Origin of the sequence: Sinosporangium album (genome assembly GCF_900100605.1) — a bacterium.
In the GTDB taxonomy this organism is placed as follows: Bacteria; Actinomycetota; Actinomycetes; order Streptosporangiales; family Streptosporangiaceae; genus Sinosporangium; species Sinosporangium album.
In genome coordinates this window covers 1-56,823 of the sequence record NZ_FNCN01000021.1, presented here as the reverse complement: position 1 = coordinate 56,823, position 56,823 = coordinate 1, and the positions used below count along the sequence as shown (strand labels likewise).

General features: G+C 68.3%; 54 protein-coding genes, 1 tRNA gene and 1 pseudogene (1 of these 56 only partly in view). 29 read left to right on the top strand and 27 right to left on the bottom strand.

The features are described from left to right. The 5 genes from yidC to BLQ73_RS20895 all read left to right on the top strand — a co-directional run. Nucleotides 1-156, top strand: partial view of a membrane protein insertase YidC gene (gene yidC / locus BLQ73_RS20915; RefSeq protein ID WP_093172452.1) — the final stretch only. Its footprint begins 798 nt before the window's first position; the window shows 156 of its 954 coding nt (coding positions 799-954); the start codon falls outside the window, past its left edge; the stop codon is at nt 154-156. A gap of 23 nt (nt 157-179) precedes the next feature. Further along, complete coding sequence (locus BLQ73_RS20910) at nt 180-695, top strand: Jag family protein (RefSeq protein WP_093172450.1); 516 nt, start codon at nt 180-182, stop codon at nt 693-695. 210 nt (nt 696-905) lie between these two features. Then, nucleotides 906-1,604: a 16S rRNA (guanine(527)-N(7))-methyltransferase RsmG gene (rsmG, locus tag BLQ73_RS20905; protein WP_093172448.1), complete on the top strand. Its 699-nt coding sequence runs from the start codon at nt 906-908 to the stop codon at nt 1,602-1,604. Between the two features lie 242 nt (nt 1,605-1,846). Continuing rightward, entirely contained in the window at nt 1,847-2,686 is an 840-nt protein-coding gene (locus BLQ73_RS20900; RefSeq protein ID WP_093172446.1) for a ParA family protein, read from the top strand. 150 nt (nt 2,687-2,836) lie between these two features. Further along, on the top strand, nt 2,837-3,814 hold the full coding sequence (locus BLQ73_RS20895) for a ParB/RepB/Spo0J family partition protein (protein WP_093172444.1): 978 nt from the start codon (nt 2,837-2,839) through the stop codon (nt 3,812-3,814). 328 nt (nt 3,815-4,142) lie between these two features. Here BLQ73_RS20895 and BLQ73_RS20890 read toward each other — a convergent pair whose 3' ends face one another. The 3 genes from BLQ73_RS20890 to BLQ73_RS20880 all read right to left on the bottom strand — a co-directional run bounded on the left by BLQ73_RS20890 (nt 4,143) and on the right by BLQ73_RS20880 (nt 7,741). Then, a complete protein-coding gene (locus BLQ73_RS20890; RefSeq protein WP_093172442.1) occupies nt 4,143-5,204 on the bottom strand; it encodes a threonine aldolase family protein in 1,062 nt (353 codons plus the stop codon). 199 nt (nt 5,205-5,403) lie between these two features. Then, entirely contained in the window at nt 5,404-6,354 is a 951-nt protein-coding gene (locus BLQ73_RS20885) for a D-alanine--D-alanine ligase family protein (RefSeq protein ID WP_093172440.1), read from the bottom strand. Between the two features lie 88 nt (nt 6,355-6,442). Then, nucleotides 6,443-7,741, bottom strand: coding sequence for an aminotransferase-like domain-containing protein (locus BLQ73_RS20880; RefSeq protein ID WP_093172438.1), 1,299 nt, complete (start codon nt 7,739-7,741; stop codon nt 6,443-6,445). Nucleotides 7,742-7,974: 233 nt separating this feature from the next. Here BLQ73_RS20880 and BLQ73_RS20875 point away from each other — a divergent pair, with 233 nt between their 5' ends. Beyond that, nucleotides 7,975-8,592, top strand: a complete 618-nt coding sequence (locus tag BLQ73_RS20875; RefSeq protein ID WP_093172437.1) for a GNAT family N-acetyltransferase — start codon at nt 7,975-7,977, stop codon at nt 8,590-8,592. A 78-nt stretch (nt 8,593-8,670) separates the two neighbouring features. Here the strand turns inward: BLQ73_RS20875 and trxA are convergent, their stop codons facing one another. The 8 genes from trxA to BLQ73_RS20835 form a co-directional block, all read right to left on the bottom strand. After that, entirely contained in the window at nt 8,671-8,994 is a 324-nt protein-coding gene (gene trxA, locus BLQ73_RS20870; protein WP_093172436.1) for a thioredoxin, read from the bottom strand. Nucleotides 8,995-9,026: 32 nt separating this feature from the next. Next, nucleotides 9,027-9,959, bottom strand: a complete 933-nt coding sequence (trxB, locus tag BLQ73_RS20865) for a thioredoxin-disulfide reductase (protein ID WP_093172434.1) — start codon at nt 9,957-9,959, stop codon at nt 9,027-9,029. Between the two features lie 126 nt (nt 9,960-10,085). Next, nucleotides 10,086-11,147 (bottom strand): anti-sigma factor family protein, encoded by a 1,062-nt coding sequence (locus BLQ73_RS20860; protein WP_093172432.1) that lies wholly within the window; start codon nt 11,145-11,147, stop codon nt 10,086-10,088. Further along, the gene (sigM, locus tag BLQ73_RS20855; RefSeq protein ID WP_093172430.1) at nt 11,137-11,781 is read right to left on the bottom strand and encodes an RNA polymerase sigma factor SigM; all 645 of its coding nucleotides are present in this window, start codon (nt 11,779-11,781) and stop codon (nt 11,137-11,139) included. The genes BLQ73_RS20860 and sigM overlap by 11 nt, the downstream gene beginning before the upstream one ends. Before the next feature lie 14 nt (nt 11,782-11,795). Further along, nucleotides 11,796-13,295, bottom strand: a complete 1,500-nt coding sequence (locus tag BLQ73_RS20850; RefSeq protein ID WP_093172428.1) for a protein kinase family protein — start codon at nt 13,293-13,295, stop codon at nt 11,796-11,798. A gap of 212 nt (nt 13,296-13,507) precedes the next feature. Next, nucleotides 13,508-15,127, bottom strand: coding sequence for a murein biosynthesis integral membrane protein MurJ (murJ, locus tag BLQ73_RS20845; RefSeq protein ID WP_093172426.1), 1,620 nt, complete (start codon nt 15,125-15,127; stop codon nt 13,508-13,510). Between the two features lie 83 nt (nt 15,128-15,210). Further along, nucleotides 15,211-17,400: a DUF6049 family protein gene (locus BLQ73_RS20840; protein WP_093172424.1), complete on the bottom strand. Its 2,190-nt coding sequence runs from the start codon at nt 17,398-17,400 to the stop codon at nt 15,211-15,213. A gap of 37 nt (nt 17,401-17,437) precedes the next feature. Then, nucleotides 17,438-17,950 carry a YbaK/EbsC family protein gene (locus tag BLQ73_RS20835; protein WP_093172422.1) on the bottom strand — a complete coding sequence of 171 codons (513 nt, stop codon included), beginning with the start codon at nt 17,948-17,950 and terminating at the stop codon, nt 17,438-17,440. Nucleotides 17,951-18,199: 249 nt separating this feature from the next. On the opposite strand from BLQ73_RS20835, the gene BLQ73_RS20830 reads away from it, so the two are divergent. Further along, the gene (locus tag BLQ73_RS20830) at nt 18,200-19,591 is read left to right on the top strand and encodes a CCA tRNA nucleotidyltransferase (protein WP_093172543.1); all 1,392 of its coding nucleotides are present in this window, start codon (nt 18,200-18,202) and stop codon (nt 19,589-19,591) included. A gap of 38 nt (nt 19,592-19,629) precedes the next feature. Next, complete coding sequence (locus tag BLQ73_RS20825; RefSeq protein WP_176955574.1) at nt 19,630-20,859, top strand: adenosylmethionine--8-amino-7-oxononanoate transaminase; 1,230 nt, start codon at nt 19,630-19,632, stop codon at nt 20,857-20,859. Here the strand turns inward: BLQ73_RS20825 and BLQ73_RS20820 are convergent. Beyond that, nucleotides 20,847-22,139, bottom strand: a complete 1,293-nt coding sequence (locus tag BLQ73_RS20820; protein ID WP_093172420.1) for an MFS transporter — start codon at nt 22,137-22,139, stop codon at nt 20,847-20,849. The genes BLQ73_RS20825 and BLQ73_RS20820 overlap by 13 nt on opposite strands. Before the next feature lie 127 nt (nt 22,140-22,266). On the opposite strand from BLQ73_RS20820, the gene idi reads away from it, so the two are divergent. Continuing rightward, nucleotides 22,267-22,857 carry an isopentenyl-diphosphate Delta-isomerase gene (gene idi, locus BLQ73_RS20815; protein ID WP_093172418.1) on the top strand — a complete coding sequence of 197 codons (591 nt, stop codon included), beginning with the start codon at nt 22,267-22,269 and terminating at the stop codon, nt 22,855-22,857. Between the two features lie 142 nt (nt 22,858-22,999). Here the strand turns inward: idi and BLQ73_RS20810 are convergent, their stop codons facing one another. Together BLQ73_RS20810 and BLQ73_RS20805 are read right to left on the bottom strand one after the other, a co-directional pair. After that, on the bottom strand, nt 23,000-24,079 hold the full coding sequence (locus BLQ73_RS20810; RefSeq protein WP_093172416.1) for an inositol-3-phosphate synthase: 1,080 nt from the start codon (nt 24,077-24,079) through the stop codon (nt 23,000-23,002). A 46-nt stretch (nt 24,080-24,125) separates the two neighbouring features. Continuing rightward, nucleotides 24,126-24,824, bottom strand: a complete 699-nt coding sequence (locus tag BLQ73_RS20805) for a helix-turn-helix transcriptional regulator (RefSeq protein WP_245691226.1) — start codon at nt 24,822-24,824, stop codon at nt 24,126-24,128. Nucleotides 24,825-25,099: 275 nt separating this feature from the next. Here BLQ73_RS20805 and BLQ73_RS20800 point away from each other — a divergent pair, with 275 nt between their 5' ends. The 4 genes from BLQ73_RS20800 to BLQ73_RS20785 are packed head-to-tail and all read left to right on the top strand — an operon-like array spanning nt 25,100 to nt 31,541. Beyond that, on the top strand, nt 25,100-27,793 hold the full coding sequence (locus tag BLQ73_RS20800) for a transglycosylase domain-containing protein (protein WP_093172414.1): 2,694 nt from the start codon (nt 25,100-25,102) through the stop codon (nt 27,791-27,793). Beyond that, nucleotides 27,793-29,130, top strand: coding sequence for a glycosyltransferase family 87 protein (locus BLQ73_RS20795; protein ID WP_143020359.1), 1,338 nt, complete (start codon nt 27,793-27,795; stop codon nt 29,128-29,130). The genes BLQ73_RS20800 and BLQ73_RS20795 overlap by 1 nt, the downstream gene beginning before the upstream one ends. A gap of 13 nt (nt 29,131-29,143) precedes the next feature. Next, nucleotides 29,144-30,400 (top strand): mannosyltransferase family protein, encoded by a 1,257-nt coding sequence (locus BLQ73_RS20790; RefSeq protein WP_093172412.1) that lies wholly within the window; start codon nt 29,144-29,146, stop codon nt 30,398-30,400. A 19-nt stretch (nt 30,401-30,419) separates the two neighbouring features. After that, nucleotides 30,420-31,541, top strand: a complete 1,122-nt coding sequence (locus BLQ73_RS20785; protein WP_093172410.1) for a glycosyltransferase family protein — start codon at nt 30,420-30,422, stop codon at nt 31,539-31,541. A gap of 149 nt (nt 31,542-31,690) precedes the next feature. Here BLQ73_RS20785 and BLQ73_RS20780 read toward each other — a convergent pair whose 3' ends face one another. Both BLQ73_RS20780 and BLQ73_RS20775 read right to left on the bottom strand, forming a co-directional pair. Continuing rightward, complete coding sequence (locus tag BLQ73_RS20780; protein ID WP_093172408.1) at nt 31,691-32,446, bottom strand: deoxyribonuclease IV; 756 nt, start codon at nt 32,444-32,446, stop codon at nt 31,691-31,693. A 213-nt stretch (nt 32,447-32,659) separates the two neighbouring features. Beyond that, nucleotides 32,660-32,971 carry a hypothetical protein gene (locus BLQ73_RS20775; protein WP_093172406.1) on the bottom strand — a complete coding sequence of 104 codons (312 nt, stop codon included), beginning with the start codon at nt 32,969-32,971 and terminating at the stop codon, nt 32,660-32,662. Nucleotides 32,972-33,198: 227 nt separating this feature from the next. On the opposite strand from BLQ73_RS20775, the gene rpsF reads away from it, so the two are divergent. From rpsF to BLQ73_RS20740, 7 genes are all read left to right on the top strand, one after another. After that, nucleotides 33,199-33,489 carry a 30S ribosomal protein S6 gene (gene rpsF, locus BLQ73_RS20770; RefSeq protein ID WP_093172404.1) on the top strand — a complete coding sequence of 97 codons (291 nt, stop codon included), beginning with the start codon at nt 33,199-33,201 and terminating at the stop codon, nt 33,487-33,489. Nucleotides 33,490-33,566: 77 nt separating this feature from the next. Beyond that, the gene (locus BLQ73_RS20765) at nt 33,567-34,163 is read left to right on the top strand and encodes a single-stranded DNA-binding protein (RefSeq protein WP_093172402.1); all 597 of its coding nucleotides are present in this window, start codon (nt 33,567-33,569) and stop codon (nt 34,161-34,163) included. Nucleotides 34,164-34,315: 152 nt separating this feature from the next. After that, nucleotides 34,316-34,552: a 30S ribosomal protein S18 gene (rpsR, locus tag BLQ73_RS20760; protein ID WP_061256131.1), complete on the top strand. Its 237-nt coding sequence runs from the start codon at nt 34,316-34,318 to the stop codon at nt 34,550-34,552. A gap of 18 nt (nt 34,553-34,570) precedes the next feature. Beyond that, the gene (gene rplI, locus BLQ73_RS20755; RefSeq protein WP_093172400.1) at nt 34,571-35,017 is read left to right on the top strand and encodes a 50S ribosomal protein L9; all 447 of its coding nucleotides are present in this window, start codon (nt 34,571-34,573) and stop codon (nt 35,015-35,017) included. Nucleotides 35,018-35,280: 263 nt separating this feature from the next. Next, on the top strand, nt 35,281-36,147 hold the full coding sequence (locus BLQ73_RS20750; protein ID WP_093172398.1) for an ABC transporter substrate-binding protein: 867 nt from the start codon (nt 35,281-35,283) through the stop codon (nt 36,145-36,147). Between the two features lie 11 nt (nt 36,148-36,158). Next, a complete protein-coding gene (locus BLQ73_RS20745; protein WP_093172396.1) occupies nt 36,159-37,013 on the top strand; it encodes an amino acid ABC transporter permease in 855 nt (284 codons plus the stop codon). Between the two features lie 8 nt (nt 37,014-37,021). Next, a complete protein-coding gene (locus BLQ73_RS20740) occupies nt 37,022-37,765 on the top strand; it encodes an amino acid ABC transporter ATP-binding protein (RefSeq protein ID WP_093172537.1) in 744 nt (247 codons plus the stop codon). A gap of 181 nt (nt 37,766-37,946) precedes the next feature. Here BLQ73_RS20740 and BLQ73_RS20735 read toward each other — a convergent pair whose 3' ends face one another. Beyond that, on the bottom strand, nt 37,947-39,251 hold the full coding sequence (locus BLQ73_RS20735; RefSeq protein WP_093172394.1) for an MATE family efflux transporter: 1,305 nt from the start codon (nt 39,249-39,251) through the stop codon (nt 37,947-37,949). Nucleotides 39,252-39,588: 337 nt separating this feature from the next. Here BLQ73_RS20735 and dnaB point away from each other — a divergent pair, with 337 nt between their 5' ends. Then, nucleotides 39,589-42,180: a replicative DNA helicase gene (dnaB, locus tag BLQ73_RS20730; RefSeq protein WP_218125945.1), complete on the top strand. Its 2,592-nt coding sequence runs from the start codon at nt 39,589-39,591 to the stop codon at nt 42,178-42,180. Nucleotides 42,181-42,230: 50 nt separating this feature from the next. Here the strand turns inward: dnaB and trpS are convergent, their stop codons facing one another. Beyond that, nucleotides 42,231-43,313: a tryptophan--tRNA ligase gene (trpS, locus tag BLQ73_RS20725; protein WP_093172390.1), complete on the bottom strand. Its 1,083-nt coding sequence runs from the start codon at nt 43,311-43,313 to the stop codon at nt 42,231-42,233. A 314-nt stretch (nt 43,314-43,627) separates the two neighbouring features. On the opposite strand from trpS, the gene BLQ73_RS20720 reads away from it, so the two are divergent. Beyond that, nucleotides 43,628-44,761 (top strand): methyltransferase domain-containing protein, encoded by a 1,134-nt coding sequence (locus tag BLQ73_RS20720; RefSeq protein ID WP_093172388.1) that lies wholly within the window; start codon nt 43,628-43,630, stop codon nt 44,759-44,761. 58 nt (nt 44,762-44,819) lie between these two features. Here BLQ73_RS20720 and BLQ73_RS20715 read toward each other — a convergent pair whose 3' ends face one another. Both BLQ73_RS20715 and BLQ73_RS20710 read right to left on the bottom strand, forming a co-directional pair. Then, nucleotides 44,820-45,554: an ABC transporter permease gene (locus BLQ73_RS20715; RefSeq protein WP_093172386.1), complete on the bottom strand. Its 735-nt coding sequence runs from the start codon at nt 45,552-45,554 to the stop codon at nt 44,820-44,822. After that, nucleotides 45,551-46,471 carry an ABC transporter ATP-binding protein gene (locus BLQ73_RS20710; protein ID WP_093172384.1) on the bottom strand — a complete coding sequence of 307 codons (921 nt, stop codon included), beginning with the start codon at nt 46,469-46,471 and terminating at the stop codon, nt 45,551-45,553. The genes BLQ73_RS20715 and BLQ73_RS20710 overlap by 4 nt, the downstream gene beginning before the upstream one ends. 167 nt (nt 46,472-46,638) lie before the next feature. Between BLQ73_RS20710 and BLQ73_RS20705 the strand changes: the two genes are divergently transcribed. The 3 genes from BLQ73_RS20705 (at nt 46,639) to dnaN (ending at nt 50,079) form a co-directional block, all read left to right on the top strand. Beyond that, the gene (locus tag BLQ73_RS20705; protein ID WP_245691225.1) at nt 46,639-48,168 is read left to right on the top strand and encodes a sensor histidine kinase; all 1,530 of its coding nucleotides are present in this window, start codon (nt 46,639-46,641) and stop codon (nt 48,166-48,168) included. Next, nucleotides 48,153-48,824: a response regulator transcription factor gene (locus BLQ73_RS20700; protein ID WP_245691224.1), complete on the top strand. Its 672-nt coding sequence runs from the start codon at nt 48,153-48,155 to the stop codon at nt 48,822-48,824. The genes BLQ73_RS20705 and BLQ73_RS20700 overlap by 16 nt, the downstream gene beginning before the upstream one ends. Nucleotides 48,825-48,966: 142 nt before the next feature. Beyond that, nucleotides 48,967-50,079, top strand: a complete 1,113-nt coding sequence (gene dnaN, locus BLQ73_RS20695) for a DNA polymerase III subunit beta (protein WP_093172535.1) — start codon at nt 48,967-48,969, stop codon at nt 50,077-50,079. A gap of 246 nt (nt 50,080-50,325) precedes the next feature. Here dnaN and BLQ73_RS20690 read toward each other — a convergent pair whose 3' ends face one another. From BLQ73_RS20690 to upp, 6 genes are all read right to left on the bottom strand, one after another. After that, the gene (locus BLQ73_RS20690) at nt 50,326-51,015 is read right to left on the bottom strand and encodes a FadR/GntR family transcriptional regulator (RefSeq protein WP_093172378.1); all 690 of its coding nucleotides are present in this window, start codon (nt 51,013-51,015) and stop codon (nt 50,326-50,328) included. A gap of 110 nt (nt 51,016-51,125) precedes the next feature. Continuing rightward, nucleotides 51,126-52,538 carry a helix-turn-helix domain-containing protein gene (locus BLQ73_RS20685; protein WP_093172376.1) on the bottom strand — a complete coding sequence of 471 codons (1,413 nt, stop codon included), beginning with the start codon at nt 52,536-52,538 and terminating at the stop codon, nt 51,126-51,128. A 134-nt stretch (nt 52,539-52,672) separates the two neighbouring features. Further along, on the bottom strand, nt 52,673-53,203 hold the full coding sequence (locus BLQ73_RS20680; protein WP_093172374.1) for a PH domain-containing protein: 531 nt from the start codon (nt 53,201-53,203) through the stop codon (nt 52,673-52,675). Next, entirely contained in the window at nt 53,200-53,358 is a 159-nt protein-coding gene (locus tag BLQ73_RS32590) for a hypothetical protein (protein ID WP_176955573.1), read from the bottom strand. Before BLQ73_RS32590 ends, BLQ73_RS20680 begins: the two co-directional genes overlap by 4 nt. A 133-nt stretch (nt 53,359-53,491) precedes the next feature. Continuing rightward, nucleotides 53,492-53,716, bottom strand: a complete 225-nt coding sequence (locus BLQ73_RS20675) for a hypothetical protein (RefSeq protein WP_093172372.1) — start codon at nt 53,714-53,716, stop codon at nt 53,492-53,494. Between the two features lie 246 nt (nt 53,717-53,962). Next, nucleotides 53,963-54,601 carry a uracil phosphoribosyltransferase gene (gene upp, locus BLQ73_RS20670; RefSeq protein ID WP_093172370.1) on the bottom strand — a complete coding sequence of 213 codons (639 nt, stop codon included), beginning with the start codon at nt 54,599-54,601 and terminating at the stop codon, nt 53,963-53,965. Between the two features lie 149 nt (nt 54,602-54,750). On the opposite strand from upp, the gene BLQ73_RS20665 reads away from it, so the two are divergent. The 4 genes from BLQ73_RS20665 (at nt 54,751) to BLQ73_RS20650 (ending at nt 56,358) form a co-directional block, all read left to right on the top strand. Further along, a complete protein-coding gene (locus BLQ73_RS20665) occupies nt 54,751-55,260 on the top strand; it encodes a tRNA adenosine deaminase-associated protein (RefSeq protein WP_093172368.1) in 510 nt (169 codons plus the stop codon). A 16-nt stretch (nt 55,261-55,276) separates the two neighbouring features. Beyond that, nucleotides 55,277-55,765, top strand: coding sequence for a tRNA adenosine deaminase-associated protein (locus BLQ73_RS20660; protein ID WP_093172366.1), 489 nt, complete (start codon nt 55,277-55,279; stop codon nt 55,763-55,765). Beyond that, nucleotides 55,762-56,235, top strand: coding sequence for a tRNA adenosine(34) deaminase TadA (gene tadA, locus BLQ73_RS20655; protein WP_275936304.1), 474 nt, complete (start codon nt 55,762-55,764; stop codon nt 56,233-56,235). The genes BLQ73_RS20660 and tadA overlap by 4 nt, the downstream gene beginning before the upstream one ends. 33 nt (nt 56,236-56,268) lie before the next feature. After that, a tRNA-Ser gene (locus BLQ73_RS20650) sits at nt 56,269-56,358 on the top strand. A gap of 159 nt (nt 56,359-56,517) precedes the next feature. On the opposite strand, the pseudogene BLQ73_RS20645 reads toward BLQ73_RS20650, so the two are convergent. Then, a pseudogene (locus BLQ73_RS20645) lies at nt 56,518-56,823 on the bottom strand (IS630 family transposase); the annotation flags it as partial.

The window sequence follows — 56,823 nt, the reverse complement described above, 5'->3', positions numbered from 1 at the left end:
ATTCCCGTCGAGCCGAAGCCCGGCCTGCTGAGCAAGGTGTTCAAGGGCGGCAAGCAGCCCGAGCCTGAGCCCGAGCCCGAGCCGAAGCCCAAGATGGTCAGGCAGCAGCCCACCCGACAGCCCCGCAGCAAGCGCACGGGTAGCAAGAAGTCGTAGCCAGGGTCTCTCGACCCGCCAGCATGAAGGAGAGGCCGGACGTGACCGAGGCCGAGCAGGAGTCCGTGAAGACCGCCCCCGATGTCGCCGCCCTGGAGCAGGAGGGCGATATCGCGGCGGACTACATCGAAGGTCTCCTGGATATCGCCGACATCGACGGTGATATCGACATGGACGTCGAGGGTGATCGCGCGGTCGTGTCTGTCGTCGGGGTCAAGGGAATCGACCTTGTCGGTCCCAACGGGGAAGTGCTGGAGGCGCTTCAGGAGCTGACGCGCCTCGCCGTTCACCGCCAGACGGGGGAGCGGTGCCGGCTGATGCTCGACGTCGCCGGATACCGTGAGCGCCGCAGGAGTGAGCTGAGCAAGCTGGGCTCGCAGATCTCCGATGACGTCAAGCGCAGCGGGGAGCCCCACGCGCTCCAGCCGATGACGCCGTTCGAGCGCAAGATCGTCCATGACGCGGTCGCCGCGGCCGGTCTCCGGTCCGAGTCCGAAGGCGAGGAACCGCGTAGGTACGTGGTGGTTCTTCCCGCCTAGATCCGCCTAGATCCAACGCGCGATAGACGGAGCCCGCTTATGGTGAGCGGGCTCCGTTTGTTTTCCGGGGTCGCCGGCGGGTGCCCTACGGCAAAGCAGTGGGCCCTGCCTCGTACAGCCATGGCACGCCGCCCGTTAGCCTTAGAACTCGTATGGACACGGTCACGTGGTGCATTCCTGGCCACCATGGGTTGTCAAGTCGAGTGAGCGATGGCGGAGAACACGGAGCGAGAAGAACTGCCCGATGCGCCGGAAGTGGCCCGCGAGGTCTTCACCGGGGAAGCGTGGCTCAGGGCGCAGACGTTCGCCGAAATGCTGGCCGGGCCGGGCGTGGTCAGGGGGTTGCTGGGGCCCCGGGAGGTGCCGCGCATCTGGGACCGCCACCTGCTCAACTGTGCCGTGGTGGCCGAGGCGGTCCCGCCCGCGGCGAAACTTGTGGACATCGGCTCGGGGGCCGGACTGCCCGGATTGGTCCTGGCGATTGTGCGCCCCGACATTACGGTGACCCTGCTCGAACCGCTGCTCCGCCGTACGGTATTCCTTCATGAGTGCGTCCAAGAGCTGAAACTGGACAACGTCGAGGTGCTGCGCGGGCGGGCGGAGGAGCTCGTGGGCAAGCGTTTCTTCGATGTCGCGTGCGCGCGTGCGGTCGCCCCGCTGGACCGGTTGCTCGCCTGGTCGCTGCCTCTGCTTCGCGAAGGAGGCGAACTGCTGGCGATGAAGGGGGAGCGTGCCGCCGAGGAATTGGCCGACGCGCAAGCCCAATTGCACGCCAGTGGGGTGCAAACGGCTGAGCTTGTCTCAGTCGGGCACGGTAAGGTCGAGCCGCCTGCAACTCTGGTTCGGGTGGTCGCCGGCCGCGCGCCCGAGCGAGACCACAGGGCGTCGCGGCGCCGACGGAAGAGGTGACGGTTGTGGCGGGTACGGCGAGTGGCCTCGGATGGCCGCGATTCAACGGTGCCGTGTCCCGCGAACGCTCGTCCGGCCTGGGATGGCCGGAGGTTCCCGAGCGTTCCGCCGCACCGGAACCCCCACGTGCGGCGCAGATAACGACGACCGTGACCCAGATTCCCCTTAACCCCGGCGATTCGCCGCTGGTACGAGAGGCACTCAGTTCAGTGGTTTCACGTGAAACATCGGCTCAGACGAAGATGTCCGCGCGCACGGTGGGGAATGCCAACGGCGGCCGTGACGGTGACTGGCCCCGTCCCCCCAAATGCCGCATCATCGCTGTGGCCAACCAGAAGGGCGGGGTCGGTAAGACCACGACCTCCGTCAATCTGGCGGCTGCGCTGTCGATGCACGGTCTGAAGGTGCTCGTCATCGATCTCGATCCGCAGGGCAATGCCTCGACAGCCCTGGCGACCGAGCACAGGGGGGATATTCCGGACGTGTATCAGGTGCTCGTTGGTGATCGGCCCATGGCCGAGATCATCAAGGAGGTTCCTGATATGCCGGGCCTGTGGTGTGCTCCCGCCACCATCGACCTCGCCGGCGCCGAAATCGAACTCGTCTCGCTCGTCGCACGCGAATCCCGCCTCAGCAGGGCGATCAACGCGCTCGACACGCACAGCTTCGACTACATCATCATCGACTGCCCGCCGTCGCTGGGGCTCCTCACCGTCAACGCCCTCGTCGCGGCGGACGAACTGCTGATCCCCATCCAATGCGAGTACTACGCGCTGGAGGGACTCGGCCAGTTGCTCCGCAACGTCGACCTCATCAAGGCCCACCTCAGCCCCAAGCTCAACCTGTCGACGATCCTCCTCACGATGTACGACGGGCGCACCAGACTGGCCTCCCAGGTCGCCGAGGAAGTGCGCACCCACTTCGGCGACACGGTCATCGGCACGGTCATCCCGCGCAGCGTCCGTGTCTCCGAGGCGCCGAGCTACGGCCAATCCGTGATCACCTACGATCCCGGTTCAAGCGGCGCGATGGCCTATGTCGACGCCGCCCGGGAGCTGGCCCACCGCGGCGTCGCCGCCTGACCTCGACAGCCGGCTTCCGCCGTACCGGTATACGGCGGAAGCCCGACGGTTGACCGCCTCAGGCCCCGGCGGACGCCGACCGCCGAGTGCCGTGCGCGGCTGTAATCTCTGCTGGTGACCGGAAGCGGCCGGGTGAACGTAGGAGACGCATTGAGTCAGCAGCGACGCGGCGGACTTGGCAGGGGACTCGGGGCGCTCATCCCGACAAAGCCCATCGCTCCTGATCCGGAGACGGTGGCGGCGGTCGTGCCCGCCCTCATGCAAACCGTGGTGGAACCCGCGCCGAAGCCGGTGATGGGAGCCTATTTCGACGAGATCCCGCTCGCCGACATCGTGCCCAATCCGCGCCAGCCGCGTAAGAACTTCGGCGATCAGCAGCTCAAGGAGCTCACCGAGTCCATCGCGGAGGTGGGCCTTCTCCAGCCCATCGTCGTTCGCGCGCTCGGGGGAGGCCGCTACGAGCTCGTCATGGGGGAGCGGCGCTGCCGCGCCTCCAAGCTCGCGGGTCTCGCCCGCATCCCCGCGATCGTCCGCAGCACACACGATGACGACATGCTGCGGGACGCCCTGCTGGAGAACCTCCAGAGGGAGCAGCTCAACCCGCTGGAGGAAGCGGCGGCCTACCAGCAGCTCCTCGACGACTTCGGCGCCACCCACGAACAGCTCGCGCAGCGCGTCAGCCGCTCCCGCTCCCACGTCACCAACATGATCCGCCTGCTGAAGCTCCCGCCCGATGTGCAAAAGCGCGTCGCCGCCGGCGTCCTCAGCGCCGGCCACGCGAGGGCCCTCTGCTCCCTCGACGACCCGCACCTCCAAGAGCACCTCGCACGGCGCATCGTCGCCGAACAGCTGTCGGTGCGCGCGGTCGAGGAGATCGTCGCCATCGGCGACGTCCACGCGAGCAGCGCCCCCACCCGCGAGAGGGCCGCCAAGAAGGCCCCGCCCCCGGCGCTACGCGAACTCGCCGACCACCTCTCGGACCGCTTCGAGACCAAGGTCAAGGTCGACATGGGCCGCCAGAAAGGGCGCATCGTCGTGGAGTTCGCCAGCCTTGAGGACCTTGAGCGCATCCTCGTCACCCTCGCACCGGAAGCGGTCGACTCGATGCACGACGACGACGATAGGTGACGCTCGGCTTCGACCGTAGGGCGAGACCTGGCCGGATCCAGGGGGCCAGGGGATGGGCCTTGCGGCCCTGTTGTACGGCATGAGCCTGAGCGGCTGAGGTCTGGGGTCTGGGGGGCTTGGGTCTGTCCCAGGACTCGTTGTTTCACGTGAAACATGGGCTATCGGTCAGCTGAACCGGAGAGCGGGCCGGGAAACTGTCTCTTTCATTGGCGGGGAACTGTGGGGAGGCAGGGCACGCGAGGCGCGGTGCCTTGTTAGTCGGGGGACTGCGGGGTTTCACGTGAAACATCGCGCCTGTAATTGCAGAGCGCCGTGGCGGCGGGGCGGGTCAGATGGTTTCACGTGAAACATCGCCCTTCACTGCCTCCCGGGTGGCGGCGATGAAAGCGTCCACGTCGTCGGGTGCGGTGTTGAAAGCGGTCACCAAGCGCACCACCCTCGCGGAAGCGTCCCAGGTGTGGAAGACGAAGCGCTCACGTAGCACGGGGACGGCCGCCTGGGGGAGGGCGGCGAAGACAGCGTTGGACTGGACGGGGTAGGTGATGGAGACTCCCGGTAGGTCGGCGATGCCGTCCGCAAGCCGGGTGGCCATCGCGTTGGCGTGGTCGGCGTTGGCGTGCCACAGCTTGTCGGTGAGGAGCGCCGTCAACTGGGCGGAGATGAAGCGCATCTTCGACGCGAGCTGGAGCGACTGGCGACGCAGGAACGGGATCGTGGGCGTGAGGGCAGGCGAGAGGACGATGACGGCCTCAGCGGCCAGAGCGCCGTTCTTGGTGCCGCCGAAACTCAGGATGTCCACGCCGGCATCGGTGGTGAAAGAGCGCAGGGAGGTGCCGAGATACGCCGCGGCGTTGGCGATGCGGGCACCGTCCATGTGCAGGAGAAGCCCGTGGGCATGGGAGGCCGCGGCGAGGGCGGCGACCTCGTCGGGGGTGTAGCAGGTGCCGAGTTCGCTGGACTGGGAAATGGAGACGACACGCGGCTGTGATTCGTGGTGGTTGCCGAGACCGCCAAGGCGTGACGTGATGTCGACCGGCGTGAGCTTGCCGTCAGAGGTGCTCACGGTGATGAGCTTGACGCCGAGGAGACGTTCGGGCGCGCCTGCCTCGTGGGTGGCGATGTGGGCGGTGCCGGCGCAGATGATCGCGTCGTAGCGGCCCAGTGCCGGGGCGAGGCCGACCATGTTGGCCCCGGCGCCGTTGAACACGGGGAATCCTTCGGCGTCCTCCCCGAACTCCGCGCGCACGCGCTCCTGAAAGGCCTCGGTCCACGGGTCCCCGCCGTACGCCGGGGCCGATCCGACGTTCGCGGCGGCGATCGCGGCCATCACATCCGGGTGCACTCCGGCGTGGTTGTCGCTGGCGAAGTCCGTGGGAGGCGTCTCAGTCATTGCGCCAGGGTAAAGGGTCGGCTTTCCAGCCCCGCACGGCCCTGCTTTGGCCGCCGGAGGAAGCGTTCGGGGCCGCCTCTGGGGCACGTTGGTCGGGCCTGCAGGGCGCTGCTGTACAGGCCCAGTGCCCTACACGCGGCCCCTGCACGCGGCCCCTACACGCGGCCCCTGCGCACGGCCCCGAGGTACGGGCCTGGCGTCAGCGGCGGCCGGCGGCGGCTTGGAGGAGGCCGCGGCAGAGGGTGCCGAGATCGCGCCCGGCGGATTCGACGGCCATGGGGAACAAGGAGGTTTCGGTCATGCCGGGGGCGACGTTGACTTCGAGGAAGTGGCACTGCCCGTCGGCGTCAACGATCAGGTCGGTGCGTGAGAGGTCGCGGAGGCCGAGGGCGTTGTGGGCGGTGACCGCGGTTCGCTCGCAGGCCGCGATGAGATCGGGGGTGAGGCGCGCGGGGGCGAAGAACTCGGTGCGGCCGGCGGTGTAGCGGGCGGCGTAGTCGTAGACGCCCCCGTCGGCGACGATCTCGACGGGCGGGAGGGCTTCGGGGCCGTCGCCGAGGTCGACGACGGACACGGAGACTTCGACGCCTTCGATGTAGCGCTCGATGAGGGCGGTGTCGCCGTACGCGAAGCAGCCGACCATGGCGGCGGGGAGCTCTTCGGCGGTGCGCACCATGGAGGCGCCGAGGGCGGAGCCGCCTCGGGCGGGTTTGACGAAGAGCGGCAGTCCGAGCCGGTCGATGATGCGCGAAAGTACGGCGGAGGCCCCGAGGTCGTGGAAGGTCTCCTTGGGCAGGGCGACCGAGTCGGGCGTGTGGAGCCCGACGGATCGGATGACCGCCTTGGCGGTGGGCTTGTCGTAGGCGACGCGGCAGGCGTCGGGGTCGGCTCCGACGTAGGGGAGGCCGAGGAGTTCGAGCACGGACCGGATGGCGCCGTCCTCTCCGGAGCCGCCGTGGAGGGTGACGAAGACGGCGTCGGGCGGGTCGGCCAGCACGGCGGGGACCAGCGTGGCGTCGGCGTCTCTGGTTTCGACGTCGACCTCGACGGCGCGGAGCACCTCGCTGACGCGGCGGCCTGAGCGTAGAGACACTTCACGCTCGTAGGACAGCCCACCGGCCAGGACGAGCACGTGGCCGAGATCGCTCATCGAAAGACCCTCTCTTCACACACAATAGGACGGCTGACGCCACCCGTCGGGAGGGCGGCGTCAGCCGTACAGCTTCTCAGGTAGCTTCTCAGGCGATGTCCGGCCCCGGGGTGTCCACGCCGCCGTGGTCGGGGGCGTAGCCGGTGCCGAAGGTGTCGCGGAGCTGCATTTCCTGTTCGATGACGCGGGCGAGGCGGCGGACGCCTTCGCGGATGCGTTCGGGTTCGGGATAGCAGTAGGACAGGCGCATGTGCCGGGCGCCTCCGCCGTCGGTGAAGAACCCGGTGCCGGGCACGAAGGCGACGCGTTCGGCGACGGCTCGGGGGAGGATCGCCTTGGAATCGAGTCCTTCGGGGAGGCTCGCCCACACGAAGAATCCGCCCTTGGGGCGGGTCCACGTGCATTCGGCGGGCATCAGCGCTTCGAGGGCGTCCAGCAGCGCGTCACGCCGCTCGCGGTAAAGCTCGCGGAAAGTCTTGATCTGCTCGCGCCACGGCTGTGTCGCGAGGTATTGCCCGACGGCGAGTTGGGTGAACGACGAGTGGGAGAGCACGGCCGATTCCATGGCCAGGACGAGTTTCTCCCGGATCGCGTGGGGGGCGAGGGCCCATCCGACGCGGAATCCCGGGGCGAGCGTCTTGGAGAACGACCCGAGGTAGACGACTCCGTCGGCGTTGTCGGCGCGGAGGGCTCGCATGGGTTCGCCGTCGAAGCCGAGCAGGCCGTACGGATTGTCCTCGATGATCAGGACTCCGGCCCGCTGGCAGATCTCCAGGACCTGCCGTCTTCGGGCCACGCTCAGGGTGACTCCGGCGGGGTTCTGGAAGGTGGGCACCGTGTAGAGGAACTTGATCCTGCTCCCGGCGGCCTTGAGCGCGTAAATCGTCTGTGCCAGGGATTCGGGGACGATGCCCTCGTTGTCCATGGCAACGTGCACGACTTTGGCCTGATACGCGGAGAACGTGCCAAGGGCGCCGACGTACGAAGGGCCTTCGGCCAGCACGACGTCGCCCGGGTCGATGAAGATGCGTGTGATCAGGTCGAGCGCCTGCTGGGAGCCGACGGTGACGACCACGTCGTCGGGCCCGGCGTCGATGCCTTCGAGACGCATGACCTCGCAGATCTGCTCGCGCAGGTGCGGGTCGCCCTGGCCGCTGCCGTACTGCAGGGCGACGGGGCCGCGCCGCGCCACGAGGTCGGAGACCAGCTCGCCGACCACGTCGAGGGGGAGCGCCGTGACGTAAGGCATTCCGCCGGCCAGCGAGACCACCTCGGGCCTCGATGCGACGGCGAAAAGAGCTCGAATCTCGGAGGCGACCATCCCGGTAGCTCGTGCGGCATACCGATCGACGTAGGCGTCAATGCGCGAACCTTGTGTCGCGGCCATCCGACCGTGATCCGACTCTTGCGTCACGGTCCACCTCCTAGGTCAGTGGCTAGAGAGACAGCGTACGTCAGCATCGTTTGTGCTTTTTGTCCTCCCCTTGGGGAAGTCGATGCCTGACGTGCCCGGCGACGTACCCTATGACGCCGCTGTCACTGAGCTACGATGCCAGACTGGGGAGGCCGTATTCGCACGGTTTTCCGCAAAGACCCTTTGTCACGATTGGGGCCTGCAAGGTGTCGCGTCGGCTGGCCAACGTCACTCTGGACAATCTTGACGATCTGCCGCGCCGGTGCAGGCGGTGCGTCTTCTGGGAACTTGACCCCGTCAGCGGCGAGCGTGCGGTGGAGTCGGGAGACCCCGGCTTGGAGAAGGAAGCCTGGATCTCCGCGACCCTCCTCGAATGGGGAAGCTGCGGGAAGATCGCCTATGTCGATGGGGTCGCCGCGGGCTTCGTGCTGTACGCCCCGCCGCTCTACCTCCCGCGTTCGGTGGCCTTTCCGACCTCTCCCGTGAGCGCGGACGCGGTGCTGCTGACGACGGCGCACATCATCCCGGAGTTCTCGGGCGGCGGCCTGGGCCGGATGCTGGTGCAAGGGGTGGCGAAAGACCTCACCCGCAGGGGCGTACGGGCCATCGAGGCGTTCGGCGACCTGAAATGGGAGCAGCCGGGCTGCCTGATCCCCGCGGAATACCTGTTGTCCGTGGGCTTCAAGACGGTTCGGCCGCATCTGCGCTTCCCTCGGCTGCGCCTGGAGCTCAAAACGGCCATCTCGTGGCGCGAGGACGTCGAGGTGGCCCTGGAGCGGCTTCTGGGGTCAATGAGCCCAGAGAGGGCTCTCAGGCCCGTCTAGCGGCATTTCATGAGAAAAGCCCCCTTGCTGCTGCCAAGGGGGCTTTTCCGTGGGGTGGGGTAGTGCTCGGAGGACGGCCTAGAAAATGCCGTCGAGCTCGCGAAGCAGCATGGCCTTCGGCTTGGCGCCGATGATCTGCTTTACGACCTCTCCACCCTTGTAGACGTTCAGGGTCGGCAGTTGGAGCACACCGTAGTCCCTGGCGGTGTTCGGATTCTCGTCGACGTTGAGCTTGACGACCGTCAGCTTGTCGGAGAACTCCTTCGCGATCTCTTCGAGGATCGGCGAGAGCTGGCGGCACGGCCCGCACCACTCAGCCCAGAAGTCGACAATGACGGGCTTGTCGTGTTTGAGGACCTCAGTCTCGAAGGTCGCGTCAGTCACGGACTGAACAGCACCCACGGCTCTTCTCCTTCACTCAGCTTGATCGATCTTCAGCTTTCCCGGGCGGCGAGCCAGCGCTCGGCGTCGAGGGACGCCGCACAGCCGGTGCCCGCGGCCGTGATGGCCTGCCGGTAGATGTGGTCGACGACGTCGCCGCAGGCGAACACCCCATCGAGGTTGGTCCGCGTCGTCGGCGCGTCCACCTTGATGTAGCCCTCGTCGTCCAGCTCGATCTGCCCCTTGACCAGCTCGGTGCGCGGGTCGTGGCCGATGGCCACGAACACGCCTTGAACGCTGAGCTCGCTCTCCTCGCCGGACTTGACGTTGCGCACGCGGACGCCGGTGACGTTCGTGTCGCCGAGGATCGCGGCGACCTCGCTGTCCCAGAGGAACTTGATCTTCTCGTTGGCGAAGGCGCGGTCCTGCATGATCTTGCTGGCGCGCAGTTCGTCGCGGCGGTGAACCACGGTCACGGAACGGGCGAACCGCGTGAGGAACGTGGCCTCCTCCATGGCGGTGTCGCCGCCGCCCACGACCACGATGTCCTTGTCGCGGAAGAAGAAGCCGTCACAGGTCGCACACCACGAGACGCCGTGCCCGGACAGCCGCTTCTCGTCGGACAGCCCCAGCTCCCGGTAGCCCGACCCGGTGGCGAGGATCACGGTCTTGGCGTGATAGGTGTCCGTCGCGGTCTTCACGATCTTGGGTGTCACGGTCAGATCGACCTCGACCACGTCGTCCGCCACCAGCTCGGCCCCGAAACGCTCGGCCTGCTTGCGCATGTTGTCCATGAGGTCCGGCCCCATGATCCCGCCGGGGAAACCCGGGAAGTTCTCAACCTCGGTGGTGTTCATCAGAGCGCCACCCGCGGTGACCGATCCTTCGAAGACCAAAGGATTGAGGTCGGCGCGTGCGGAGTAGACCGCGGCCGTATAGCCTGCCGGTCCGGACCCAATGATGATCACATTGCGGACGTCGCTCACACTCCACGCCTTTCCTGTCTGCTGTCGCCGTTGGCGTCAACAGATCCTAGGTCCTGCAGATTCCCGGGGGGACGGATAAGGGGCTCCGCCGTACGGCGGAGCCCCTTGAGCAATCGTCGCGAACGTCTACCAGCGTGCGTTGGCCGGCTTGCGCAGGCTCTCGCACTGCGCGCCCATGACGTAGACGCGCACGGTCTCCTTGGCCTTGTCCTTCCAGAACGCCATGATCGACGCCTCCTGGCCCAGGTAGAGCCCCTGTTCGACGGCGAACGGGGTCTGCCCGACACGCGCCGACACCTTGTCGACACAGGCGGTCAGTTTGGCGTTGACGGACCCGCCTTCAAGCGAGGGCGCGGGCGCGAAGTACACGCTCAGCGGACCCTTGAGGTTGTCGTCGGAGTAGGTGAAGCCGGAGTCGGTGACGGTGTAGCTCCGCTGGGGGGAGGACGGCGCCGGCGCGGCCATGTGGTCGGGGCTCGGCGTGTCCTGGCCGCCCTGGGCTGCCAGCAGGCCGGTGCCAAGCGCTCCTCCGATGACGGTGACCGCCGCCGCCGCCGCGATGGCGGGGGCGACCCAGCGGCGGCGCCTGGCCGGCGCTCTGCGCCGTCCGGAGGCACGGCCCCCCGTCCGCGCGGGCACGACCGTGGTGCCGTCGTCCGCCACGACACCCAGCCGCACGGGTGCGACATCGGCGCCGTCCGAGGCGCTGTCCGAGACGGCGTCCGAGACGGCGTCCGAGACGGCGTCCGAGACGGCGTCCGAGGTGGGCGTGGCCAGGACCGCGGCCTGAACGGTCATGCCCCGGTCGTCGGAAAGGCTGGATGCGCTCGCGAGCACCGGCGAGGCGGGCTCCTGCCGGAAGGCCGCGGTCTCCCACGGCGCGTCCCGCATGAGCTCATCCCAGTCGGGCATCCGCGGTGCCTCGGCCAGCGCGACGCCGCCACGGCCGCCCCGGGAGGCGGCCTCTTCGGCCAGTGCGCGATCGATGCGGAGCGCCACCCCCATCGGCATCGCCGGGGTCGGTGTCGCGGCGAGTACCTCTCGGACCGCCGCGAGGTCGGCCAGCGACTCCCCACAGGGGTCGCATATCGCGAGATGCCCGCGAACCTGACCGGCCAGCGCGGGGTCGAGTAGACCCTCCGCGAGATCGGCCAAGATCTCCAGATCGTAGTGCGTGTCACCCGTCACGAAGTTGTGCTCCCTTCGCGGATGAGACGCGAGTGAGTTCGGATCGGTTCCGCAGATGGGCAAGAATCGGGGCAAGTTTGGCTCTTCCCCGCGCACATCTGCTCTTCACAGTGCCGCTCGGGACATTCAGCACCTTGGCCGCGTCTTCCACGGAGTAACCCATCATGTCCACCAGGACCAGGGCTGCGCGCTGGTCGGCGGGGAGGACCTTGAGCGCGGCGGAGACCTCCAGGGAGACCTCGCGCTCGCCGGTCTGGTCGGGCAGCGGGGTGTCCCGCTCGGCCGCCTCGATGAGCTCGTCGTCGGCCAGCGGCCGTACGGATTTACGGCGCATCCGGTCAAGACAGGCGTTCACCACGATGCGGTGCAGCCATGTCGTGACGGCGGCCTCACCGCGGAAGCTCTCGGCCTTGCGGTAGGCCGAGACAAAGGCGTCCTGTACGGCGTCCGCCGCCTCGTCGGGGTCGCCCAGTGTGCGCAGGGCGACGGCCCACATGCGGTCGCGGTGCCGCTTGACTATTTCGCTGAACGCGTGCGGATCCCCGGTGATGTGCCGGGTCAGCAGCTCGGCGTCGGTCGGGGCCGACCTCGCCGGCTGTTCCGCCGCGGGAGGGATCTCGGGTGGGGAGTTCACAAGGGGAATCCTGCTTACGCTGGTCCGGGGGATTTGACCTCTACCTCATAGATGGTGCCACGGAACTGACCTTGATCCGCTGGAACCTTGGTAAACCAGAGCAAAACGTACCGGCCGTGGGCTGTTTTATCCGGCTTTAGCTTGATTTTGCCGCTGGTGTCCTTCTGCCGGGCGACCGTTTTCAGAGACTTCAAGTCGGTGGAATCGCCGACCTTGAGTTCCAGCGTGGCGCCGGGATCCTTGGACAGGGTGACGTCGACCTCGGCCACAGGCACCGACTTGCCCATGTCGAGGATCAGCCCCACGCCCTCCTTGAGGTTGCCCAGCTCAGGGGTGCTGTACCACGAGGTGTGCCACTCCGTGCTCGGCTTGCCATCGATCGCGAAGTGCGCGAGGCGCCCGTTCTCGCCGTCACCGGCGAGCGGGTCGAACTCGTCCGCCCGCGCCGGCTTGATCGGCTCGGGCTTGGCGGTCTTCGTCGGGCTCGGGGTGCTCTTGGCCTCCGGCGGCGGGGGCTGGCTGAGGTTGCGGCCGAGGGTCCACGCGCCGAAGCCCACGGCCGCGATGACCAGCACCACCACGATTCCGAGCAGGATGCGGTTGACCACCCCTCCGCTGGCCGGGGGAGATGTCGGCACCATGGTCGGCACATGAGTGGTCTGCGGGTACGGCCTGCGCGGCGGCGGCATGTCCATGGGCCCGGTCTGGATGGACACCGACGGCGGAATGGCCGACACCGGCACGGGGGCCGGGCGGGGGACGGCGCTGAGGGCCTCGGCGACCTCGGCCGGAGTGGTCAGCGGCGACTGGGTCTTGCGCAGCTCGGGAAGCACGATCCGGCACGTGATCGTGTCCAGGTAGCCCGGCACGCCCGCGGTGACCTGCCTGGGGGAGCAGAAGCGGCCGTCGGAGACGGGTGCGGGCGGCAGGTCGCTCTCGTCGACCTCGCCAGGCCAGTGCCCGGTGAGCCCCGCGTACAGCAGGCGGCCGAGCCCCATGGCGTCCTCGCGGGCCACGTCGTCGCTGGTCAGGTCGGCGAGCGCGGCATCCACGCCCAGGCCGAGCAGCTTGACGGTGCCGCCCTCCGTCCAGATCAGCCGGTCCGGCCGCAGCCGGAGGTGGGCGAGCCCGCCCTCGTGCGCGTGGGCGAGTGCCTCCGCGGCCTCGGCGACCAGCGCGGCGGCGCGCTCGGGGTCGAGCGGGCCGGCCGCGATCATGTCGGTGAGCGTCTCACCGGTGACCCATTCGCTGACGACGTAGCAGTGGTCCTCCTCCTCGGCGGCGTCGAACACCTGTGTGAGCCGCGGGTCCGACAGTCGGCTCGCGGCACGGGCGGCGGTCACGACCTCGTGCATGCGGGGGAAGTCCGTGTCGAATGTCTGTACGGCCACGGGCCTCGCGAGCACCTCGTCGATGGCCTTCCAGAGCGTGGCGCCCACGGATTCGGCCACGCGGTCCTCGAGCCGGAACCGCTCGGCGAGCTTGCTGCCGGGCTCCACGGCGGGGGCGCTCATAGCGCTACCGCCCGGGGCGCACAAGCACGCCGGGTAGGCACATCTACATGCATCTGACGATGCCGGATGAATCCGACCACGCCCCTCCTGCTTCCATTTGTCGCATGTAGGGCACCATGCTAGTGCCGTGCTGTTCCACCAATGTTCTCGGCTGATGGGTCATCGGGGACACGGAATTATGTGCCGCCGCTGACACGAAACGGTCCTTAGGCTTATCGGCCTACCCTCCCTGCGACCATTCCAACGATCGAGTTGACCTCTGGGATGCGCAGCCGATGCGCGATCACGAGGTAGGTCATGCCGCCGAGCCCGCCCCCGGCCGCCAGGACCACGGCGGAGCTCAGCGGGGTGAGCCCGAACGCCCGGTCCACACCCCACAGCACCGCCAGAGCCACCAGCACCGCGGGCAGGGCCGCCGTGAACATGCGCGACAGCGCCGCCGCCACGACCCGGACGGAAAGCCCGCCCACCCGCCGGCTCGCCATACGCCACGCGACCGCGGCGGCCACGGTGTAGGTGACCGTGAAGGCCGCGCCAAGGCCCATTACGACGAACCCTGGCGGCAGAGTGTAGAACGCCACGAGGCTCAACCCGGCATTGATCGCGACATTCATGGCCGCGAACATCACCGGGGTGCGCGTGTCGGCGAAGCTGTAGAACACCCTCAGCAGCATCTGGAACAGCGTGAACGGCACCATCGCCAGGGCGTAGACCTGCAGGACGTTGCCGATGTAGACCGCGTCCGCCACGGTGTTCACACCGTGGGCGAACACCAGCACGGTCAGCGACGGGCCGAGCACCATCAGCAGCAGCGACGCCGGCACGATGGCCGAGCACACCAGCCGCACCCCCGACATGAACGCCTCGGAGGCGTCCGCGAGCCGCCCGTCGTGGACGAACCTGCTCATGTTCGGCAGCGTCGCCGTGATCACCGAGACCGCGATGATCCCGTAGGGGAGCTGGAACAGCTGGTACGCGATGTTGTACGCCGTGAGCCCCGCTCCGTAGGGCACGCCCTCGTCGAACGCCAGGGCGCCCGCGCCGGTCGAAAGCTTGGTCGTGACGACGAACCCGGCCTGGGTGATCGCCACATAGGCGAGGCTCCAGCCGCCGAGCCGCGCCATCTCGCCGAGGCCCGCCTCACGCAGCCCCAGCCGCGGCCGGAACGAGAACCCCGCCCGCCGCAGCGACACCACCAGCACGATCGACTGGGCCACGATGCCGGCCGTGGTGCCCAGGCCGAGCAGCGCGAGCTGGCCCGAGGTGACGTTGTCGATGTTGCTCTGGCCGTCGGTGATGTTCAGGTAGGTCACTCCGACCCCGATGACCACGATGTTGTTGAGCACCGGTGCCCACATGGGTGCGCCGAAGCGGTCCCTGGTGTTGAGGATCGCCCCGGCGAGCGCGCCCAGGCCGAAGAAGGCGATCTGCGGCAGGATCATCTGGGCGAGCACCGTGGCGGTCCGCAGCTCCTTCTCGCTCAGCTCGCTCGTGTAGAGCTGGATCAGCGGCCCGGCCAGCACCACGGCCAGCGCCGACACCGCGATCAGGGCGATCGTGGCGATCGTCAGCAGCCGCTGCTCGTAGGCCCTGCCCCCGTCGGGGTCGCTCTTCTGCCTGCGCACGATCATCGGCACCACGACGCTGCTGAGCACACCGCCGATCAGCAGGTCGAACAGGATGTAGGGGATCGTGTAGGCCACGTTGTAGGCGTCGCCCAGAGTCGCGGTGCCGATGGCCGCGGCCAGCACCGCCGTACGCAGGAAGCCCGTCAGACGCGACACCATGGTGCCCGCGGCCATGATCGCGCCTGCGCGCAGCAACCGGCTCAACCCCGTCTCCTTCCGTGCCGTGACAGCCCGTGTTCCGGGGCCGAGTGGTGAGTGGACATGCCTGACGCCCGAAGCCGCCCGCGTCAGGACCGCGCTCTGGCCTCGCTGCGCGTCTCACCGCGCGCGCCGAGTTTGGCCATGCGCTTCTGCGAGCGCCGCCGCAGCACGCGCAGCACGATGGCGGCGAGCATGACCGCCACACCGCCGCCCACGATCACCAGGGCGATGCCCGTATAGCCCGTCGTGCGCACGGTCAGCTTGACCGGCTCGCCGTACGGCTCGTCGTCGATCGTGCGGAGCTGCACCGCGACGACGGCGTCGCCGTTTCTCGGCTTGGCACGCATCGGCACCTGGATGATGCCGATGTGGTCTTTTCCGATGGTCTGCCGCCGCTCGTCGTCGTAGGCTTCGATGGTCAGCAGCTCGGGGGTCTCCGAGGTGATGTCGACGTCGATCACGACCGGGTGCCCGGTGTCGTTCTTGATGCTGATCGGCACGAAGCCGTCGTTGCCGGCCAGGGTGCGCGGACGCTCCTTGCCCGTGACCTTCACCTTGCCGATGCGGGTGTCCACGGCCGCGTCGACCTGCTTGACCAGCGTGCCGGCCATCGCCGTACGGCCCCGCCACGCCGACGAGGTGATCCGCAGCAGCGCGCGCTCGAACACCTGCTTGTCGTCGGCCGACGTGACCTGCGTGGTCAGCCCGGCCTGGTTGGTGACCTGCCGGACGGACTCGAGATATTTCTTACTGAGCTCGCCGCGCCTGTCCTGATCGGTGTAGACGAAGCCGCCCCGGGGCACGGGGGCGGCCTTGTCGGGTTTGATCGAGTCGAGCTTGACGGGCGTGACCCAGGGAAGTGAGGCGACCGTTTTGACCAGGTCGGTGATGAAAGCCGAGTCGGGGTTGGCCCACCGCCGCGCCGGCGCGGCGACGACGGCACGCGACCGGTCCTTCTGCTCGGCCGTGATCATCGCGGTTTCGGCGATGAACCGCTGCCGGTTGAGCACGGCTGCGCCCGCCGCCCCGTGCTCGGGCTCCAGCAGGGAGCTCAAGGCCTTGTCGGTGACCAGGCCCTTCACGGTGCCCGTCACGCTGTCGAGCGTGGTGGCGGCGTGCGGCGTCGCCGGAGTGGGCGCGAGGCCGCCCACCGGGGGTGTGTAGGGCACGTTGTCGGGGTTGAGCAGCACCGTGCGCACCCCGCCGACCGCCAGCACGTCCAGCGTGTCGTGGTCGATCATGCCGCCCACGGGCCAGTTGACGGATGTCTCGATCTCACGCCCCAGGATCGAGCTCGCGACCTCGTCTCCGAGCCGCAGCGCGGTGGCCGGCGCGGAGTCCAGCCCGTTGTGGGCGAGGGCGGCCACGTCGGGGTCGGCGTACGGCGTGGCGAACACGGTCTGGTCGGCGAGCGCGGTGCGGATGCCCGCGAGCCAGGACGCGGCCAGCGGCTCGGCCGGCCGGTCGCCGGTGAACTTGGAATTTTTCACCCAGTAGGGCTTGGACATGGCCTGCGCGTCGTCGAGCAGCGCCGGGTCGACAAACCACGTCACGCCCTTGGCCCCACCGGTGCCCTGGGCGATTTTGAGCAGGTCGGCCAGCCGTCCCGAGCCGTTCATCGCGCTCCGCAGCCCCTCGCTGGCGAAGTTGGCGTCGTCGGCGCGGCGCGGCTGGTCGATGACGGGGAGCGCGAAGGCCAGCCGGGTGCGCTGGACCGGGGTGTTCTTCGGCGCGTAGGTCACATAGGTGCGCTGGATCGCGAGCTGCTGCCCGACCGAGTCGACGACCTCGACCGCCATCGGGTAGACCCCGAAGGACCACATCCGCATCGCCGCGGGGGTCATCGTGAGCTCCCAGGACTGCTTGCCGCCCGGCTCCATCAGCGGGACCGTCGTCATCGCGCTGAGCGACGCCTGGTCGAAGACGCCCTGCCCGATTTGATAGCTCTCCATCTCCACGCGGCTCGTGAAGGGGCGCGACCCGTAGCGCAGGCGCACCCGCAGGTTGGAGAGCTGCGTCTGCGAGCCGTTGGCGATCGTGCCGGAGAGCTTGATCTCGGTCTGCGGCTCGCGCGGCGCGTCGGGGGTGATCGACTCCACGACGAGCTGCATCGTGTTCGCGGCCCGGGTCGAGGCGGGACCCACCGCCTTGGCGGGGCCCGCCGCGCCCATGCCTGCCGCCACCACGGCTGCCGGAGCGAGCAACGCGGTGGTGAGGAGAACGAGCGGCGCGGCCTTGCGGATCTGAGTGCCGGCCCGGGGCGGAGTACGGCGCACGCCCGCAATCGTATGGCCTTCCGCGGGGGGGCCGCGGTCAGTGGGCCACCGGCAGCGTCGTGGCCGGGCCGGGCGCGGGGGTGAGATCGACGGACTTTCCCGGCACGAGCGCGAGCAGGTCGGTGGAGCTCAACGACAGGGCCGTACGGCGTTCGCCTGTGGGAGTGTGGACCTCCGGCACCTGGCCGATGCGCTCGTCCACAAGCACCGGGAGGTCGTCGGGGAGCAGCAGCGGGCACACCAGGCCCGCGGCGTAGTCCGTCGCGGCGTTGATCGCGAAGGCCGATGCCGTACGCACCCGCTGCGCCGACAGCAGAAGGCATATCACCCCTGGGGACGGTGGCGAGGAGACCGGGCCGACCACGGCGACCGGGTTTCGGCCGGTGTGCGAGGTGACGTCGAACACGGTCACGCCGACGCACATCCCGGGTGGCACGCGCAAGGTCTCGGGTAGGTCGTCGGCACACGTCAAGGGATGAGGAAGGCGTACGATCTCATGGTGGACCTGGTGCGCGAGGAGCCAGCGGTGGATGGCAAGGGCGTCCTTCACCGATGTACCCCCCGGTTCCCCTGTGACCAGGTGGGTCCACTTTCCAGCCATAACCTGGTGATCGCGGGCGGTTCCGAGAGAATGTTCCATCTTTGGACCGCACTCACCCGCTGAGCTGGGGCTAGATCGGCAGCCAAGTTCAGTCCATGCACTTCTTCCTCATAAGTTCCACTGGGGAATTGTGTTCCGTAACCGAAGGATCTACCCAGCTTGTCTGACTCGAATCTGACCGACAGCCTGCAAACCGCCATGAACGACCTGTTCAGGAGGATTGCCCCCGCCGCCGATGAGCTGGGAAAGCTCTTCGCTGAGCGCGGCCACAGGCTCGCCCTCGTGGGCGGCTCCGTGAGAGACGTCTTCCTCGGCCGCATCGGCAACGATCTCGACCTCACGACCGACGCGCGGCCCGAGCGCGTGCTGGAGATCGTCCGCGACTGGGCCGACTCCATCTGGACGATCGGCATCGACTTCGGCACCGTCGGCGTGCGCAAGGGCAACTGGCTGCTGGAGATCACGACGTACCGCAGCGAGTCCTACGACCCGAAGTCGCGCAAGCCCGAGGTCGTCTACGGAGACACCCTTGAAGGCGACCTCGAACGCCGCGACTACGCCGTCAACGCGATGGCGGTGACGCTCCCCGAACACGAGTTCGTCGACCCCTATGGCGGCCTCACCGACCTCGCGGCCAAGGTGCTCCGCACCCCCGGGCCGCCCGAGCGCTCCTTCGACGACGACCCGCTGCGCATGCTCCGCGCCGCCCGCTTCGCGAGCCAGCTCGGGTTCACCGTCGACGCCCCCGTGGTCGAGGCCATGACCGCGATGGCCGACCGCATCGAGATCGTCTCCGCCGAGCGCATCCGCGACGAACTCGACAAGCTGATCTGCGGCGCGCACCCCAGGGAGGGCCTCGCCCTCCTCGTGGGCACCGGGCTCGCGGCCCACGTCCTGCCCGAGCTGCCCAAGCTCCGGCTGGAGATCGACGAGCACCACCGCCACAAGGACGTCTACGAGCACACCCTGATCGTGCTTGAGCAGGCGATCGACCTTGAGGAGAACGGCTGCGACCGCGTGCTGCGCTGGGCGGCCCTCCTGCACGACGTGGGCAAGCCCAAGACCCGGCGGCACGAGCCCGGCGGCAGGGTGTCCTTCCACCATCACGAGGTGGTCGGCGCCCAGATGGCCAAGAAGCGCCTGAGCGAGCTCCGCTTCCCCAAGGACGTCGTCGCCGATGTCGCCCGCCTGGTCGAGCTGCACCTGCGGTTCCACGGCTACGGCACGGGCGAGTGGACCGACTCCGCCGTGCGGCGCTACGTGCGCGACGCGGGCCACCTGCTCGACCGTCTGCACAAGCTGACCAGAGCCGACTGCACCACGCGCAACAAGCGCAAGGCGCAGGTGCTCTCGCGCATCTACGACCAGCTTGAGGAGCGCATCGCGCGGCTCGCCGAGGAGGAGGAGCTCGCCAAGCTCCGCCCCGAGCTCGACGGCAACGAGATCCAGGAGATCCTCGGCATCCCCCCGGGGCCCGCCGTCGGCCGCGCCTACAAGTTCCTCTACGACATGCGGCTCGACAAGGGCCTCATCGGCAAGGAGGCCGCGGCGCAGGCCCTGCGCGAGTGGGCCGCCGCGCGGGAGGGGTGAGGTCGGGCCCGTGAAAGGGCCTGACCTAGGGTGTGCACGTGACACCAGGGGAGATCGCCGCCTTCGACCGCGAACACGTGTGGCACCCCTATACGGCGGTGCCCGCCGCGGTGCCCGCCGAGGTGGTGGTCCGGGCCGAGGGCGTACGGCTGACGCTCGCCGACGGGCGCGAGCTCCTCGACGGAATGTCCTCCTGGTGGTCGGCCGTCCACGGCTACAACCACCCGCGGCTCAACCAGGCCGTCCGTGACCAGCTCGACGCGATGGCCCACGTCATGTTCGGCGGGCTCACCCATGAGCCCGCCGTACGGCTGGCGCGCACCCTGGTGGAGATGACCGGCCTGCCCAAGGTGTTCTTCGCCGACTCCGGGTCGGTCGCGGTCGAGGTGGCCGTCAAGATGGCGGTGCAGTATTCCGGCAGGAGCCGCCTGATGACCGTGCGCGGCGGATACCACGGCGACACCTTCGGGGTGATGGCCGTCTGCGACCCGGTCAACGGCATGCACCACCTGTACTCCGACATGCTGCCCCGGCACGTCTTCGCCGGCGAGCCGCCGCGCGAGCTGCGCGACGACTACCTCGCCGAGCTGACCGAGACGGTCGAACGGCACGCGGGCGAGCTGGCCGCGATCATCGTGGAGCCCGTGGTGCAGGGCGCCGGGGGCATGAGGTTCTACCACCCCGCTTATCTCACGCATCTGCGGAAGCTCGCCGACGAGCACGACATTCTGCTCATCGCCGATGAGATCGCCACCGGGTTCGGCCGCACCGGCGAGCTGTTCGGCTGCGACCACGCCGGGATCCGCCCGGACATCATGTGCCTCGGCAAGGCGATGACGGGCGGCTACATGACCATGGCGGCCACCCTGTGCACCGAGCGGGTGGCGAAGGGCATCGGCGTGCTGATGCACGGGCCGACCTACATGGGCAACCCGCTGGCCGCCGCCGTGGCGCAGGCGTCCCTCGACCTGCTGGCCGAACGGCCGTGGCGCGAGGAGGTCAAGGCGATCGAGGCCGCCCTGGTCGAGGGGCTGGCCACCGCAGGCGGGCTGCCCGCGGTGAAGGACGTGCGCGTGCTCGGGGCGATCGGCGTGATCGAGACCCGCGAGCCGGTGGACGTGGCGCGGGTCCAGGGCGTCGCGATGGACCACGGCGTGTGGCTCCGGCCGTTCGGGCGGCTGATCTACACCATGCCGCCCTACGCGGCCGAACCCGCCGACGTCACCCGGATCACCGGCGCGATGGTCGCCGCCGCTCAGGCGCTCTGAGCCGCCGTGACCGTCGTGCGCGCCACCATCCGGTAGACCACCCCGCCGAGCGCGTAACCCAGCCCGATGAGCCCCACCACCAGCAGGGATCTGCCGTCCGCGGGGAGCAGCAGGGCGGCGAACGCGGCCGCGGCGACGTAGACGCCGTTGAAGAGCATGTCGTAGATCGAGAACACCCGGCCCAAATAGGCGTCCTCGACGTCGCGCTGCACCACGGTGTCGGCGCAGATCTTGACGGACTGGCCGGCGAGTCCGAGCACGAAGCCCGCGACCGGCATGAGCCATTCCTGGATCGGGGAGGCCAGAGCGAACGCCAGCACCCCCGCACCGATCAGCGCGATCGGGACCCAGTTCGTCAACCCGAACCGCTCCGTGGCCCACGGCGTGATCAGCGCGGCCAGGAAGTAGCCGACGCCGGAGACCCCCAGCACCAGGGAGACGCCGGCGACCGCCGCCTCGGTGTCGGCCGGGTAGAAGTGGTAGCGGTACAGCATGATCATCATCGCTGTGCACATGCCGTACATGAAGCGGTGTGTCGACATCGCCCCGAGAGCCGCCGCGGCGGCGCGGCGGTGGGCGATGTGGCGGGCGCCGTCGATCAGGCCGCGCACCACGTTGCGGAGCGCCTCGCGCACCTGCGGGCGGCAGGGGTCGTAGGCCGGGCCGAGCAGTGAGCGCTCCATGCGTGAGGCGATGAGGGCGCTGAGGCCGAACACCACCCCCGAGATGATCATCATCGCGGCCGTGCCGCCGTGGCCGCCGCTGAGGGTCTGGCGCAGCGCGAACCCCATGCCCACCCCGACGAACGTGATGACCGTGCCCGAGGTCGGGGTGACCGCGTTGGCCACCATCAGCCGGTCCTTCGGCACCACGTGCGGGAGCGACGCGCCGAGTGCGGCGAGGAAGAACCGGTTGACCCCGAGGACGCAGAGGGCCGTGCCGTAGAACAGCACGTCGGGGGCGCCCACCACGAGCAGCCCGGCCGCGACCAGCAGCAGCGTGGCGCGGATCACGGGCGCGATGACCAGGATCTGCCTCCGCGACCACCGGTCGATGAACACCCCGGCGAACGGCCCGAGCACGGAGTAGGGCAGAAGCAGCACCGCCAGCCCCATCGCCACATCGACGGCGGAGGTCTTGGTCTCGGGGCTGAAGAACGCCATGCCCGCGACTCCGAACTGGAAGATCCCGTCGGAGAACTGGGAGACCAGCCGGGTGCCGAACAGACGCCGGAAGTCCCGGCCACGCAGGATCAGACGGAGGTCGGAGACGTAGGACACGCGGTCAGCCTACGCGCCGGGTCACGCGGTGCGGGGAAACCGTTCGGCGTTCGTGGGGGAACGTCCCAGCTTTTCGACAGGTATGAAGGGTGGGAATGAAGCTATTTAGTCACGTAACCTCGGTCGGGTGACTACTGACGAAGTTGTCGTGTTGGTCGACGGCGAGGGAAACGCGATCGGCACAGCTCCCAAGAAGTCGGTACACGGGCCGGACACCCCTCTTCACCTGGCTTTTTCGAGCTATGTCTTTGATGACGAGGGGCGGGTGCTTCTGACCCGCAGGGCCACGCACAAGCCGACCTGGCCGGGCACGTGGACGAACAGCTGCTGCGGCCACCCCCTCCCCGGCGAGCCGCTGCACCATGCGGTGACCCGCCGGCTCACCTACGAACTCGGCCTCACCGTCAGCAGCGTCGACCTGGTGCTGCCGGGCTTCTCCTACCGGGCCGTCATGGACAACGGGACCGTGGAGAACGAGATCTGCCCCGTCTACCGCGTGCATACGGATGGTCCCGCCACGCCCAACCCCGACGAGGTCGACGCGGTGAACTGGGTGCCGTGGACGCGCTTCGCACGCGAGGTCGTATCGGGCGAGATGGACATCTCCCCGTGGTGCGCGGAGCAGGTGCCGCTGCTCACCGCGCTCGGGAGCGACCCGCTGAGTTGGCCGTCGGCCGACCCCGCGGCTCTGCCGTCGGCGGCCCGGGCCGGCGCCTGACCTTGTACGGCACAAGCCCGCTTATCCCCACGGATAAGCGGGCTTGTGCCGTACGTGCGCCGTCGGCGGTGGGGCCGACGGAGACCGCGGTCAGCCGTGATCAGTCGCGGTCAATTCGTGATCAGTTTGTGATCGGTCGTGGTCAGTCGTCGCGTTCGCCGCGGATGAACGCCTCGACGGACTCGCGGGCCTCGTCGTCGGAGAACTGCACCGGAGGCGACTTCATGAAGTAGGACGACGCCGACAGGATCGGGCCGCCGATCCCGCGGTCCATAGCGATCTTGGCGGCGCGGACCGCGTCGATGATGACGCCGGCCGAGTTGGGGGAGTCCCACACCTCAAGCTTGTATTCCAGGTTGAGCGGGGTGTCGCCAAAGGAACGCCCCTCAAGCCTGACATAGGCCCACTTGCGGTCGTCCAGCCACGGCACGTGGTCGGACGGGCCGATGTGCACGTCGGCCTTGCCCATCTCGTGCGGGATCTGCGAGGTCACCGACTGCGTCTTGGAGATCTTCTTGGACTGGAGGCGCTTGCGCTCCAGCATGTTCATGAAGTCCATGTTGCCGCCGAAGTTGAGCTGGTAGGTGCGCAGCAGTTCCACACCGCGGTCCTCGAACAGCTTGGCCATGACCCGGTGGGTGATGGTGGCCCCGATCTGCGACTTGATGTCGTCGCCCACGATCGGCACTCCGGCCTCGGTGAACTTCGCCGCCCACTCGGGGTCGGAGGCGATGAACACCGGCAGCGCGTTGACAAAGGCCACCTTCGCCTCGATCGCGCACCGGGCGTAGAAACGAGCGGCCTCCTCCGAGCCGACCGGCAGGTAGGAGACCAGGACATCGGCCCCGCTGTCCTTGAGCGCCTGGACGACGTCCACGGGCGTCTCGTCGGACTCCTCGACCATCTCCCGGTAGTACTCACCGAGTCCGTCGAAGGTGTGGCCACGCTGCACGGTGACGCCCAGCGGCGGCACGTCGCAGATCTGGATCGTATTGTTCTCCGAGGCCACGATCGCCTCAGACAGGTCACGCCCGACCTTCTTGGCGTCGACGTCGAAGGCCGCGACGAACTGAACGTCACCGACGTGGTAATCGCCGAACCGCACGTGCATCAGGCCCGGCACTCGCTGCGCCGGGTCGCTGTCCTTGTAGTAGTGCACGCCCTGGACCAGCGACGCCGCGCAATTGCCAACACCGACAATGGCTACGCGCACCGAACCCATCGCACTCGCCCCTTACGTATTCGTTTCCATGGTCAGGTTCTGACCCTCATTCATGTGTCGCGGTGTGATCCGCACTCGCCGCCTCACCCCTGGGCCCGGCGGATCCGGGGGGACCCGCCTGCCCCTGCTGCCCTGTCCGCCCTGCCTGCCCTTCTTGTCCTGTCGGTCCCGTCTGAGCCGCCTGGCTCGCACCTCGCCGCTCGGTGGCGATCAGCTCATTGAGCCACCTCACCTCGCGTTCGACCCCTTCGAGGCCGTGGCGCTGCAGTTCGAGCGTGTAGCGGTCGAGCCGTTCACGCGTCCGCGCCAGCGCGGTGCGGACGCTGTCCAGGCGCTCCTCAAGGCGGCTGCGACGCCCCTCGAGGATGCGCAGGCGAACCTCGGCCTCGGTGTGGCGGAAGAAGGCGAAGTGCACACCGAAGCTCTCGTCCTCCCATGAGGAGGGCCCGGCCTGGGTGAGCAGGTCTTGAAGGCGCTCTTTGCCATCCGCGGTGAGTCGGTAGACGATCTTCGATCGCCGTCCCGTGAGCGGGGTCACACTCTCCGCGGTGGGCGGCTGCTCCTCCACGATCAGGCCGTCCGTCAGGAGCTGACGGAGGCACGGGTAGAGCGAGCCATACGAGAACGCACGGAACATGCCCAGCAGGGCATTGAGTCGTTTGCGCAGCTCGTAGCCGTGCAGTGGGGTCTCGTGCAGCGATCCGAGCACGGCAAGTTCGAGCACGTTGCTCTTCGCGCCGGTCACTCGAACCGCCCCCCTCTCGCTCCGATGTATCGGGCCGATACATCTGCAGGATACGTCGCCCCGTCATACGGCTGCAATCGACGAGATCCTCAAGGGGTTGGGAGCAATTGGTAAAAAACCGTTAGTGTGGCGCGCATGTGGTCAGAACGAGCCCTCGTCGCGGGAGCCCCCCAGATGGCTCATGATTACGTGAATTCCGGGTCTCCGCGGCGGAGGTCTGCGATCGTTGTGCCGTCGCCTGCCCCCCACAGCATCCGATGACTGACGAGGATCACGTGAGTTACAGCAACTTTGGCCCGGAGTCGGGCGGACGCCCCGAGGGCGCCGAAGGAGCCGCTCGCCCGGGAAGGCGTCGACGCTCGACCCCCGGCGGCACGCCGCGCGAACCCCAGGGGCGGCCCGGCCGTCAGTCCGCGCAGGCGGCATGGGGGTCCCCCGAGGCGCAGCCGCCCGGCCGCCCCCTCGGCAGCCCCCCGCCGCGCGCCGACGACGGCGTCCGGCAGGCCACCACCGATCCTCGCGGCAGACCGCAGGCCAGGCCGTACGGCACGGCCCAGAGCGCCTCGCCGCACGGCGGGCCGCACGGCGGCGACCGCCAGGGCAGGCGCAGGCCGGAGGCCGAGTTCGAGGACACGCAGGCCATGATGGCCGCCCAGGCGGGGAGCGGCGACAGGCCGGGACGCGGTCGCCGGGCGCGGCGCGGCGCGGACGGTCCCGTACCGCCGGGAGGGCCCGGAGAGCCGGGCGGTCCGGGAGGCCCGGGAGGCCCCGCGGCGCCCGACGACGGCGCCGAGGGGGGCAGGCAGGGCTGGAAGCGATTCATCCCCAACTGGAAGATCGTCGTGGCGAGTGCCACCGTGCTCGCCGCCGGGGTCTTCGGCATGGTGATCGTCGCCTACATCAACACCCCCGTGCCCAAGGTCGAGCAGAACGACGCCGTATCCCAGGGCAGCGTCATCTACTACGGCGACAAGAAGACCGCGATGGCCCGCATCGGCAAGCGTCGCACCCTGGTCGACTTCGACCAGATCCCCAAGCATGTGCAGGACGCCGTCATCGGCGTCGAGAACCGCGACTTCTGGACCGACTCGGGCATCGACATCAGCAGCATGTTCCGGTCGGTGTGGAGCACCCTGTCCGGGCAGCAGATGCAGGGCGGCTCGACCATCACCCAGCAGATGGCCCGCAACTACTACGAGGGGCTCAGCCAGGAGCAGACGATCGAGCGCAAGGTCAAGGAGATCTTCATCTCGGTCAAGATCAACGATGAGCTGTCCAAGGAGCAGATCCTTGCGCAGTATCTCAACACCATCTACTTCGGGCGAGGCGCCTACGGCATCCAGGCGGCGGCCCAGGCGTACTTCAACAAGAACGTCGGCAAGCTCACCGTGCAGCAGGCCGCCTACCTCGCTGGACGCATCCAGAACCCCGGCGCCTTCGACACGGCGGAGGAGAAGGGCAACCTGGCCCCGACCCAGGAGCGCTACGAGTACGCCCTGGACGGGCTCGCCCTCCTCGACCCCGCGAAATACGGCGAACTCAAGACGACACATCCGCAGGCCCCGAAGCGCATCAAGCACCGCCTGAGAAATGTCTACGGCGGCAAGGTCGGCTACATGGTCGACACGGTCCTCGCCGAACTGGAGAAGCGCGGCATACCCGAGCAGGACGTGGCGACGAAGGGCTACAAGATCTACTCGACCTTCGACAAACGACTGATGGACGCCGCGGAGACCGCGGTGCGCTCCCAGGGCAACTTCGGCAAGGACGTGACGACCAGTCTGGCCGCCGTCGATCCCAGGAACGGTCGGGTCCTCGCCTTCTACGGCGGCTCCAACTACCTCAAGGAGCAGTGGAACGAGGCGTTCATGTCGCAGAAGCAGGCGGCGTCGGCGTTCAAGCCGTACGTTCTCGCCGCCTGGCTCAACCAGGGCTACAGCCTCAACAGCTACACCCCCACCCAGGGGCCCGTGAATCTGCCCGACACGTCACCTATCGACAACGACCATTCGATGGGCAACGGCGGTGCCGACGTCATCAAGGCGACCGCGCAATCGATCAACACATCGTTCGCGAAGATGGCGGAGAAGGTCGGCCTTGAGAAGGTGGTCGACATCGCCGTCGATGCCGGACTCGATCGCAAGCGTCTTGAAGTCTCCCTGGCGAAGCACAAGTACCTGATCAGCATTGGAAGTAGCCCGGTCACCGCCATCGAGCAGGCGGGCGGCTATTCGATCTTCGCCAACAAAGGCAAGCACTACGACACGCATGTGGTCACCGAGGTGAGGGAATCCGGCGGTGTCGTCGTTAAAGAAGACACCACGTTCAAGCAGGTCATCTCGGAGGACGCCGCCGCCGACGCTACGGTGGCGCTGCAGGAGGTCGTCAAGACCGGCACTGGTAAGGGAGCTGTGCTCCCCGACCGTCCCACCGCAGGCAAGACCGGCACCAACAACGACAACAAGGAAGCGTGGTACGTCGGTTTCACCCCGCAACTCTCCACCGCGGTGGGGATGTACAAGGAAGTGCAGAAGCGCGACCCCAAGACCGGGAAAGTCACCCCGGAGGAGGTTCGGCTCAATGGCATCTCCGGTGGTTCCGTTCCCGCGGCGATCTGGAAGGTCTTCATGCAGGAGGCCATGAAGGGGCTCCCCGCCGAGCAGTTCCCCCCGCGGGCCAACGTCGGGATGGACGAGAACCTCGTGCCGAGGCCGCTGCCGAAGCCGACCCCGCCTCCGCAGGAGTGGGAGGACAACGGCGGCAACCCCTGGGATGACGGCGACCGTGGCAACCCCTGGGACGAGGGCCCCGACGACGGCGATTCCTGGGGCGACTCGGGCTCGGGTGACACCGGTGGAACGGAAGACCTCCAAATGGGCGGCAGAGCCGCCCACGATAAGGCCGTCCACGACAAGAACGATAAGAACGATAAGAACGAGACCCCGGCGGCTCGACGGCGTGATCAGTGATGTCCGTCACCGGGGATCTGGAGGAGAAGCCACGCGAACAACGCGTTTCCAGGTTTGAGGGATTCGGCGCGAACTTCGCGCCGTTCATCCCCTTCGCGTTGCTCGCCGTCCTCGGTGCGGCGCTGGCCTACCTGTGGAAGTGGCCGTGCCGCGTCGAGGGCGCGTGGAACAACGGCACGCTGCAGTTCACGAACTTCTGCTACACCGACATCTATCCCCTGTGGTGGATGGAGAAGCTCAACGAGGGCAAGATCCCCTACTTCGACTACCCCGTCGAATACCCCGTGGGCATCGGCGCGATCATGGAGTTCTTCCGCCGGCTGGTGGGCGGCTCCGCGGATCCCGCCGTGGCCTTCTACGACGTCACCGTCATCCTCATGGCCCTCTGCCTGGTCGTCGGCGTCGTCCTCATGGCCGCGCTGGCCGGGCCGGGCGGGCGGCGCGACACGCTCTGGTACGCCCTGGCCCCCTCGGTCATCCTCACCGCGTACATCAACTGGGACCTCGCCGCCGGCGCCCTCGCGCTCGGCGCGATGTACGCCTGGGCCCGCGAACGCCACGTGCTCACCGGCGTCCTGCTGGGCCTCGCCGTCGCCACCAAGTTCTACCCGCTGATGTTCATCGGCCCGCTGTTCCTGCTCACCCTGCGCACCGGCACGTGGCGGCCGTTCCTGAAGACCCTCGGCGCCGGCGCAGGCACATGGCTGGCCGTCAACCTGCCCATCATGCTGCTCGCCTTCGAAGGCTGGAAGCGGTTCTACGTCTTCAGCGACGAACGCCCCGCCGACTGGGGCTCCCTCTGGTACTTCTTCCAGCAGCGGGGCTGGCCGGTGCTCGGCGACCCGGCACTGCTCGACACGCTCGGCATCGTCTCCCTCGGCGCGCTCTGCCTGGGCATCGCCGTCCTCACGGTGTTCGCCCCCGCCAAGCCGCGGCTGATGCAGCTCGTCTTCCTGGCACTCGCGGCGTTCATGCTGACCAACAAGGTCTGGTCCCCGCAATACGTGCTGTGGCTGGTGCCGTTCGCCGTGCTCGCCCGGCCCAACTGGAAGCCGCTCGCGCTCTGGCAGCTCGCCGAATGCTGGTACTTCTTCGCGATCTGGCTCTACCTCGTGGGGCTGCAGGAAGGCAACGCCCACCTCGGCATCGCCGACACCACCTACTTCACGGCGGTCTGGGGCAGGGCCATCATGATCGTCATCATGATGGCGTTCGTCGTGCGCGACATCCTGCGCCCCGACAAGGACGGCCTCCGCGAGAATCCGTCCGACGACCGATCCGGCGGCGTCTTCGACGGCGCGCCCGACCGCCTCCCGCTCATCACAGCACGGAGCTGATACGTAACTCCCTGTGAACAACAGGGACCTACCCGCGCTGATCATCTGGATCGCCTCCCGCCTGGGCATACTGCTCACCGTGACGCTGGGGGTCGCCCTCCTCGCCGCCGGTGGCGCGTCGCCGCCCCTGCTGGAAGGGCTGCACCACTGGGACGTGCGCAAACTCGAATGGATCGCCGCCCACGGATACGGGTCGGACCCGGCGAGCCCGGCGTTCTTTCCGGGGCAGCCGCTTGCGCTGCGCGTCGTCGGCTTTGCCGTACCGAACTTGACGGTGGCGGGAGTGGTGCTGTCCTTTGTCGCGGGAGCGGTCGCCGTGGTCGCCCTGTCGCGGCTGGCCGACCGGGAGGGCGGCGAGGGCACAGGACCGGTCGCCGTTCTCGCCCTCGTGCTCGCGCCGACCGCGGTGTTCCTGTTCGTCGGCTACAGCGAGGCCCTGTTCCTCGCCTTCGCCATCCCCGCCTGGCTCGCGGCGCGGCAACGCAGGTGGATGTGGGCGGGGCTGCTCGGAGCGGGGGCGTCGTGCGTGCGCATCACGGGACTGTTCCTCGCGTTGGCGCTTATCGTCGAGTTTTTTACGGCACGGCCCCGCCGAGCAGGGGCGGAAGCCCGGACCTGGCGCGGCGCCGCGGCACCCCGCCTGTCCCGCCGGGCCGGTCGCTCGGCGGGTGGCACCCGGCTGCTGGAAAGCCCCGTGACGCGACGAGCGGGCACCGGGGGGCGGATGGGCGGCGCGGCGGGCTCCGCCGGGTCTCACAGGTCTCCCGGGTCCTCCGGCGAGCGTGACGCCGGCTGGCTGGCGGTGCCGTTCCTGCCGCTCGTCGCGTATTCCGTTTATCAGTTCGTCCGCACCGGCGACTGGCTGGCCTGGCACCACGCGCAGGAAGCCGGCTGGGGACGCCACCTGGTGTGGCCGTGGGAGTCCTTTCTCACCACCGTGCGATCCGCCTTTCTCATGGACAACAAATTCACCTGGGCGTTCCGGATGGAACTGGTCGCGGCGGCCGTCGGCCTGGCGTTTGTGCTGTGGCTGCTTTATCGGCGGAGGTGGAGCGAGTTCGTATACACCGGCTCCCAGTTGGGGGCGCTGCTCGTCTCCAGTTACTACCTGTCGATACCGCGCACACTGCTGCTCTGGTGGCCGATGTGGATCGCTCTGGCGTGCGCGTGCCGCAGGCATTCGTGGCTATTGTGGGTTTACGGTCTTGTGGCCGGGCCGCTCATGGTGGTGAACGCGCTGGCGTTTCTTCATGGCGTCTGGGCCGGTTGACCAGAGAAAATCTCGCCCTATGATCACTCCCGCGCGCGAGGCGCTCGTCCTGTGGTTCGGCTCACGCCTCGGCATGGTGGTGATCGCGATCGTGGGAGCGGGCATCCTGGCGGAAGGGGAGGATCTTGGGCTCTTCCTCGACCGTTGGCGGCGCTGGGACGCCGAACTGCTCACCATCATCGCCCGCCACGGCTACGACGGAGATCCCGCCCGTCCCCCCGACCCAGGACTGCCGGCCTTCTTCCCCGGCATGCCGCTGACGCTGAGGCTGGTCCACTCCGTGATTCCCGACTGGACGCTGAGCGGCCTGCTCATCTCCCTCCTCGCCGGCGCGGTCGCCATGGTCGCCCTCGCCAGACTCGCCGAGTTCGAAGGGCCGCCGGGAGCCGGATGGCGCTCGGTTCTCGCCCTCCTCATATGCCCGACCGCGGTGTTCCTCTTCGCCGGTTACAGCGAATCGCTGTTCCTCGCGTTCGCCATTCCGGCCTGGCTCGCCGCCCGCCGCCGGAAATGGATGTGGGCGGGGCTGCTGGCGGCCGGGGCTTCCAGCGTACGGATCACCGGCCTGTTCCTCGCCTGCGCGCTGATCGTGGAGTTCTGTACGGCGAAACGCCCCGCCTGGCGCGACGCCGGCTGGCTGGCCGTGCCGTTCCTGCCGCTGGCCGCCTACTCCGCCTACCACTACTCCCGGACAGGTGACTGGCTCGCCTGGAGCCACGCCCAGGAAGCCGGGTGGGGGCGCCGCCTCGTGTGGCCGTGGGAGTCCTTCGCCACGACCTGGAGCGCCGCCATGGGCGACGGGATCTTCGCCTGGGCGTTCCGGCTGGAGATCGCGGCCGCGGTCGTCGGCGTGGGGCTTGTGCTGTGGCTGGTGTACATGCGTCGGTGGAGCGAGTTCGTCTATGTGGGGCTTCAGGTGGGCGCGCTCGTCTGCTCCGCCTACTACCTGTCCATCCCCCGGGCCGCGCTGCTGTGGTGGCCGCTGTGGATCGCGATCGGGCGGGTCGCCACCCCGAGGCCGGATCGACCGGGGAGGCTCAACCGGCTGCGGCCGTGGCTGCTCGCCGTCTATGCGCTGCTGGTCGGCCCCCTTCTCGTGCTGAACACACTGGCCTTCCTGCAGGGGGCCTGGGCCGGGTGACCGGGGGCGGCCTTATACCCACTCCTGCGGCTTCGCAATCCAGGGAAGTTATCCACAGGCTGTGGGTAACGGGTTGTGCGGGCTTCGGTCACCCTGGGGACGCGCCCGGAGGCTCGCGCCCAGGGGTTCGGGTGCTCAGGGGCTCGCGCCTAGAGGTTCTTGCGAAGGAAGGCGATGTCGTCGCCCTGCCCGTCGCCGGGCGTCTCGACGATGATCGGAGCCCCGGCCGCCCGGCACACCGCGAGGATCAGCTCTGGGTCGATCTGCCCGCTGCCGAGGTTGGCGTGCCGGTCGGCCCCGGAGTCGAACGCGTCCCGCGAGTTGTTGCAGTGCACGAGGTCGATCCGGCCCGTGATCGCCTGGACCCGCTCGACCAGGTCGACGAGGTCCTCGCCGCCGGCGTGGGCGTGACAGGTGTCCAGGCAGAACCCCACGTCGAGGCCGTCCAACGCGTCCCACAGCCGGGCGATCCGCTCAAGCTTGCGCGCCATCGCGTTGCCGCCGCCCGCGGTGTTCTCGATCAGCACCGGAATCGGGCACTCCATACGCTCGAACACCTTGCGCCAGTTGTCGAACCCGATCTGCGGGTCGTCGCCGGCGTTCACATGGCCGCCGTGGACCACGAGCCCCTTCGCCCCGAGCTCGGCGGCGGCGGTGAGGTGCTGGGAGAGCAGCTTGCGGCTGGGGATGCGGATCCGGTTGTTGGCGGTCGCCACGTTGATCACATAGGGCGCGTGGATGTAGACGTCCACATCGGCCGCCGTTGTGAGCGCAGCCCCCTCGGAGACCACCGGGCCCTTCCAGCCCTGCGGATCGCCGAGGAAGAACTGCACCGCGTCGGCGCCCCGCGCCGCGGCGTGGGCGAGTGGGTCGTCCTGATCGACATGAGCTCCGATGCGCACCATGGCCGTGAGCCTAACCCCTCCCCGACCTCCGGTTCCAAGCCGCGCGGGGTGTGCCTCCGCTGGGCCTCCACCGTCCTTCCGCAGTGCGCCTCCACCGTGTGCCCGTGCGCCTCCGCCGGGTGCCTCCACTGGGCCGTTCACGGGCTCCGGCCGGCAGGGACCTCTGTGCCCGCCCCCCTGTGCCCGCCGGGGACTCCTCCGGCGGGACGGCGCTCAGGGGATGAAACCCCCGTGGTAGATGCCCAGGGCGGTTCCCACGAACGAACCGACGATTCCCATGATGTTGAGGGACCGTTCCGGAGTCGTCTCCGAGATGTACTGCGAGAGGAACCCACCGAGGAAGCCGATCACCCCCACCCAGGAGGCGATGATGTGCGCGACGGGGATCAAACCGGTCACGAGGGCTGTGATCCCACAGAGGAGGGTGACGACGGCCGTGACGTTCTCCCTCGGGTGCGGGCGGCCATCGGAGTTCAACGTGAATTTGAACGACTCGCTCTCCGTGGGGCGAGGCACATGCGACATAGATACCACCCCCTACATGGCATTCTTCATGAAATGTTCCCTCTGGGCCAGGCACAGAACATCTCTGGCTGCTGGTAGCCTGGCTGCGCTGCGTTGTGATGGGTGTGTTGTCACCCGGAGCGCGGGGGGTGGCCAACAAGGGGCCTTTCTCCCGTGTCAGGCGTCAGCGTCCTCCTGTCACGTCATGGTGTCGTGACCGCAAGAGTCCAGAGGAGGTTGCAGTTCGCATGCGTCGTTACGAAGTGATGGTCATCCTCGACCCGTCGCTCGATGAGCGTAACGTCACCCCGTCGCTCGACCAGTTCCTGCAGGTCGTGCGCAACGACGGTGGCACCGTGGAGAAGGTCGACGTCTGGGGCCGCCGCCGGCTGTCCTACGACATCGCGAAGAAGCCCGAGGGCATCTACGCCGTGATCGACCTCACCGCCACGCCGGCCACGGTCAAGGAGCTGGACCGTCAGCTCAACCTCAACGAGGGCATTCTCCGCACCAAGGTGCTCCGTCCCGACGCGCACTGAGCTCCGGTTTTCTGTCGGTCCTTGGTCCTAGTCTGAAGCTCTCAATATAAAGCCGTGCGGGAAGGTGAAAGCGAGCCATGGCAGCAGGCGACACCACGATCACAATCGTCGGCAACCTCGTCGACGACCCGGAGTTGCGCTTCACCCCGACGGGGCAGGCCGTGGCCCGGTTCCGCATCGCCTCCACTCCGCGATACATGGATCGCCAGACCAACGAGTGGAAAGACGGCGAGAGCCTCTTTTTGACCTGCAACATCTGGCGGCAGGCCGCGGAGAACGTCGCGGAAAGCCTCCAGCGTGGCATGCGGGTCATCGTTCAGGGGCGGCTCAAGCAGCGGTCCTATGAGACCAAAGAGGGCGAGAAGCGCACCGTCTACGAGGTCGAGGTCGACGAGGTCGGCCCGTCCCTGCGCAACGCGACCGCCAAGGTCAACCGCACCGCCCGGCAGGGTGGCGGCTTCAGTGGCGGCGGCGGTGGCCCCGCCGACGACCCGTGGGCCTCGGCCACCCCGGCACCGCAGAGCGGTGGCTACGGTGGCGGTGGCGGCTACGGCGGCGGCCAGCAGCAGGGCGGCGGCTTCGGCGGCGGTGGCCAGCAAGGCGGCGGCTACGGCGGCGGCAACCAGCAGGGCGGTGGGTTCAGCGGCGACTTCAGCGACGAGCCGCCGTTCTAGGTCACCGCTTCCAGAGCGCCGTTCCGCGCTCCCGGCCTCCCGGTCACTCGGGTGTTCTCCTCATTCCCCGATGAGAACGCCCGATCCACAATCCATCAGTTTCCGAAATGACCATTCCCGCCTTCCGGCGGGGCTCTGAAAGGAGCACCACGATGGCCAAGCCGGCACTGCGCAAGCCTAAGAAGAAGGTTTGCCTGTTCTGCCACGACAAGATCTCCTACGTCGACTACAAGGACACGGCGCTGCTGCGGAAGTTCATCTCCGACCGCGGCAAGATCCGTGCCCGCCGGGTGACGGGCAACTGCACCCAGCACCAGCGCGACGTGGCGACCGCTATCAAGAACGCTCGTGAGATGGCCCTGCTGCCTTACACGAGCACGGCCCGCTAGAAAGGAGACGTCTCAATCATGAAGCTCATTCTCACGACTGAGGTCTCCGGCCTGGGCTCCCCCGGCGACATCGTCGAGGTCAAGGACGGCTACGGCCGCAACTACCTGATCCCGCGCGGCTTCGCCATCCGCTGGACCCGCGGCGGCGAGAAGCAGATCGCCTCGATCCGCAAGGCCCGCGACGCCCGCGAGATCCGCGACCTCGGCACCGCCAAGGAGGTCGCCGGCCAGCTCGGCGCCCTCAAGGTCAAGCTCAAGACCCGCGCCGGCGAGTCCGGTCGCCTCTTCGGCTCGATCACGACCGGCGACATCGCCGAGGCCGTCAAGGCCGCCGGCGGTCCGCAGCTCGACCGCCGCCGCATCGAGATCACCAACGCGATCAAGAGCCTGGGCTCCCACCGGGTCAGCGTCAAGCTGCACCCCGAGGTGTCCGCCGCCCTCGACGTCGAGGTCGTCTCCGCCTGACCTTCCGGTCACCGCAACGCGGTCGAGCCACCATCCGGCTCGACCGCGTTTCGCGTTTTCATGTTTCGCGTTTTCATGTTCGGCGTTTTCATGTTCCGCGTTCCGCGTTCCGCGTTTCACCGGAGACGGACACGGGGGCCTGTGCCGTACGGCCGGCGTGGAGTGACGTGGAGTGATGTGCATAACTCCTGGTCGGCGTGGCGTGTGGGCGGCACATAGAATTCAGCCGTTACTCCCGCATGACCTGCTCTTGGAGGCACTCCATGGTCCGTCCCGCGATGTTGTCCGCGCTCGGCGTACTCGCGCTGGTGGCGGCCGCGTGTGCGCCCGCGGCCGAGACGACGGGGGCGGCCACGGCGAACCCGAGGGCTTCGACCGCGTGCACGAAAGACCAGCTCACGCTGGCGACGGCGGGCAAGTTGACCATCGCCACCGACAAGCCGGCCTATGAGCCGTGGTTCAAGGACGACGACCCGTCGAACGGCCTGGGGTTCGAGAGCGCCGTCGCCTACGCCATCGCGGGGCAGATGGGCTTCCAGCGCGACGAGGTCGCGTGGAGCGTCGTGAAGTTCGATTCGGCCTTCGCCCCCGGTAAGAAGCAGTTCGACTTCGACATCAACCAGGTCTCGATCACGCCCGAGCGCGCCAAGGCCGTCGACTTCAGCAAGGGCTACTACTCCGTCAAACAGGCCGTGGTCGCCGTCGAGGGGTCGAAGTTCGCCTCGACCGCGAACCTCGCGGCACTCAAGGACGCGAAGATCGGGGTGCAGGTCGGCACGACGTCGCTGCAGGCAGTCAAGGACCGGATCCAGCCGTCCAAGGACCCCAACGTCTACAACGAGCAGATCGACGTGGTCAACGCTCTGAAGAACAAGCAGGTCGACGCGGTGGTCGTCGACCTTCCGACGGCGTTCTACGTGACGGCCGCCCAGGTGGAGAAGTCGAAGATCGTCGGCCAGTTCGCGTCGGTCGGCGGAGCCGTCGAGGAGTTCGGCCTGGTCTTCCAGAAGGGCAGCCCGCTGGTGTCCTGCGCCGATAAGGCGATCGATGTGCTCAAGGCCAACGGCGACCTGGCCAAGATAGAGAAGGAGTGGCTCGGCTCCGCCGCCGGCGCTCCCGAGCTGTCGTGAGGAAAGCCCCTGTGGGCGGCCTTTCCGGCGACACCTGGGTCAAAAGCGCACGGCAGGTCGAGCGTGAGAAGACGCGCAGAAGGCGGGCCCTGCGCTCGGGGTCGGTGGCCACGGCCTCGACCGTGGTCTTCCTCGTGCTCCTCATCTGGCTGCTCACGGCCTCCCCGGGCTGGCCGAGGGTGCAGGAGACCTTCTTCAGCCCGGAGGCGTTCGTCAGGGCCCTGCCCGAGGTCGTCGACGGGTTCCTGCTCAACGTCAAGATCTTCCTGATCGCCGAGCCCCTGGTGCTGCTCGTCGGCCTACTCGTCGCGGTGGTGCGCAGCCTCAAATCGCCGATCTTCTTTCCGCTGCGCGCCCTCGCGGTCGCCTACACCGACATCTTCCGCGGCGTCCCCACGATCCTCGTCATCTACCTCGTCGGTTTCGGCCTGCCCGCGTTGGAGCTCCAGGGGATGCCGACCGATCTCGCGACCCTCGGCGTCATCGCGCTGACCCTGTCCTACGGCGCGTACGTCGCGGAGGTGTTCCGCGCGGGCATCGAATCCGTGCACCCCAGCCAGAGGACGGCGGCCCGCTCCCTCGGCCTGACCCACGGCCAGTCGATGCGGCATGTGGTGCTTCCGCAGGCCGTACGGCGTGTCGTGCCGCCGCTGCTGAACGACTTCGTCTCCCTGCAGAAGGACACCGCGCTGGTGGCCACGATCGGTCCGCTCGAAGCGCTCAGACAGGCCCAGATCCATGCCTCCGGCACGTTCAACTACACGCCGTACCTGGTGGCGGCTCTCCTGTTCATCCTGCTCACCATCCCTATAGCGCGCTTCACCGACTACCTGGCCGCCAGGACACAGCGGAGGAGGGGCCAGTGAAAGGTGACATGTCGCCGCTGCTGGCGATCAAGGGTGTCTGGAAGCACTACCACGGCCACAGCGTGCTGCGGGGAATCGATCTCGAGGTGCGCCCGCACGAGGTGGTCTGCCTGATCGGCGCGTCGGGATCGGGCAAGTCCACCCTGCTCCGCTGCGTCAACCTCCTCGAAACCATCGACGACGGAACAATCCACCTCGACGGCCGAGAGATCAGCGATCCACGCGTCAACGCCGACAAAGTACGCCAACGGCTCGGCATCGTCTTCCAGGCGTTCAACCTCTTCCCCCACATGACCGTGCTGGACAACATCACTCTGGCCCCCCGCAAGGTCCACAAAGTGGGGCGGGAGCAGGCTGAGGAACACGCCCGGGGCCTGCTCGCACGGTTCGGGTTGGCGGACAAGGCCGGGGCATATCCAGACAGGCTCTCCGGCGGCCAGCAGCAGCGGGTGGCGATCATCCGCGCGCTCGCCACACAGCCCAGGCTCATGCTTCTGGACGAGGTCACCTCCGCGCTCGACCCGGCGCTCGTCGCCGAGGTACTCGGCATTATCAGAGAGCTGAAAGAGGGCGGAATGACCATGATCCTCGCCACTCACGAGATGAGCTTCGCGAGGGACATCGCCGACACCGTCTGCTTCCTCGACGGCGGTGTCCTGCGTGAACACGGCACACCCGAGCAGATCTTCACCGACCCCCGGCACCCCCGCACCCGCGACTTCCTGCGCACCGTCATCGGCGCCCGCCCCTGAGGCGCCGCGGATACCAGACGCCCCTGCACCGCGCCCCTGCCGCGCGCCCGTGCTGTGCCCATGCCGCGCGCCCGTGCTGTGCCCATGCCGCGCGCCCGTGCTGTGCCCGTGCTGTGCCCGTGCTGTGCCCGTGCGCGGCCCCCGTGCCCCGCCGCGCCGTACGGCACCGGCCGGGCGGCGTTCAGGCGCCGGTGACCATCCAGGCGGTGCCGTACGCCCGGGTGCCGAGCGTGGCGAGCCGAGCCGCCATCCACACGCAGAGCGCGAGCCAGAGCCCGACGAGCCCGCCGTCCGTCAGCACCACCACCGCGGCGGCCGGGAGGAAGGCCAGCGTCGTCCAGACGCTCGACCAGGCGAGGTAACGCTGGTCGCCCGCTCCGATCAGCACGCCGTCGAGCACGAACACCACCCCGGCGAGAGGCTGGAGCAGCGCCACCAGCCACAGCAGGGCCAGCAGCTCCCCGCTGACGATGGCGTCCGCGTTGAACAGCCCCGGCAGGAGCGGCCTGAGCGCGATGATGAGCGCGCCGAGCACCACACCCGACCAGATGCCCCAGAGCACCATCCGCTTGGTCGCCCTGCGCACCCCGGCGACGTCTCCCGCGCCGAGCGCGCGTCCCGTGATCGCCTGGCCCGCGATGGCGATCGCGTCGAGGGCGAAGGCGAGCAGGTTCCAGATCTGCGTGGCCACCGCGTGGGCAGCGATGTGCGCGTCGCCCATCCGGGTCGCCGCCACCGTGCCCACGAGGAGCACGACACGCATGCAGGCCGTACGCACCAACAGCGCGAAGCCCGCCGTTCCCGCCCGGCGGATCCCCTCCAGGTCGGGCATCAGCGAGGCCCGCTCCCGGCGGGCCACCCGCACTACCACGGCCACGTATACGGCCGCGCCGAGTGTCTGGGCGAGTACGGTGCCCCACGCCGATCCGGCGATCCCCCACGAAAGTCCCAGGACGAACCAGGCGTTGAGCGCGGCGTTCAGGGCGAACGACCCGATGGCCACGTAGAGCGGGGTGAGGGTGTCCTGGAACCCGCGCAACACGCCGGTTCCGGCGAGCACGATCAGCATGGCGGGGATGCCGAACAGGCTGATGCGGAGATATGTCACGGCCTGCTCGGCGAGGGCGGGGGAGGCCCCGAAGAACTCCACGATCGAGTGCGCGAGCGGCCACGCCACGGCGGTGATCACTATACCGAGGAGCGTGGCCAGCCACAGTCCGTCGATGCCCTGCTTCACCGCGTCCCGCGAGTGCCCCGCCCCGATCTTGCGCGCCACGGCGGCGGTCGTGCCGTACGCCAGGAAGATGCACAGGCTGACGAAGGTGGTCAACGCCACGCCTGCCACGCCCAGAGCGCCTAAAGCCGTCGTGCCCAGCCTGCCGACGATCACATAGTCGGTGAGAAGGAACAGGGGTTCCGCGACGAGTGCACCGAACGCGGGTACGGCGAGGCGGAGAATCTCGCGATCATCGCGCGTCACGGGCATAGGGTGATTTTGCCACTTACACATTGATCGGCCGCTGCTGGGGTGGTGGGTGTGGAGTGAAGAGCTTCGGCGTGTCGCGACAAATTTCTTCTGTCCACAGGCGGTGGATAAAGTTTCCGCAGCCAGTAGGGGGTTCCTCGGCTGTGCACAGCAGTTATCCACAGGCTCGTCCCCAGGTCGCCCACACCTTCGGCCGAGTAACCCACAGCTTGTCCACAGGGTTATCGACAGGTCGTGTTGCCGCATTTTCGGGTTCCGGGGAGACTGTCACACCGGTCGACTACAAGTGGGGGTGGTACGACCGCCTGCGAAGGCGTTGAGGTTGAGGGGGTGCGCGGTGAGCATGGATGAGGAGCCAGGCATCGGGCCCGGTTTCGAGCGCACTCCGCCCAACAACATCGAGGCGGAGCAGTCGGTGCTGGGCGGCATGCTGCTGTCCAAGGACGCGATCGCCGACGTCGTCGAGGTCATCCGTTCCGACGACTTCTACCGGCCCGCCCACCAGATCATCTACGACATCATCACCGACCTCTACGGCAGGGGAGAGCCCGCCGACGCCGTCACCGTCTTCGGCGAGCTCCAGAAACGCGGCGAGGTCGCCCGCGTCGGCGGCGGTGCCTATCTGCACACCCTCACCGCGATCGTGCCGACCGCGGCCAACGCGGGCTACTACGCCAAGATCGTGCGCGAGCAGGCCATCCTGCGCCGCCTCATCGAGGCCGGCACCCGCATCGTCTCCTTCGGCTACGGCGGCCAGGCCGACGAGGTCGACGACCTCGTCGACCGCGCCCAGGCCGAGATCTACGCCGTCACCGAGCGCCGCACCTCCGAGGACTACCTCCCTCTCGCCGAGATCATGCCCGGAGCCCTCGACGAGCTGGAGGCCATCGGCAGCCGGTCCGGCCAGATGGTCGGCGTCCCCACCGGCTTCCAGGACCTCGACACGCTCACCAACGGCCTCCACCCCGGCCAGATGATCGTCGTGGCCGCCCGCCCCGCCATCGGAAAGGCGCTCGCACTCGACACGCCCCTGCCCACCCCCGACGGGTGGACCACCATGGGGCAGGTGCAGCCCGGCGACTACCTGATCGGCGCCGACGGCAAGCCCACCCGTGTCGTGGCGGCCACCGACGTCATGCACGGCCGTCCGTGCTACGAAGTGGAGTTCAGCGACGGCACGGTGATCGTGGCCGACGCTCAACACCAGTGGCTCACTGACACGCGTGCGTCCCGGCGGTCCGCGCAGCAGGCGGCGACCGGCTACAACGGGCACCGCGATCAGCGGACCGTCGCGCAGGTGCGCACGACAGAGGAGATCGCCGCAACCCTGCTTTGCCGCACGGCAGACAAGCGGTTCAACCACACCGTTGTCAACGCCCGGCCGCTGGATCTCCCCAACCGTGATCTGCTGATCCCTCCGTACGCGCTGGGCATCTGGCTCGGAGCTGGCAGTTCCGACAGTGCACGGTTCACCACTGGAGATTCGGAGATAGCCGAACATGTGGCCGCTGAAGGTCTTCGGGTGGAGCACCGTGGCGGGCTGCTGTACGCGATGCTGCCGCCCGAGCCGGAGCCGATCGCCGAACGACCGTGCATCGTGTGCGGGAAGCCGTTCACGCCCCAAACGGCACAGGTACGCACGTGTGGCAGGGTGTGCGGTTGCCGGTCGAGGAATTCCGAATGTGGTCCCTCGCAGCCGCCCAGGTGCCCCGATTGCGGCGGCCCGTCCAGCGGGTTCAGGCAGTGCCAGAAGTGCCGTAACGACCACGGCACTATGAACGCCCGACTGAGGAAGCTGGGCGTGCTGGGCAAGAAGCACATCCCGGGCGAATACCTGCGCGCGTCTGAGGCGCAGCGTAGGGCGCTTCTGGCCGGGCTGCTGGACACTGACGGCTACATCAGCGCCGCTGGGACAGTCCAGCTTGCCGTCACGAACCGCCGCCTGGCAGAGGACGCCTGGGAGCTGATCCTGAGCCTTGGCTACAAGGCGACCTGGACGTCCCGGCCGGTGCCAGAACGCACTGAAGCCGGCTCGACCAGTTATGCGATCACGTTCACGCCCTCTGACAAGGTTTTCCGTCTGGGTCGCAAGAACGCCCGCGTGAACACCAACGCCCACCCCAAGACGACGTACCGCAACATCACCGACGTCCGCCCTGTGACGTCGGTGCCAGTGCGCTGTGTGGAGGTGGACAACGCCGATCACCTGTATCTGGCAGGCCAGACATGGATCCCCACTCACAACTCCACGCTCGGGCTCGACTTCGCCCGGTCGGCGGCCATCCGGCACGGCATGGCCACCGTCATCTTCTCCCTGGAGATGTCCCGCAACGAGATCACCATGCGTCTGCTCTCCGCCGAAGCGCGCGTGTCCCTGCAGACCATGCGCTCGGGCGCCCTGTCCGACGACGACTGGACCCGCCTGGCCCGCCGCATGAGCGAGGTCGCCGAGGCGCCCCTCTTCATCGACGACTCGCCCAACATGTCCATGATGGAGATCCGCGCCAAGTGCCGGCGCCTCAAACAGCGCCATGACCTGCGCTTCGTCATCGTCGACTACCTCCAGCTCATGAGCTCCCCCAAGAAGACCGAGAGCCGCCAGCAGGAGGTCTCCGAGCTGTCCCGAGCCCTCAAGCTCCTCGCTAAGGAGCTTGAGGTCCCCGTCATCGCCATCTCCCAGCTCAACCGAGGTCCCGAGCAGCGCTCGGACAAACGCCCCCAAGTTAGCGACCTTCGCGAAAGTGGAAGCATCGAGCAGGATGCGGACATGGTCATCCTTCTCCATCGGGAAGACGCATACGAGCGCGAATCCCCGCGAGCAGGTGAAGCCGACCTCATTGTTGCCAAGCACCGAAACGGGCCCACGGCCACCGTCACCGTGGCCTTCCAGGGTCACTACAGCCGTTTCGTCGACATGGCCCAGCACTAGCCCGTCAATCTGTACGGCGAGAGCCCATTTCGGCGCCTGCCAGGGACAGTTCACATGCGCATCGCCGCACGCACCTCGTCGAGTGTGGAGTCGGCCACCGCGCGGGCACGCTCATTGCCCTCGCGGAGAACCTCGCGCAGGTAGGCGCGGTCGGCGGCGTATTCCGCGCGGCGGGCCCTGATCGGGGCCAGGTGCTCGTTGACGGCCTCGGTGACCGTCGCCTTCAGCGCGGCGGCCCCCCGGTCGCCGATGTCGGCGGCGACCAGATGCGGGTCGCGGTCCAGGCAGAGAGCGGCCAAAAGCACCAAGCTCGACACCGCGGGCCGGTTCGCCGGGTCGTAGGCGATGTGCCGGTCGCCGTCCGTCACGGTCCTTCGGACAAGCCTGGCGGTTTCATCGGCGTCGGCGGCCAGAGCGATGGCATTGCCCCGGCTTTTGCTCATCTTCGTGCCGTCGGTCCCGAGCAGGAGCGGCGCGGCCGAGAGGAGCGCGTCAGGCTCGGGGAACGGCGATGCCGGGGCCGTGCCGTACCTCTCGTTGAAGCGGCGGGCGATCGTGCGGGTGAGCTCCAGGTGGGGGAGCTGGTCCTGCCCGACGGGCACCAGGTTGGCTTTGCAGAAGAGCACGTCAGCGGCCTGGTGCGCCGGGTAGGTGAACATCAGGCCGCTGACCGCGGACTGCCGTGAATGGGCGATCTCGTCCTTCACGGTGGGGTTGCGGCTGAGTTCGGCCACCGAGATCAGGCTGAGGAACGGTAGGAGCAACTGGTTGAGCGCGGGAACCGCGCTGTGCGCGAAAATCGTGGCCCGCGCGGGGTCGATGCCGGCGGCCAGATAGTCCAGCACGAGCCCTTCGACATGTTCGCGTGGATTCTCCGCCACATCCCGATCGGTCAGCACCTGGTAGTCCGCGATGACGATGAACATCTCCAGGCCGCGCCCCTGCAGCCGCACCCGGTTGCGAAGCGTCCCAAAATAGTGCCCAAGGTGCAGCGGCCCCGTGGGCCGGTCCCCGGTCAGCACGCGAAACCTCCGGGGATCGCGCTCTATCAACCCTTCCAGCTCCGCGCTTCGCCGCTGCGCCGGCGAAACCCCCAACGGATCGGGCTTCTCGACACCGAGTTCGACGGCCATGAGGCCCTCCTGGTCTTCCGAACGGTTTCGCCGTTCGGACGGAGGGCCGTGATCGCCACGAGGACACAGAAAAGGGCCGTCCATCCGAACGGCCCTGGGTCATGCGCGTGTAGCGGCCGCTCCTACAAGGAGCGCCACCAACCCAGACATGACATGTCGCGCATGCCGCCACCTTAACCCACCCCCAGCACGGCCTCCAATGATCGGTGGGATATCCAGGAAATCCCCGGCCCTCTTCCTATCCTTGAGGAGGCGACGGGGTTGCCTATCGCCGAACGCGTTGCCGACTTGCTGGTGGCGGGAGGCGATCATTGATGGCTGGTGTCATGGAGGGGGTGTGGCGTGAGCACGCTCGGCGGTTGGCCGACGAGCTGGCCTCCGCCGGAGCGCTGACCGATCCCGTGTGGCGGGAGGCGTTCGTCAATGTTCCCCGCCATGTGTTCCTGCCGTCGTTCTATCTCCGTACCGGCGACCCGGCCGATGATCCGCGGACCGGTCGGCGTTGTTCGCCGGAGTCCGCGGGCTACCTGACGGCCGTGTACTCCGATGAGACCCTGGTCACCCAGTACATCGAGTGGGGCGGTTGGCCGTGGGCGACCAGCTCGAGCACCCGGCCATCGCTGATGGTGCGCATGCTTGACGCGCTCGGGGTCGCCGACGGCGCGGCGGTGCTGGAGATCGGCACCGGTACCGGATACAACGCCGCGTTGTTGAGCGAAAGGCTCGGAGACCGGCATGTCACGTCCGTCGATATCGATCCCGGGCTCGTCGAGGTGGCCGAGGCCCGGTTGGCGAGCCTCGGGCTTCGGCCGGCGCTCGCGGTTCACGATGGTCGGGAGGGGTGGCCCGGGCGGGCGCCGTACGACAGGCTGATCGCCACGGTGGCTTTCGACCATGTGCCGATGGCCTGGTTGGAGCAGGTCAGGCCGGGCGGTGTGATCGTGGCGGATCTGCGTCCGGCCGGTGCGGCGTGGGCCGGAGGGCTGGCGACGTTGACGGTGGGCGCCGACGGCACCGCGTCGGGGCGGATGTCGGCCTCCGGTTCGGGGTTCATGTCGGCGAGGGAGACGGCCGGGGTTCCGGGGTTCCCCCGTGTCGCGGCCATGGACAGAAGCGATGCGCGGCGCCGGCGGAGCCGTGTCGGGGGTAAGGCGCTGCTGGATCCCGGGTTCGCGCTTGTCGTCTGGAGGCATCTGCCCGACATGGTGGTCTATCCCGGGGGAGACAAGGTCACGCTGGTGGCGGGCCCCTCGTGGGCGGAGAACGTCACGACTGGCCCCGCCGAGGTGGTGTTCGGGGGGCCGCGCGATGTGTGGGCGGTGGTCGAGGACGCTTACGTGTGGTGGGAGGAGCAGGGCCGCCCCGGGGTGGGCGATTTCGGTCTGACCGTCGCGCCCGACCGGCAGTGGATGTGGCTGCGCACCCCCGACGGCCCAGTTGTGGAATAGGTGTGTCGGATGGGCCGTACGGCATGCGGCCCCCGTGGGCGCGTGCCGTACGCGTGGGTCAGGTCCAGCGGAAGAGTTTGGTGGCGAGGAAGCCGAAGACCGCGAGGCCGGCGGCCATGATGCCGAGGTGGGCGAGTTCGGGGGTTTCACCGAGCCAGGTGGCCCGGAGGGCGTCGCTGAAGGCGCCGATGATGGCGATGTCGCTCAGGACGTGGAGGACGTCGGGCATGGTGTGCCGGGGCATCCACATGCCGGAGAGGAAGAGCAGCGGGAACATCGCCACGCCGCCGACGGCCTGGATGACGCGGCTGCTGTTGATGACGGCGGCGAGCAGCATGCCCAGGCTGAGCATGGCGGAGGTGCCGAGAAGGAGGACCAGGACGAAGTAGGGCAGGTGTCCTGGCACTTGGATGTTGTGGACGAGTCTGCCGACGACGATGAGGAGGAAGGCGGCCAGCACGCAGACCGCCACGTTGATCAGGAGTATGGCGAACAGCAGCCGGGACGGCGAGGCCGGAGTGGTGGACATGCGCCGCAGTACGCCCTGTTCCCGGTACGTCACGATGGAGGCGGGAAGGATGGTGACCGCCGTCGTGATGATCGCGAGCAGCGTCATCGTGGTCGGCATGTAGGCGCTGAGGTAGCTCTGCCCGCCGAGGCCCGGGTCGGGTTTGCCGAGGCCGGGGATGAGCCCCAGGATGAGCAGCAGCATCAGCGGCAGGACGAGGGGGAAGAACACCGCCAGCGGTTCGCGGACGAGCAGTTTGATCTCGGTGGTCAGCGTCTTGTTCACGAGTGGGCTCCGTCGAGGGTGCGGCCGGTGAGGGCCAGGAAGGCGTCGTCGAGCGTGGCCTGTTCGACCCGCAGGGCGGTGGCGATGACGCCCTGGGAGGCCAGGGTCGTGGTGACGGCGTAGGGCAGGTTGCCGGTGCCGCACACCGTGATCGTGTCGCCGGCGCGCGTCACCGAGGTGACCTCGGGGAGCGCGGTGAGCAGGTCGTCGGTGGGGAGCGGCACGTTCGGCCGGAAGGAGATCCGCTGCTCGCCCTGCACGCCGGCGATCAGCCCGGCGGGGGTGTCGATGGCCACGGTCCTGCCCCGGTCGATCAGCGCGAGCCGGTCGCAGAGCCGCTCGGCCTCCTCCATGAAGTGGGTGACGAGCACGATGGTCACGCCGGAGGCCCGGATGTCCTCGATCAGCGCCCACGTGTCGCGTCTGGCCTGCGGGTCGAGCCCGGTGGTCAGCTCGTCGAGTACGGCGACGCGCGGGCGGCCGACGAGCGCCAGCGCGATGGACAGGCGCTGCCGCTGGCCTCCGGAGAGCTTGCCGTAGGCGGCGTTCTGCTTATCGACGAGCCCGACCCGGTCGAGCAGATCGACCCAGTCGGCGGGGTTCGTGTAGAACGAGGCGTAGAGTTCCATGGCTTCGCGCACTTTGAGCTTGTTCGGCAGGGCCGCGCTTTGGAGCTGCACGCCGAGGATTTTGCGGAGTTCGTCCCGATCGGGGCCGGGGTCGAAGCCAGCGACGCTCACCCGCCCGCCGTCGCGGACCCGCAGTCCCGCCACGCATTCCACGGAGGTGGTCTTGCCCGCCCCGTTCGGTCCGAGGACTCCGAAGATCTCGCCTTCCTCGATGGTGAACGACACGTCCTCTACCGCCACGATGTCGCGGTATCGCTTCTTGAGGTTCTCTACCTCGATGATCGGCACTTCCGGACTCCTCTCTTACTGACGTCATCGACGCTAGAAAGCATGGGTTTGAGGTGGAATCCGGGCAGGTGTCCGGTCGGGGTGCACTTATCTCCACCCCCGACGTGTGCCTTGGCGCAATGGCCGCATGACAGGCCATGACGCAAACTTGTGGCATGCGGATAGCGGTGACTTCTCGCAGATACCTCCTGCTCATGGCGGCGGCGCTCGCGGAACTCGCCGTGCTTCCGCTCTTCCTCCTCGCCGTCCTGCTGAACTTCGGCCTGGGCATGATCTTCCTTCTCGCCCCGTCGGTCCTCGGAGTGCGAAGGCTGGCCCAGGCCGCCAGGCGCCGGACATCCCAGTGGTCCGGGGTCGAGCTGGCCGCGCCGTACCACCCCGAGCCGACCCCGCCCGTGCCCGACTACGACGGCTGGTACCGGATGGACCGGACGCTCTACAAAACCCCCCGCATGCCCGCCTGGAACATGCGGTGGAAGTGGCTCGTCAACGACGTGGCGAGCTGGCGCGACGCCCTATGGCTGGTCAGCGACCCCTTCGTCACCTTCGCCCTGCTGATTCCGCCGGCGGTCGCCATCGCGTACGGCATAAGCGCACCATGGTGGCTTCACCCCTGGAGCGCCCCCCTCGGCCTGGCCGTGGCCGTAGTGAGCGCGCTGACCATACCCCGGGCGATCGATCTGCACGGCAGATGGACCCGAGTCCTCCTCTCCGCCACCCGTCGCTCGCAGCTGGAGGTGCGAGTCCGGAGCCTGTCCCGGGCCCGCGTGAGCGCCGTGGACTCCCAGGCGGCCGAACTCCGCCGGATCGAACGCGACCTCCACGACGGAGCGCAGGCCCGGCTCGTGGCCATGGGCATGACCCTCGGCGCGGCCGAGGAACTCATCGACCGGGACCCGCAGGCGGCCAAGGTCCTGCTGGCCAAGGCCAGGGACGCGTCCGCGACCGCCCTGGCCGAACTCCGGCGGCTCGTCCGCGGCATCCACCCGCCCGTCCTGGCCGAACGCGGGCTCGCGGACGCCGTACGCGCGCTGGCGCTCGACACCCCGCTCGACGTCACGGTGACTATCGACCTGCCGGAACGACTGAACCAACCCGTCGAATCCGCCGCCTACTTCGCCGTGGCGGAGCTTCTCGCCAACGCCACTAAGCACGGCGGGGCGAGGAACGTGACCATCGACATCACCAGGAACGGCACGGCGCTCCGTATCACGGTCACCGACGACGGCAGCGGGGGAGCCGACCCCGATAAGGGCAGCGGGCTGCGCGGTATCGAGCGGCGCATCGCGGCCTTCGACGGGGTGCTGGCGGTCAGCAGCCCGGCGGGCGGCCCCACCATGCTGGTCATCGACCTGCCGTACGCCTTCGGCACGCAAGAGGACGACAAACCTTCCATGCCCAAGTGGAAGGTGATGGTGGTGGTCTTCTGCTGGGCAACCGCCTGGCTCCCGCTCTTCCCCCAGGGCATCGTGGCCGCCGTGTTCAAGATCATCAAGGTGAGGGGGGACGACGGTGAACTGGTCCGAAGCTGGCTCCTCGCCCTCTACCTCCCCGAGGCCTGGCAGTGGCCGTTCATCGCCATGATGATCCCGCTTGGCCTCTGCCTGTACATCCTGGCTACAGTGCTTCCGGTATGGCATTCCAAGAAGAGGTGGATTGGGGAGGCGACCGCCCGCCAGCCGTGGCTGCGCCGGTGAAGCCGCGCGTCGTCATCGGCGAGGACCTCTACCTGCTCCGCGACGGACTGGTCCACCTGCTTCAAGCCCACGGTTTCGACGTCGTGGCCGCCGTCGAGAGCGGACCCGAACTGCTCAGGGCGCTCATGGGCGAGCGCCCCGACGTCGCCATCGTCGACGTACGGCTCCCGCCCACCTTCACCGACGAGGGCCTGCAGGCCGCGCTCGCGGCCCGCCGCGTGATCCCCGGCCTGCCCATCCTCGTCCTGTCCCAGCACGTCGAACAGCTCTACGCCCGCGAACTCCTCGCCGACGGCACCGGCGCGATCGGCTACCTGCTCAAGGACCGGGTGTTCAACGCCGAGCAGTTCATCGACGCGGTGCGCCGCGTGGCCGCCGGCGGCACCGCGATGGACCCCGAGGTCATCGCCAAACTCCTGGCGAGCAACGCGCGCCGCGAGCCGCTCGGCAGCCTCACCCCGCGCGAGCGCGAAGTGCTTGAGCTGATGGCCGAGGGCCGGTCCAACGCCGCGATCTCCCAGCGCCTCTTCCTCAGTGACAGCGCTGTGGCCAAGCACACGGCGAGCATCTTCGCCAAGCTGGACCTCGCCCCCGGCGGCGACGACAACCGGCGGGTCCTCGCCGTACTGGCCTATCTCAACGCGGCCCGCTCCTGACGGCCGCAGGTCCGGGGCAGGCGGTGGCCCGCTCCTGACGGGCGGCGGCTCTCGGAGGAGGCGGCGATTGTCGGTGCCGCAGGCTACCTTCGGGGAAGAGGCGAGAGGGCAGCCGCCGCAGGCAACCGAAGGGGTGGATCAGGTGAAGTTCCGGGTGAGTCGCGAGACCTTTGCCGACGCCGTGAGCTGGGCGGCCAGGATTCTGCCGAACCGGCCGTCGGCCCCGGTGCTCTCCGGCCTGCTCATCGGGGCCGACGCGGCCGACGGCGGGAGCGGCCTGCGGCTGTCCGCCTTCGACTACGACGTGTCGGCGCGGGCCGAGATCGACGCGGTGGTCGATGAGCCCGGCCGGGTGCTGATCCCCGGGCGCGTCCTCGCGGAGATCACCCGCAATCTTCCCGGCGACCAGGTCGAGATCGCCACCAGCGGCAGCGAGGCCCTGCTGACCTGCGGCAGCGCCGAGTTCGCGCTGCTCACGATGCCCGCCGAGGACTTCCCCACCCTGCCGGCCATGCCGAGTCGCGTGGGCGGGCTCGACGGCGCCGCGTTCGCCGCGGCCGTTGGCCAGGTGGCGCCCGCCGCCAGCCGCGACGACACGCTGCCGATGCTCACCGGCGTCCGTGTCGACGTCGAGGCCGACACGATGACGATGGCAGCCACCGACCGCTACCGCATCGCGGCCAGGCGGCTGCCGTGGCGTCCGGCGGAGGCCGGGTTCACGACCGGGGCGATGGTGCCGTCACGGGTTCTCGTCGAGGTGGCCCGGGCGCTGCGGGGCGGCGACGTCGCCCTGTCGCTCGGGGGTGGTGTCGCCGGGTTCGAAAGCGGGGGCAGGGCGACGACCGTGAGGCTGCTCGACGAGCAGTTCATCGACTACCGCACGCGTCTGTCCGGCTCGTGGTCGATCCGGGCGGATGTGAGGGTGGGCCCGTTCATCGAGGCGGTCAAGCGGGTGGCCCTCGTGGCCGAGCGCAACACCGCGATCCGGCTCGGTTTCACCCGGGGGCAGGTGCTGGTCCAGGCGGGCGGAGGCGATATCGGCCGCGGTGCCGAGGCCCTTCCCGCCGAGTTGAGCGGCGACGACATCCAGGTGGCCTTCCAGCCGCACTTCCTGCTCGACGGCCTCGCGGGGGTTGAGACGGAGTTCGTCCGCCTCCACATGGAGTCCTCCACCCGGCCTGTCCTGATCACGAGCGTGCCCGGGGACGCGGAGCCTGATTTCCGCTATCTCGTCATGACTTTGCGGACCAACTGATCTTTCCGTTCACCCGGAGTCGTCGGGGCGAGAGCACAGGGACCGCGGGGGCCACAGAAAACATAGGGAACATAGGGAACACAGGGAGCGCACGGTGGCGCGTGTGGCCGGACCGTCCGTACGGCGTGACGGCGTGGTGGGACCGGCCGTCCGTTTTCCCGAGGATCTCCCAGGTGGTGCGGACTTCCCGGTGTCGTAGCGGTTCACATCCCTCAAGGCGGCTCGGGTTGTATGAGCCTCAGGAAGTCAGACGGCGAGTTCCTGGGCCTCGGTGAGAGCGATGAGGATGTGCTCCATGCAGGCGTGGCCGGCGCGTTCGGCGGCGGCGGAGTCACCTGCGGCGATGGCGCGAAAAATCGCGTCATGGGGAATGTGGCTCTTGTTGAGCGAAGTGCCGGCGGCCGTGATGCTGGCGCGCAGGGCGGCGGAGAAGTCCTCGTAGAGGTCGATCAGCACGAGGTTGTGCGTGGCATGCACGACGGCCATGTGGAAGGCGAGGTCCGTTTCGACGAACGCGTGCGGATCACCCGACTCCCAGGCCCGTTCTCGCTCGGCGAGCGCGGCCTCGATGGCGAGTACGTCCTCGTCGGTGCGCCTGGCCGCGGCCAGTCTCGCCGCCTCCACCTCCAGGGCGCGCCGGACCTCGAGGATCTCCAGCTGCTCCGCCTGGCGCAGCCGCCTGAGCATCGCGCCCGACAGCTCGCTGGTGGCCCGAACGTAGGTCCCATCGCCCTGGCGGCACTCCAGCAGGCCCGCGTGCGTGAGGGCGCGCACGGCCTCGCGGACGGTGTTGCGCCCGACGCCTAGGCGTTCGGCGAGCACGGTCTCAGTCGGGATCTTCGCGTTCATCTGCCACGATCCCGAAGTGATCTGCGCTTTGAGTTGGTCGATAACCTGGTCGACGAGGGACGCGCGCTGCGTGGTACGCAGACTCACAGTCCGCCTCCTCCGGGGAAACCAATCATCCTATGATTCAATGACTGGTAGACCCTAGTTATTCCAGATCTACAAGACAAATCTGGAGGCCCCCGGAGGGCGGTCTGCGATCAGCGTGACACGGCGGAATCGACGGAGACTCCCACCAGTGCGGACCGCACTCCGGCCGCTTCGAGAGCCCTACGATACGCTCCCGTCTGCCGGCGGTGCGCACCGACCTGTCCGTACAGGTCGCCCAGCTCGCGCCACGCCCGGCCGGCCCGGCGGTCCGGATGCGGCGAGATCGATCCGTGGAGCGATTCAAGCAGTCGGTGAGCCGATTGGAGACTCGCCTGCGGATCGCCTTCCTTCTGGTCCAGCGCCACTTGGGCGAGCACCAGATGGGCGGACGCCGCGACCGTGCTCGAACCGTCGTTGGCCAGCAGCTCCAAGGCGGACCCGGCGAGCCCGGCGGCGACACCGGGGTTGCCCAGGCGAAGCTGGATGTGGGCGAGCACCACCAGGCTGTCGGCGTGTTCACGCCGGGCCTCCGGCAGCTTGGCGAACGCCTCCGTCGCCGAGGTCGCGAACCGGCTGGCGTCGCCGAGCTCGTCCTCGACCGGCGCGGACGCATCCGTCACCGCCGTGTCCGGCGCGTCCCCCGCGGGGACGGCCACCGCCAGCCTGGACCACTCCAGGGCGACCCGGGCCAGCTTGAACGCCATGCGGCTGGGCCGTCCGGTGGCGATCGCGTCGTCGGCGAGCCGTACGGCGAGAGCCGAATCCTCGCCCTGCGCCGCGGCCACGCTGGACCGCCACAGCGAGCGGACCTCGGCCGACCTGTCGGCCGAGACGGGAACCCCGTTGACGTCGAGCACATGCCGTACATAAGCCATGCCGTCGGAGGCGGGGCCGCTGCCGGCCTCGGTCTCGACGAGGGCGGCGGCCAGCTCGACCGCGATCTCACCCTGTGTGAGGCCCAGGCGGGCGACGTGCTTGCGGGCGTGGGCGCCGAGGTCCCTGGCGCGCAGGGTGTCCCCGGCGCGGTGGTAGCAGCGGGAGAGGGCGATGGTCAGCGGCAGGTCGGCCACCCGCTCGGGATGTGCGGCGGCCTCACGGCGGAGCCGTTCGAACGCCTCGACGGCCGCGCCGAGCCGCCCCTGGGCCTCAAGCGCCCTGGCGCGGCCCAGGCGGGCCTGGGCCGCCAGCATGACGTTCTCCTCGCCGACGGCTTTGACGATCTCGCTGAAGCGGTCTACAGCCATGGCTGGGTCACCATGGTGGAGTTCCAACTCAGCGTGCCGGAGGCCCAGTTCGGTATCGATGCGCTGGCGCGGTTCGATCCCGTGGAGAAGAAATTCAGTCGTACAGCCGAGCCGTTCTGCCAGCAGGCGCGCGACCACGGGGGTGGGCGTACGTTTGCCCGACTCGATAAGAGAGACGTAACTGTCTGACAGGTCGGGCCCGGCCAACTGCGCCTGGGACATCCGCCTGCTCAGCCGCAATCCGCGGACACGGTCACCGATGGTTCCCTGACTCGGCATCTGATCTCTCAGGGCGGGGAGTGGTCAATAGGTCTCGCCATGATTGCATATGCTGCCGAATCGGGTAACCCCACGTGAAGAATCTCGGGGTGTGAACTGTCGTTCACACCCCGAGAAACGAGGACATATCTGGATCAATCATCCGAGTCGTCGCCGCCGGGGAAGAGCATCTGGCAGACCTCCAGGTACAAGGTCTCCGGATAGGGGATGTACTGGACGGTGGACAGAGCCTGATCTTGGCCGGCGGACTCCAGGACGAACTCGCCGTAACCCAGCAGGCGGCCGAGCAGCGAGCGCTGGAAGCTCATGTCGGTCACCTTGCCGAGCGGCATCATCGCGACCTTACGGGTGATCAACCCCGTCGTCAGCAACATCCGCTTGGACGTCACGACGAAGTAGTCAACCGACCACTCCGCCACCTTCCAGACAAATCGAATAAGCAACAGCAGCCAGGCCCACCAGACGATGACGAGCGCCTGCCCGCCGCCGCCATCTCCGAAAAACCTGCTGAGCAGCCCGGCGAGGATCAAACCGCCAAGGACCTCGGCAACGGGACGGAGAAGTACGGCAGGGTGCCGCCGTACCATGATGACCTGGTGTTCGTGGGGGAGCAGGTAGCGGTTGACCGACGCCGGGGCCGAATCCCCGTGGGTCACAAGCCTCATGTCAACCTGGCAAAGAAAGAAGCAAGCGAATCAGCGGCATTCACTACACTGTCCATGGCGCCTCTGATCACCTCCGCAGCGTCGGTTGGTCGTGTGAGCAGGTAGAACGCCGTGAAGGCGATCCCCGCGTAGATGGCTACCTTCTTGACCTGCACAGCTGCCTCCTATGGCAACTCACCCACTGCACCCGGTGTATACATTACCCACGCCATTAGCGGGGTAAAGCGAGTCAGAACCGCAGGGAAGCAGATGTTCCACTGGCCTGCTCATTGTTCTGACTTTGAGGTCTCACCCGCGTTCACTCGCGACGAGGGCAAGCACATGAAGGTGTTTGCGCGCTATCCGCTCGACGAGACCCGGATGGGCGGAACCTGTGACCTCCAGCGCGCCGTAATGGGCCGCTTCAACGCAGCGCGTCACGGTCGTCGCGGGGTGCACCCCGGCGAATTCGTCCTTGAGCAGGGCCTCGACCTCCGCATAAGGGCTCGCGCCCGAGCCCGGAGGCCGGCTCATGGCCGGCCCCGGTGGCCGGACCGCTGGTATTGCACGCTCATGGTTCTCCCTGGTGTGCGCCCACGGCCACCTAAGGCCGGGAACACAGAAGAGATGCCTTCCGCACGCCTCGTACCCACTCGGACACACAGAGTAACGAAGCGGTGACATTTCCTGGGAGAGAGAAGAGATACGTCAGGTCAGTCGGACGCGGACAGCCATCCGGACAGCACAACCGAACAGAAAAAAGCCGCCGCGCGTGGCGGCTCAGGCCACGCCGTACAGCCTGTCGCCCGCGTCGCCGAGCCCCGGCACGATATAGCCGGCCTCATTCAGCCGCTCGTCGAGCGCCGCGGTCACCAGGCGCAGCGGCCTGCCGCCACCGCCGAACACCCGCTCCATGTGCGCGACGCCCTCGGGGGAGGAGACCAGGCACAGCGCGGTGATGTCCTCCGTGCCGCGGTCGAACAGCAGGCTGACCGCCGCCGCCAGAGTGCCGCCGGTCGCCAGCATCGGGTCGAGCACATAGCACTGCCGGCCGGAGATGTCCTCGGGCAGGCGGGTCGCATAGGTCTCCGCCTTCAGGGTGCCCTCATCGCGGATCATGCCGAGAAAGCCGACCTCGGCCGTCGGGAGCAGGCGCGTCATGCCCTCAAGCATGCCGAGGCCCGCCCGCAGGATTGGCACGACCAGCGGAGCGGGCCGCGCCAGCCGTACGCCGTGGGCCTCCGCCACGGGGGTCTCCACCGTCACCTCGGTGACCCGCACGTCGCGGGTGGCCTCGTAGGCCAGCAGGGTCACAAGCTCGTCGGTCAGACGCCGGAACGTCTGCGAGTCCGTGCGCGCGTCGCGCAGAGCGGTGAGCTTATGCGCGACGAGCGGGTGGTCCACGACGAGGGTCTTCATGGGACCACACGGTATCTGCTGTGATGAGGTGGCAGATACGAGCATGGCGACGTACTCGGATTTGATCACAATTTGGTGGGTGCCGCGTACGGTCTCGTGTGGCGTCTGGGACCATTGAAGACCGTGGAGGCCAGGTCGGTGGGGTGACGATGACAGACGAAGATGGGCTCGATTTCGCCATCGTGGTCTATCGCGAAGACGACCACTGGGAAGCCGAAATGCTGCCCACCGCACTCACGTCGGATTTCGCGGGGCTCGTTCACGCCCTTCGGCAGCAACCCAGCATCGGCGGGGCGATTGGCCTGGTCGCCGTGGGGGATGAGTTCTTCGTGGCGTTGCGTGTGCGTGGTGAGCGAGTGAGCGTGTTCCTCTCCGACATCGCCGCGTCGTGGGACTGGCCGCTGGCGCAGCAGGTGCTGGAGCACCTCGACGTGCCGGTGCCGGACGAGGACGAACTCGACGAGATCCTGGGTGACGAGGACACCGCCCTACCCGCGGGCGACCTGTCCATCTTCGCCGACCTCGGCCTGGACGAGATGGAACTCGGTTTCCTCTCCGGAGACGTCGAACTCCATCCCGAGGACGTGCTGTCCAGCATCGCCGCACGGCTCGGCTTCTCCGAGCCGTTCGAACGTGCCATCGACTCGGTCTTCGGCTGACCCCAGGAGTCCGTCCATGCCTTCCAGACCCTCGGCCAGCGTGTTCTCCGCCGCCTTCGTCCGCACTCCCGAGGGGTGGAGCGGAGCGGAGATCGACCTCGGCTCAGCAGAGATCGTCGACGACCTGGGCGACGCCGTACAGGAACATCTCGGGCTCGTCGGGGACGAACTCGCGCTTCTCTGCGTCGAGGTCGAAGACGAGTGGTTCGCCGTCGTGCGCTACCAGGGCGACGACGAACCCCGCGTCTTCCTCTCCGACGCCCAAGCCGGCCGGGGCGACTCCCTCGGCGAGCTCTTCGCCGAACTCGCCGACGTGGCCCCCGACACCGAGAGCACTGACCTCGGCGTACGGCCCGCCGGAGACTTCGACCTGCTGGCCGACCTCGGCGTCACCGCGGAAGAACTCCTCGAACTCAGCATGGAAGAGGGCGTCCTGCCCGCCGACACCCTGTCGGTCATCGCCGAACGCCTCGCCTTCGCCGACCAGTTCGACCGGCTTCGGTGAACACCGGCCCCTTCGACCACACCCAGGCCACGCAGGCCATGCGCCTCGCGCTCGCCGAGGCCGTCCGAGCCGCCGAACGCGGTGAGATCCCCGTCGGCGCGGTCGTCCTCGGCGCCGCGGGCGACCTGCTCGCCGCCGCCGGCAACGACCGCGAATCCACCGCCGACCCCACCGCCCACGCCGAAGTCCTCGCCCTGCGCGCCGCCGCCCGCGCACTCGGCCACTGGCGCCTCACCGGCTGCACCCTCGTCGTCACCCTCGAACCCTGCACCATGTGCGCCGGCGCCGCCGTACTCTCCCGCGTCGACCGCGTCGTGTACGGCGCCGCCGACGACAAAGCCGGCGCCGTCGGCTCCCTGTGGGACGTCGTACGAGACCGCCGCCTCAACCACCGTCCCGAAGTCCTGCCCGGCATCCTCGCCGACGAGTCCGCCGCTCTTCTCCGTGCCTTCTTCGCGGAACGCCGGTAACGATCACCTCGGACATCCGGTAGGCTCGTCCGCGGTGGAGTCGCCTAGTGGCCGAGGGCGCACGCCTCGAAAGCGTGTGATGGGGCAACTCATCCGTGGGTTCAAATCCCACCTCCACCGCCACTGAAAAGGGCCTCTGATCTGTGTGAACAGGAAAGGGGCCCTTCGCGTTTCAAGAGCATGGCCAAACCGTGGCCAAACGGATGATCTTCAATGTGTCCCGGCGGCGGTGGTCGATCACCTTCCGAGGTTCCTAGTGTCCCGCACCTGAAATCTTGATGGTTAGTTCTGCCCGGTCTTGCTGGTGTCGATCCTGACTTTGGCCAGATATTCGGCGAGGGAGTTGAGGATCTGGTCTGCGGTTTTGGTCCAGGTGAACGGCCGGGGATTCTCGTTCCAGGTGGTGATCCACGCCTGGATGTCGTTCTCCAGGGCTTTGACGGAGGTGTGCACCCCGCGGCGGATGAGTTTGTCGGTCAGCAGGCCGAACCAGCGTTCGACCTGATTGATCCAGGAGGAGCCGGTCGGGGTGAAGTGAACGTGGAATCGGGGATGCCTGGCCAGCCAGGTTCTGATCTCGGCGGTGTT

What these genes read in the sequence shown, in the direction of transcription:
- trpS (WP_093172390.1), bottom strand. Translation starts at nt 43,313, where the DNA reads ATGGCCGTCGAACTCGGTGTCGAGAAGCCCGATCCGTTGGGGGTTTCG.
- BLQ73_RS20660 (WP_093172366.1), top strand. Translation starts at nt 55,277, where the DNA reads ATGCCTTCCAGACCCTCGGCCAGCGTGTTCTCCGCCGCCTTCGTCCGC.
- rplI (WP_093172400.1), top strand. Translation starts at nt 34,571, where the DNA reads ATGAAGCTCATTCTCACGACTGAGGTCTCCGGCCTGGGCTCCCCCGGC.
- BLQ73_RS20810 (WP_093172416.1), bottom strand. Translation starts at nt 24,079, where the DNA reads ATGGGTTCGGTGCGCGTAGCCATTGTCGGTGTTGGCAATTGCGCGGCG.
- BLQ73_RS20665 (WP_093172368.1), top strand. Translation starts at nt 54,751, where the DNA reads ATGACAGACGAAGATGGGCTCGATTTCGCCATCGTGGTCTATCGCGAA.
- BLQ73_RS20880 (WP_093172438.1), bottom strand. Translation starts at nt 7,741, where the DNA reads ATGGCCGCGACACAAGGTTCGCGCATTGACGCCTACGTCGATCGGTAT.
- rpsR (WP_061256131.1), top strand. Translation starts at nt 34,316, where the DNA reads ATGGCCAAGCCGGCACTGCGCAAGCCTAAGAAGAAGGTTTGCCTGTTC.
- BLQ73_RS20675 (WP_093172372.1), bottom strand. Translation starts at nt 53,716, where the DNA reads ATGAGCCGGCCTCCGGGCTCGGGCGCGAGCCCTTATGCGGAGGTCGAG.
- BLQ73_RS20775 (WP_093172406.1), bottom strand. Translation starts at nt 32,971, where the DNA reads ATGTCGCATGTGCCTCGCCCCACGGAGAGCGAGTCGTTCAAATTCACG.
- upp (WP_093172370.1), bottom strand. Translation starts at nt 54,601, where the DNA reads ATGAAGACCCTCGTCGTGGACCACCCGCTCGTCGCGCATAAGCTCACC.
- BLQ73_RS20680 (WP_093172374.1), bottom strand. Translation starts at nt 53,203, where the DNA reads ATGAGGCTTGTGACCCACGGGGATTCGGCCCCGGCGTCGGTCAACCGC.
- BLQ73_RS20740 (WP_093172537.1), top strand. Translation starts at nt 37,022, where the DNA reads ATGTCGCCGCTGCTGGCGATCAAGGGTGTCTGGAAGCACTACCACGGC.
- BLQ73_RS20735 (WP_093172394.1), bottom strand. Translation starts at nt 39,251, where the DNA reads ATGCCCGTGACGCGCGATGATCGCGAGATTCTCCGCCTCGCCGTACCC.
- BLQ73_RS20900 (WP_093172446.1), top strand. Translation starts at nt 1,847, where the DNA reads ATGTCCGCGCGCACGGTGGGGAATGCCAACGGCGGCCGTGACGGTGAC.
- rpsF (WP_093172404.1), top strand. Translation starts at nt 33,199, where the DNA reads ATGCGTCGTTACGAAGTGATGGTCATCCTCGACCCGTCGCTCGATGAG.
- BLQ73_RS20750 (WP_093172398.1), top strand. Translation starts at nt 35,281, where the DNA reads ATGGTCCGTCCCGCGATGTTGTCCGCGCTCGGCGTACTCGCGCTGGTG.
- BLQ73_RS20850 (WP_093172428.1), bottom strand. Translation starts at nt 13,295, where the DNA reads ATGAGCGCCCCCGCCGTGGAGCCCGGCAGCAAGCTCGCCGAGCGGTTC.
- rsmG (WP_093172448.1), top strand. Translation starts at nt 906, where the DNA reads ATGGCGGAGAACACGGAGCGAGAAGAACTGCCCGATGCGCCGGAAGTG.
- BLQ73_RS20890 (WP_093172442.1), bottom strand. Translation starts at nt 5,204, where the DNA reads ATGACTGAGACGCCTCCCACGGACTTCGCCAGCGACAACCACGCCGGA.
- BLQ73_RS20685 (WP_093172376.1), bottom strand. Translation starts at nt 52,538, where the DNA reads ATGCCGAGTCAGGGAACCATCGGTGACCGTGTCCGCGGATTGCGGCTG.
- BLQ73_RS20785 (WP_093172410.1), top strand. Translation starts at nt 30,420, where the DNA reads ATGATCACTCCCGCGCGCGAGGCGCTCGTCCTGTGGTTCGGCTCACGC.
- BLQ73_RS20765 (WP_093172402.1), top strand. Translation starts at nt 33,567, where the DNA reads ATGGCAGCAGGCGACACCACGATCACAATCGTCGGCAACCTCGTCGAC.
- BLQ73_RS20795 (WP_143020359.1), top strand. Translation starts at nt 27,793, where the DNA reads ATGTCCGTCACCGGGGATCTGGAGGAGAAGCCACGCGAACAACGCGTT.
- BLQ73_RS20910 (WP_093172450.1), top strand. Translation starts at nt 180, where the DNA reads ATGAAGGAGAGGCCGGACGTGACCGAGGCCGAGCAGGAGTCCGTGAAG.
- BLQ73_RS20720 (WP_093172388.1), top strand. Translation starts at nt 43,628, where the DNA reads ATGGCTGGTGTCATGGAGGGGGTGTGGCGTGAGCACGCTCGGCGGTTG.
- BLQ73_RS20830 (WP_093172543.1), top strand. Translation starts at nt 18,200, where the DNA reads ATGAACGACCTGTTCAGGAGGATTGCCCCCGCCGCCGATGAGCTGGGA.
- BLQ73_RS20885 (WP_093172440.1), bottom strand. Translation starts at nt 6,354, where the DNA reads ATGAGCGATCTCGGCCACGTGCTCGTCCTGGCCGGTGGGCTGTCCTAC.
- BLQ73_RS20780 (WP_093172408.1), bottom strand. Translation starts at nt 32,446, where the DNA reads ATGGTGCGCATCGGAGCTCATGTCGATCAGGACGACCCACTCGCCCAC.